A 57,671-nucleotide genomic window follows, 5' to 3' on the forward strand; every position below is an offset into this window, starting at 1 on the left:
ATGTTTTTATTAACCCGTATTTGGGATACAGCAAATGACCCGGTAATGGGCATAATTGCTGATAGAACCAATACTAAGTGGGGCAAATTCCGTCCGTATTTATTGTGGGGCGCTATTCCATTTGCCACTATAGGTGTGTTGACATTTACTACACCTGATTGGTCGCAAGACGCTAAATTAGTTTATGCCTATATTACTTACACGTTAATGATGATGGCCTATACAGCAGTGAATGTGCCGTACGCTTCTTTATTAGGCGTTATGTCATCTAACAGTGACGACCGCACTCAACTTGCATCTTTTAGAATGGTGTTTGCATTTGCTGGCAGCATATTTGCTTTTATTTTGGTTGACCCATTAACTAACTTTTTTACACATTTTGGTGAGGTGGCCGATCCACAAACAGGTTGGTCGTTAACTATGTTGGTGTATGGCTGTATTGCTGCGGTGCTATTTTATTTCACTTTCGCTTGGACCAAAGAGCGCATTGCGCCACCAGCTTCACAACAGTCTAATTTGAAAAAAGACTTTGCTAACTTAGCCAATAACAAACCTTGGTTTATTTTACTTGGCGCTGCGTTAGCAACCCTCATCTTTAATAGTATGCGTGATGGTGCGTCGGTTTATTATTTTAAATATTATATTCAATCGCCTGAGTGGAGTTTGTTTGGCTTAAGTTTTGGTTTAACCACTGTCTATTTAGTATTAGGTCAAGCATCTAATATTATCGGTGTGGTATTAGCACAGCCAATTGCGAAACGCATTGGCAAACGCAATACCTTTATGTATGCAATGTTTTTAGCGGCTATTTTAAGCAGTGTGTTTTATTTTTTAACCGCTGAGCAAATTGGTTTAATTTTACTTTTACAAGTATTGATCAGCGCATGTGCCGGCATAATCTTCCCGCTGTTGTGGTCTATGTACGCAGACATAGCCGATTATTCAGAATACAGTACCGGCCGCCGTGCAACTGGGCTGATATTTTCTTCATCTTCGTTCGCACAAAAAATGGGTTGGACTTTAGGTGGTGCACTGACAGGTTGGACTCTAGCGTATTTTGGTTATGTGGCAAATGCCGAACAAACCGAACTTGCCAAAGAAGGTTTGCGTTATATGGTGAGTTTTATCCCAGCTGTCGGCGCAATGATTTCAGCATTATTTATGATTTTCTATCGCTTAACTGACGACTATATGGCCAAAGTTAATACAGATCTTGGTTTAAGACGTTCAGAAAGTTAAATATTATTCACTAGCTTATTTATTTTGTTCGGTTACTATTAAAAAATGTAACCGGTATTCGGAGGTTTTAATGTCTACACATTTGCAAAAAGTTAAAGCGTTAATTACAGCGCAACAAAGTTTATTAACTAAACCAAACGCAAAAAAAGCGGGTGGTAACCGAGTTTATAGCAGATGGCAAAATCCTATTATTACCCGTGAGCATGTACCTGTTCACTGGCGTTTTGACTTTAATGAAGCAACAAATCCACAATTACTAGAGCGCCAAGGCATCAATGCAACTCTTAATTCAGGTGCGATTTATTTAGATGGTAAATATTTATTGGTTGTGCGGGTAGAAGGTGATGATCGTAAATCATTTTTTGCTGTGGCCGAAAGTGAAACCGGTGTAGATAACTTTAAGTTCTGGGATCGCCCAATTACTATGCCTGAAACTGACCGTCCCGACACAAATGTGTATGACATGCGTTTAACTCAGCATCAAGATGGTTATATCTATGGTTTGTTCTGTACTGAGCGCAAAGACGAAGACTTCCCTGATGATTTATCCGCAGCCGAAGCTCAATGTGGTATTGCTCGCACTAAAGATTTAGTTAATTGGCAAAGACTGCCAGACTTAATTACTTATTCGGGTCAACAACGTAACGTCGTTTTACACCCAGAGTTTGTTGATGGTAAATACGCTTTATATACACGCCCACAAGACGGTTTTATCAGCGTAGGTAAAGGCGGCGGCATAGGTTGGGGTTTAGCTGAATCAATGGAAAATGCCGAAGTTAAACAAGAAGTTATTGTTGATAATAAGATTTACCACACAATCAAAGAAATCAAAAATGGCCAAGGCCCTGCACCAATTAAAACCGCTGATGGGTGGTTACATCTGGCGCATGGTGTGCGTAATACTGCCGCTGGTTTGCGTTACGTTTTATATATGTTCATGACAGAGTTAGAGCGCCCTTGGGTGGTAACGCACGCACCAGCAGGCCATTTTATTGCACCTGAAGGGGAAGAGCGCGTAGGTGATGTCTCTAACGTGGTGTTTGCCAATGGCTGGACGCAAAAGGGTGAAGAGGTCAATATTTATTACGCTTCTTCAGATACGCGTATGCATGTTGCCACCACAACTGTCAGCAAGTTAGTTGATTATGTGAAAAATACCCCAGCAGACGGGCTGCGCTCAGCCGAATCGGTAAAAGTGCGCAACAAGTTAATTGATAGTAACTTAGCCGTATTAGAAACCTTAGGGCTTAAATAATATGTCAGTGTTTTTAAAACCTGAAGTAAATGGCCTAATTGATGAGTTCCGTAGTGAACTCATCAATATTGCCGACTGGTGGATAAAATACGCGATTGATGAAGAAAATGGCGGATTTTATGGACAAGTTAATGCAGATGGCAGTGCAGACGTTAGCGCAGAAAAAGGCATTGTAATGAATGCCCGTATATTGTGGTTTTTCAGCGAAGTGTGTCATTACCTTGATAAACCTCAATATCAAGCCGCAGCCAAACGTGCTTATCAATACATTAAAACTTATTTTAATGATGCAGAGTACGGTGGTGTTTATTGGTCGCTCCACGCAGATGGCAGTGTAGCAGACAGTAAAAAACAAACTTACGCCCAATCGTTTGCGATATATGGTTTAAGTGCTTATTACAAATTAACCAAAGAGCAAGAGGCGATAGATTTAGCATATGAATATTTTGCTCAGCTACAAAAACATTGCCATGACGATGTAAAAGGTGGTTATTTAGAGGCTTTTGATCGCCAATGGCATGAAATTACCGATATGCGTTTGAGTGACAAAGACGACAATTTGCCAAAAACTCAAAATACCCATTTACACGTAATGGAAGCTTTTGCGACCTTGCATATGGTAAAACCGACAGCTGAAAGTGCATTAGCATTACGCAGGTTAATCGACTTTTTTGATAGCACTATTATTAACAAAAACAACTATCACCTACGTTTGTTTATGGATGTTGATTGGAATGATCACTCTCGTGCATTTTCTTATGGCCATGATATCGAATGTAGCTGGTTGTTATACGAAGCATTAGTTGCGCTAGACGATTCACTGATCTCCAGTCAAGTAAAACCAACAGTGATCAAAATGGCAGAAACCACTTTAGCTGAAGGCATTGGCAATCAAGGGCAAGTATGCGACGAATTTGAATTTGCTGGTGAACATAAACATCAAGAAAGTTGTTGGTGGGTACAGGCAGAAGCATTAGTCGGTTTTTTATATGCCTATCAGTTAACCGGTAACACTGATTTTTGGACTGCATTTGACAATGTGTGGGCTTTTACCAAGCAGCAACACATAGATAAAAACTTAGGTGAATGGTTTTGGTTAGCTAAATGCGACCAAGATACAAACTACGACACATACAAAGCTGGATTTTGGAAAGCGCCGTATCACAATGGCCGAGCCATGATGGAAGTTATCAAAGTGCTTAGCGGCAAACTGGAGACTCATTAATGAAATTTAAATCCGTATTAATTATTGGTGCCTTGTTGTCTAACTCGGTAATGGCGTTCGACAACTTTATCAGCCGTAAAGGCCATACTTTGTACGACGGTGACAAAGTGTTTAGGTTTGCCGGTATTCATGCCCCTGAATTACACCGTATCGAAGATGATGCAAAAGGTGTATGTAAAGCCGACCCCAGAGGTTGGGGGCAGCACTTTAAATGGCCAACTGCCGATGAACAAGAAAACTGGATTAAAGCCATAGTTGGGACAAACCAAAAAGCTATGCGAGTGTATGTGTTGTCTATCGAACAGGCTGCCGACAAAGCTTGTGGCCGTGAAACGCACATTTTAGCACCAACAGAAAAAGGTGGTATGCCACAGCTAAATGAACAAGCTATGGTTGTTTACGACCGTATGATAGCTCTAGCGGATCAACATGGTTTGCGCTTGATTTTACCTTTTATCGACCACTGGAAATGGTGGGGCGGCCGCGAACAATTAGCTGACTTTTATGGCGAGCCAGAAGATGCTGTTTACGATGTTTACAGCAAAACATATCAAGCTTATCAGCATATTATTCGCCAAGTTGTCACCCGTCGCAATACGATTACCGGACGTTTATACAATCAAGAAAAAGCCATAATGATTTGGGAAACCGGTAATGAGCTAAAAGATACCAATGAGTTGTTCTTAGCCAAAACTTCAGCTTTTATTAAGGCATTGGCGCCAAATCAACTGGTGATGGATGGCACTTACATCAAGATTAATGACTTTGCGTTGAAAGACCCAAATGTTGATATGGTTTCAAACCACTATTACACCAATGTTGGCAACAACAGTCCTGAAACTGTGTTGGCGGATTTAAAAACCATTAACGGCCAAAAGCCTTATTTAATTGGTGAATTTGGCTTGCAACCGTCAGACAAATTACAAGCAATTATGGATGCTGCGGTTAACGCTGAATACAAAGGTGCAAAAGCCGTTGGCGCGTTTATCTGGGGTTTTCGAGGCCATAGGCACAATGGTGGATTCTATTGGCACAATGAAGGTGGCTCAAAATACTATAGTTATCATCTACCTGGGTTTAAAGAAGGCGATTTTAACGAAGAAATAGCCGTAGTAGAAATTGCCCGTAAAGCTGCTGCGCAAATGATGGGCGAAAAGCTTTTGCCATTGGCAAAACCAGAAGCACCTAAATTACGTGAAATTAACTCAGTTGCAGATGTTCGTTGGATGGGCGCACCTTTAGGGCGAAGTTATCGCATTGAACGCTCAACCAGTATGGATTCAGGTTGGAAAACCATAGCGAATGGTCTGTCCGATGGTAAACACAAGTTTGATCCACGCTTTGATACTTTATTTTGTGATGACAGCGTAAAAGCAAATGCCACCTATTACTATCGAGTATTTGCGCAAAATGAATCGGGTGAATCACCTGCTTCAAATGTACAAAAATTTACCACGAGTCAGCACATCGGGAAATGTAACTAAAATTCGACTGACTAGGTAGCCGTTTTACCCATGTTTTTAGCCCATCTTTAGTTGGTGGGCCTTTTTTGAAACTGCGGGTATAACGTTTACCTAAAATTGCACAAGTACTTAAACAAAAAATAGATAATTAGAGGTTTATATGAAAAACATGGTGACAAAAATAACGGTTTTGCTGTGTGCATTACTGTGTTTTACGGCAAATGCGAAAAAGTTTGAAAACTTAGCTCTGACCCCACAAATGGGTTGGAACAGTTGGAATAACTTTGACTGTGATGTGAATGAAGACATGATCAAAGAAATGGCCGATGCCATGGTAGCAACAGGCATGCGCGATGCCGGTTATCAATACATCAATATTGATGATTGTTGGCACGGTGAGCGTGATGAAAATGGTTTTATTCAAGAGAGCAAAGAGCACTTTCCATCAGGTATGAAAGCCTTGGCTGATTATGTACACAGCAAAGGTTTAAAATTAGGTATTTATTCTGATGCAGGCACAAAAACTTGCGCAGGTCGCGCCGGTAGTCGCGGTTACGAATATCAAGATGCGCTGACTTATGCTCGTTGGGGAATCGATTATTTAAAATATGATTGGTGTGCAACTGAGAACGTTAATCCAATTGGTGCATACACTTTAATGCGCGACGCTTTATATTCAGCTGGGCGTCCAATTTTATTTAGTATTTGTGAATGGGGCGACAACAAGCCTTGGGAATGGGCAAAAGACATAGGCCACTCATGGCGTACAACGGGTGATATCTATCCATGTTGGAGCTGTGAAAAGAAACAAGGCTCATGGTCTTCTTGGGGGGTATTGCCAATTTTAGATATGCAAAACAAACTGCGTAAATACGCAGGCCCAGGTCATTGGAATGATATGGACATGATGGAAGTGGGCAACGGCATGAGCTACCACGAAGACAGAGCACATTTTTCAATTTGGGCTATGTTAGCTTCACCTTTGATTGCGGGTAACGATTTGCGCAATATGTCGAAACAAACACGCGAGATTTTAACCAACAAAGACATAATTGCATTAAACCAAGACAAACTTGGTATTCAAGCAATGAAATTTATTGATGATGGTGACATAGAAATTTGGGTAAAAGCATTGGACGGTGGCGAGTGGGCCTTTATGTTTTTAAATCGTTCAGATAACAAAACAACCTACAACTACGACTGGCAGTTTAATATTTATAAAGACGACCTATTCGGCCACTATGTCGACTTTAATAAAAATAAATTTAACTGGCGTAACTTGTGGGAAAAAGGTACTGGCACAACAGCTAAAAAGCTAAAAATTGACTTGCCTGCGCATGGTGTACAAGTACTGCGTTTAACGCCGGTTAAATAAATCTAATCAGTTAAATATGGTAGTCCGTCTTGCTTGGCGAGCTACCATATACTTGAATAAGTCTTAACTTGATTAACTGGACTCAATCAAATCTGAAAGTCGCATATGTGCCATTTTGGGACGTTCGGCTCTAACTCATTTTTGCCCCATTATGAGTTAACGTAAATACTCTAAAGGTCTGCTTTGAGCGATAAACGGACAGTAACTGAAGGTGTGATTCAAGGAATTCGAACTCTACTGAACGTTAATTCACTAGGCATTAAAAAAGCCGTATGCGGAAGGAATACACACAGCTGTGCTTTGCACTAAAAAGTACACCAAAGCATTTGAGAGCTAAAATCGCCCAGCTTTCGATGGCATTTTCCAAATAGAATGCTGAAGCTCAAATCGTTCAAAAATTTCTTTAGCTTCATCTACACTCCACTTAACCCAATTAGGGCTTAAATGATTCCCATACCATACTTTTGAAAACTCCCAGATTTTAGTAATTGGTTGGATATCACCCTTATCCATATTGTATTTCTTACACCAACTATCAACTTCAGCTTCCGATTCGAAAATAAGCATCTTACTGCATGTATAGGTAACATTATCCCAAGCATTCATCATTGGTATGGGAAAGTGAATAAACAAATTCTTATTTATAATTTCACCATTTACTATTTCGACAACAACTTGTTTTGCTTCTCCGCCTAAAGTTGATGTGATTGTTAAATCACAATCTAACAAAGCTGCTGCACCTAAAGAGCACCAAGCACAGTTTCCCCACCAACTGCCGCCTTTAGAGTTAATCCAAAAGTTTGTTGGAGCAGTCGAAAATGGGTGCATTACCCAAACTTCGGATGATTTGGGGTGCAATACTACTCCGTGATATTCTTCAAGAGTTTTTAGTGCTTCAACAGTGTTTAATTTAGAGGTATTAAAGTGTTGAGCGATACTATCAATTTTTGGAGCATAGCCAAATTCAACGATATGGCTCATGACATAGTAATGTAGTGTCGAATTATTCAGTTCCATATATCACCTCTATTTAGTTCTCTTGTTACTCAAGTACAATTCCATTTGTACATTGCATCTGTCATATGGTGATGAAGCACCTTCAATATGTTTAAAGCCCAGCTTTTCGTAGAGGCTGACGGCTGGTACTAATACAGAATTGCTTTCTAAATAAAGTCGCTTCGCCCCTATTAATTTTGCTCTTTCAATTATTTTTTGACCTAAAAGTAAGCCAATTCCTTTGCCTTGCGCTGTAGGTGATACAGCCATTTTTGCAAGCTCATAGTCGTCCATATCCATTTTAATTAATGCACAACAACCAACAGGCTTTCCTTTGTCTAATGCGATAAAAATATAGCCTGACTGATTTAAAATATACCCCTCAGGATCGTCTAATGCCTTCAAATCTGGCGTTTCTAATTCCCAATGTTTACTAATCCATTCAACATTTAAAGCTTTGAAAGTCTCATGATGTTTAGGTGCGTAATCAACTATTCTGATATCTTCTATTTTCTCATCTACTCGCGAACTTATTGGGCGAAACCTTAAATGCCTATCAATGACAGTTAGTGCTTGCCAAAGGTCAACACCTGCATCTTGTTCTAGCTGTTTCATCGCTACATCAATTGCATCACATTGCTTTTGCATATTAGGAACCATAGCTTTTGCGCGATTATTTAACTGAACTAAAGTTATTCGAGAGTCCTCATTAGATCTATAGCTTTCAATCAAATCAGCCATTTTCATTTCTTTCACTATTTTGCTGACTGATACGTGAGAATGATTGATTTCTTTAGCAATATTCACGACAGACTCTGCTCCTTTGGAAGCAAGGACGTAAAAGACAGGGAACCATTTTGGCTCAATATCGAATCCAAATTTCTCATAGGTTTTCTCTGCGTCTTGAGATACTTGCGCTGCAAGTTGCCTTAAAGCTGTTCCTAGAGCGATATGTCCTAATTCGTTAAATGACTTCATAATAAATATATCCGTAACCAGTTACGTATATATTTATGAAAAAAGAGAGGCTTGTCAAATTATTTAGTTTAAGTCGCTTTAATCGAAGTTGCTGGAACGTCTGAATTTGGCACAGAGCACGCATTCGTCCAAACTCATTTTTGTCCAAAAATGAGTTAGAACGACCGTCTCTTGAACGCTCATATCTGCCTGTCAGCAGCAGCCCAAACTTATTCACCGAAACTATTGGAGCAGATATAAGCTACGAAAACTGCCAAGCTACTTAATACTCAAAATTAAAGCCAAAATCTTTTAGCTTTTCATATACGTTAATATCAAATCTGAATAATGCCGCTGCTCTATGTGCTACATCTGTTTGTTTTTCTTTGCAATTTATCAGTAGATTCATTTTTTGAATTTTACGGCGGAAATTAGGTTTATCTAATTTGGTATCTAAAATCGCTTCGTATATTTCTTGTAATTGCAGTAGTGTGAATTTTTCCGGCAGTAAGCTAAAGCCGATTGGCTCATGGCGAACTTTATATTTTAGGTGGTCGAGCGAGGCTAAAATAATCTCTTTGTGATCAAATATCAGCTCAGGCAGTTGTTTAACGTCAAACCAAGCAACTTCATGGGTATTGTCACCATGAATAATATTTACTTCATTCATGCGGACAAAAGCATAATAGGCAATGGTAATAATACGGCGTAGCGGGTAGCGCTTAACATTGCCGAAGGTCGCTAGCTGGTCGAGGTGAAAATTTTTAACACCTGTGGCTTGTGTGACGACCCTGTGGGCAGCACTTTCAATATCTTCGTCGAGTTTAACCCAATGACCAATTAACCCCCACTTATTTGCTGCTGCACCTTGTTTGTATTTAGCTAACAGCACCTTTAATTTTCCGTCTTCCATAGCGTAAATTAAGTTATCGACTGACAGATTCTTCATGCAATCGTCAGGCAATAATTCTTCTTTGTCCATTTCTGGTGCTAATAATAGCGAGTCATTTGTCATTATATTTGGGGAATTCTACTTAATATATAAATGACTATTTTAGAGTTAAATAGCGGGCTAGGCAATTAAACTTGTCCACTTTAGCTAATTAAAGCAATAGGCAGAGTTAATTTAGCTAAAAACATATGAAATTTTGCTAAATTCATCGGAAATTTTCTTCTACTTGTAACAAATTTAAATTTTTAATCTTATTGTGTAGTTGACTATTTATCTTTTGTTTTTATAATAGTCAGCAAGTAGAGATTAATCAGGCGTGAATTTAAGGCTGGTTAATAACATTAAATTAGGTTACAGATGTTAAAAGAGAACTTAGATATAATCAGCGATGCAGAGCGAGTTCAACAACAAGATTTGCAAAAAGCTGCTGGCTTAACCGCTATTGCGCAACCATTAGTTGAACATATTTATACGGCAGATCCATCCGCTCACGTATTTAATGGTAAAATTTACATTTATCCATCTCACGACATTGAAACGGATGAGCCTATTAACGATAGAGGTGATCAATATGCTATGCGCGATTACCATGTTTTATCGTTAACTGAGGTTGGCGGTGAGGTGACAGATCACGGCTGTGTGTTAGATGTAACTGACGTTGCTTGGGCTGAAAAACAAATGTGGGCACCTGATGCGGCAGAAAAGAACGGTCAGTATTATTTGTATTTTCCAGCACGAGATCACGAGGGTATTTTTAGGTTAGGTGTTGCTGTTAGTAATACACCAGAAGGACCTTTTGTCGCTGAACCTGAGCCGATTAAAAACAGTTTTAGTATAGACCCTGCGATTTATCAGGATGAAGACAATCAATATTATGCGTATTTTGGGGGAATTTGGGGTGGTCAGTTACAAAGATGGTCAACGGGTGATTATGTAGATGAAGACATATATCCAAAGGAAGACGAGCCTGCACTCTTACCTAAAGTTGCTAAATTATCTGATGACATGCTGCAATTTGCTGAAGATGTTAAAGATGTACAAATTTTCGATGAAAATGGCGAGTTACTTAGAGCCGGAGATGCTGACAGAAGGTTTTTTGAAGGCCCTTGGGTGCATAAGTACAATAACCAATACTACCTATCATACTCTACAGGTGATACTCACAAAATTGTTTATGCTACGTCAAACTCACCTTATGGGCCTTTTGTCTATCAAGGTGTGATATTAGAGCCTGTGCTGGGTTGGACAACACATCACTCTATTGCTGAATATGAAGGAAAGTGGTACTTGTTTTATCATGATTGCACTTTGTCCGGCGGGCAAACGCATTTACGTTCGGTCAAAATGACTGAGTTAACTTATGCGGAAAACGGCAAAATCAACACGATTCAGCCGTATAAATAAGTTACCTATTCAGAGTTCAGGTTACTTCATTCATTACCTGTCGTATTAGTTAACCGACTTAAACCAATGAGTTTAAGTCGGTTTTTTTATGCTCTTTAAAACCTAGAGTTTTAATCTCAATATTTGTACTTTTATAATTTAATGCTTTGCTGCGGGCCTAAATAACTCGGTTTTAGATCGCCAGTATTGATAATGATTTTTTCCACACCAACCGCCAAATCCAATGCATGTAGTCTAATGATATGTTGTCCTGGCCGAGTAATTTTAAGCTTAGTTTTAACTTTAAAAATGCCTTCGCTAACGGCCTGATTCCACTGCCACATTTTGGTATTTAAACTCAAATCGACTAGTTGAATTGCGCCACCATCAACTGAAATCCCCAAACGCATTGGCTTGTCAGGGAAATAATTAAGCGTTGGCAATACCTGTAGCTCGGTTGCAAATTCACCTGTTGAGAAAAAGGTCACAGGATATTCTACTTGAGGATGTGGCTGCTCTGGATTAAAACTTTCATAAGATTTTGGAAAAACCGCAATGGTATTTGCACAGCGGCCTAAACCATTTATTTCTTGCCAGTTGTAACCTTTAGCTGAGGTCGCTTTAGTAAAATTAGCTGCATTAATTGCGATATAACCATCGGCTTCAACAAAACCTTGCGCAGTGGTCACTGTTTTGTCTGCACGTTTCACTGCGGTTATGTTAACTTGAGCCGCTTGCCAACTGGTGCCTTTTACTTGAATGCTTGCTTTATGAGTGCCTTGGGATAATTTTGACCAGTCGATAGCCACTGTGACTTTATCAAGTTTGTTTACGCTGCCTTGGGTTTTATTCAGTTTGAGCCAGCCATGAGAACTGCTAATCGAATAGCTAAAGTCAGATATTCCACGGTTGAATATCTCAATTTTTCGCTGTTGCTTTGCCACAGAATCAAAGTTCAAATTGAAACTAGCTTTTTGTGGAAATGCGTCAGTTTCACCTTCTACAGCCAAACCCATTTCTGCTGCATTGTGTGGTTGGTAATCGTAGAGTAGGGGTAAGGTGTTGGCAGCTGGATTATTCCAGTTGTTATAACCAATATGTGGTTGATCCATAAAGTGCTGCCATTTACCGCCGTTTAAAGCATCAAATTGTTTTTGCAATGCTGCATCGGCTTTAAATAAATCTTGCGCCAGTTGTTTGTACTCATTGGCATAACTGCGCCCTTGGCTTGCATATAAACGGTTTTTCGCAGTTGCAAAATACAGTTTTGAGACAATCGAAGTTGCTTTGATTGGGTGTAACACCAATTGAAAAAATGCTGCTTTTTGCTTTTCTGCCAGTTTTTTATAGATAGATTCGGCTAAATTGACATAAGTATCTAGCTCTTCTTCAATTCGCTGAGCTTCATTGTAATTGAGCAGGCTGTACACATCAGCAGACATTAATTCCGGTTTTCTGCGCTGATTGTGTCGGGTGTAGGCTTTTATAATGTCATTGATTTGTTTCGCATAAGTATTGCCGAAATAGCGTGTCGCCCAATCAATGCCATATTCATCCAAATTGTGTTGGTTAAAGTCTTGTGGATCCCACGCCATTTTCAGGAAGAATTCAGTTGGATATTCCATAGGTTTTAAATCACCAACATTGGTTATCCAGATTTTATTAGCATTAAATACATATGCTTGATGCATTTGTTCCCAAATTTTTGCAATTGGTGTGACATTCATCCAACGATATGAACGTGGGCCACCTACATAATCAAAGTGATAATAAACACCAGCACCACCGCTTCTTGCCTGTTCAGCTTGTGTTGGCAGGCGGCGAATGTTTCCCCAGTTGTCGTCAGCCCATAATAGGGTGACATCGTCAGGTACGCGCATGCCTTTTTCATAAAAGCTTTGTACTTCTTTATACAAACACCAAACTTGTGGAATGTCGCTTAACGCTTTATCTGCAAAGGTTGTAGCCAATATTTGTCTTTGATCCGTGACGATTTGCTCAAGCAGTTTGATATTTTCGCCTTCTTGCATCGCACTGTCTTCACGGCCACGCATGCCCATAGTGTATAAACTTTCATACGGTGCGTTGCGTTTAACCCCGCGCTGCCAAAAGTCATATAAATTCTGGCGGTTGGTTGAATATTGCCATTCACCTTCACCGTCTCTATCCCATTCTTTATCCGCGCGCATCATAGGCTCGTGGTGCGATGTGCCCATTACTATGCCGTATTCATCTGCCAAGACCATATTTTGCACATCATCGTCGGCAAAAGCGTTATTCCACATTGCTGGCCACAGGTAGTTAGCTTTTAGGCGCAGCATAAGCTCAAATACTTTTACGTAAAATTTATGGTTGTAACCGCCGAAGTTTTTATTCACCCAATTGGTCAGCGCTGGCGCTTCATCGTTTAAAAATATACCGCGATATTTTACTTTTGGTATTTCAACTATTGGACTGGCCAAGGCTGCATGCAGTGATTTGCTTTGTGTTATCGGTACATCCGCCCAATAATACCAAGGGGAGACTCCTGCTTGCTCGCTAATGTCGTAGGTGCCATAAATTGCACCACGTTTATTGCTGCCGGCGATCACTAAAGCTTTTGCAACTTTTGTTGATACATCTTCAATTAATTGAATCTGATAGCCATCCCATTGGTTTTTAATTGAGCTTAAATCAATTTTAGAACTGGCTTGCAGCTGCTTTAATAAGTCAGAATGTTCGACAGTGGCAATAATTATGCTGTTACCAGATACCTTGCGCCAGTCATGCTCTATTTTCAGCGTTTGCCCAGTAATTGCTAGGATATCGCGCTGTAAATCTTGGGCGACTCTAAGCACGCCTTTATCTTCATTTGCGCCGACGAATATGCTGGCATTTGTTTTACCAACAATTTCCATCTGCGGTTTAATTTTTTGTTTATCTGTATAGATAAATTGTCCAACGCCAAATGCGTGTAAAGTTTGTACAAACGACAAAAACAAACCTGCAGATAAACAAGCTTGTTTGGCTAATTTTAATAGGTTCAAAAGTTTCACCGAAAATTAATGACAGGTTGAAGAAATCGTGAGTTGTGCCGGATAGGCAGGTAACCCCGTGTTATTGATTAAATTGGCGCGCGCTGGATTACTTTGCCATGCATAACGCACAAATTGTGTTGTTGCAGTGTTTGGCGCAGCTAAAATAATCTTGTCGCCTTTAATAACAGCTGTTGCCCATTGATAATTTTTACCGTCGTTCGATACAGCAAAACCGTCAAGTTTTTCACCGACAAAGGTTAAACCGTTTTGTGGGTTCGCCAGTGTTAGCTCAATTTGCTGCTGTTTATTTAAACTCGCACAACTCAATATAGGCCCTTGATATACGCTAGCTGTATGACCATACACTGTATTTAGAGCGGCTAACGCAAATCTGTCGCCTAGCGCTTTTTTATTCAGAGGGTGAATGTCGTTCCATTCGCCTACATCAATAGCCGTAATCATTGCTGTGTTATGAAGTTTTAAGGCTGTTGCTTGAGCACTGCGTGTTTGGGCCCAACCAGCATTAGATGGATCACTGTCTGCCTGCATATAATTGGCTAACTGAGTGAAAATAAATGGTAGCTCAGCTTGATTAAATAACTTACGCCAGTTTTCGATCATAGCGGGAAATACTTTGGCATATTGTTGCGGATCACTGGTATTAGATTCCCCTTGATACCAGATAACACCTTTTACTTTGGTGTGTTTAAGTGGCGCTAACATAGCGTTATATAGAGCATTTGGTTGCATATGCGCCCAAAATCGGGTTGTAGGGGCTGGATTCATCTTATGACCAAAACGGAATTTCCACACGCCAGCTAAATTAATTTGGCTGTCGCCGAAACTGATTCTATACGGTTTGTCTGGAATAAATCCGCCTTTGCCACTAGGAGCAACAATTCGAACGGCTAAGGTATTTGTACCTGCTTTTAAAATATGCTTAGCAACAGTGTAGCGGCGAGGTGGATATTGATAACCAACACTGCCAACTTCAACCCCATTTACATAAGCGATATCAGAATCAATTATACGGCCGAGCTCTAAAAAACCGTCTTGTGTAGCTTGTTCGGCGGTTAGCTCAAACTGAGTTCTGTACCAGGCTACCCCATTAAAATCTTCTGCGCCTTGGTCGGCCCAGTATCCGGGTACTGACATAGTTCGCCAATGGTTATCGTCATAATTCGGTTGTTGCCATTGGTACTTTTTACCTAGATCTTGCTGATTAACTTCATCAAACCAAAGCTGCTTTTTAGCATTGTCTTCATCAACAATTGCTTGAATATATTCGGGGTTTTTATTGTTTTGTACGATTTGAAAATCATCCGGGAAAGCTTTGAGCGCCGCTTCACTCATCCAGCCTTCAGCCCTAGAGCCACCATATGCATTGTTAATAATGCCTATGGGCACACCGGTTTTTAGGTGGAGCTCTTTTGCAAAAAAATAGCCGACGGCAGAAAACTGCGCTAGGTCGTTGTGCTGTGCTTTACTCCATTTAGCGCCAGTAACGTACTTTAACGGGGCTTGGTACGCAGAATGTTTGTTTATCTTTAATTGACGTATTTGTGGGTAATCCGCATTTTGGAGTTCGGTTTTGTACCTTAAGCCAACTCGGTACATGGGCAGCTCCATATTTGATTGGCCTGACGCCAGCCAAATATCACCAAATAAAACATCGTTTAATACAATGGTTTGCTGCTGTGTTTTTAAGGTAATTGTGTGAGGGCCACCCGCATCTTGACTCGGTAGATCTATCGACCAATCACCTATACCTAGTTCTTGGTCTGCAAATTCAACACCATCTAAATAGGCAATTAACCTCTGCTTTTTATCTGAATGACCATAAAGGGTATTGCTGCTGTCTCGTTGCAATATCATGGATGATGTGAATTGTGGTGCTAAATGAATTTGTGCCAATGCTGGAAAAATAACCAGAATGTGGGCAAAAACTAAAGTTTTAAATAAAGCTATTGGATTCATTTTTATTATATTGTTGTTTTTACAATAAGGTTAATTTAACGAAAGATAGGCTACAGTTCAATAACAAATTGCCTTTTATGTTAGTTGTTTGTGCAATTATGAAATTTAATCAGCGCGGACTTTCTATTTTACTTATTCTAATAATACCTGTATTGCTTATGTTGATATAGTTAAAAAAGATATAACAAATTATTGACATCCAGATTTGTTGATCTTTATACTAGTTAATAGTGTCAATGACTATAATATTAAGGATTACACATGCTCAGGCTCAATAAACTTTTACTAATAATGTTAGCTGCCGGCTCGTTGGCAGCCTGTAGTATTGAAGTAGACGAACAATCGTCTTGGACAAAAGAGGTTGTACAAGATGATGCGAATGACGACAACACAGGTGGCGATGACAACACAGGTGGCGATGACAACACAGGTGGTGACGACAACACAGGCGGTGATGACAACACAGGTGGTGATGACAACACAGGTGGTGATGACAACTCTGAAACTGTGGTATTTGAAACCAGTTTTGAAGATGGCACTGAAAGTGGCTGGTCAGCTCAAGGGCCTGTTTCACTGACAACAGTGCAAGACGCTAAAGATGGTGTTTATGCATTAAGTGCATCTGGGAGAACAGCGGCATGGAATGCGCCAGGCATAGTATTGACTGATAAATTAACCGCAGCGAAAACATACAAATTTAGTGCTTGGGTCAAATTATCAGGTACAGCATCTGCTGATATCAAAATGACAATGAAAACCAGCTTTGACGGCGCAGACGCAACTTATTCCGGCGTAACGGATGCGTTTGCAGCAACAGATACAGATTGGGTAGAAGTTTCAGGGGTATACACCTATAACCCAGACGGCACAGTAACAGAAGCATTCTTATATGTTGAAGGGCCAGATGCAGGTGTTGATTATTTAATTGATCAATTTGTCGTAACTGAAACAGATGATCTAGTTGAACAAGGGCCTCAAGCTATCTATTTGCAAAGTTTTGATGATGGCACTGTCGGTGATTGGACTGAGCAGGGCGGCATTACCATTGAAGCGGCAGCTGATGCCAAAGTAGGTAGCCATGCACTAAAAGCAACAGGCCGTTCGTCGGGCTGGAATGCACCAGGCATTGAATTGGTTAATACACTAACAGTTGGTGAAACCTATGAGTTTAGTTTCTGGGTAAAACTTGCCGACAAAGCCAGTGCCCCAATTAAAGCCTCAATTAAATATAGTTTTGACGGTGCTGATGCAAAATATGGTGAGGTATTGGCCGCCGTTGATGCAACAGCTACAGATTGGGTGCAACTTACAGGCAACTATACAGTAAGTGCGCAAGATGAAACTGCCGCTGTTACTGGTATTTTTGTTTACATTGAAAGTAGCGACGCTGACGTTGGTTACTTAATTGATGACTTTATGGTTATGCCGGCAACAGTGGAAGAACAACCTGTCGACAACACACCACAAGCGACTTATTCACAAAGTTTTGATGATGGCACAGTCGGTGATTGGACTGAGCAGGGCGGTATTACTATTGAAGCTGCAGCGGATGCCAAAGTAGGCAGCCATTCGCTAAAAGCAACAGGCCGCACATCAGGTTGGAACGCGCCGGGCATTGAATTGGTTAATACCCTAACAGTGGGTGAAACCTATGAGTTTAGTTTTTGGGTAAAACTTGCCGACAAAGCTAGTGCACCAATTAAGGCATCAATTAAATATAGCTTTGATGGTGCTGATGCAAAATATGGTGAGGTATTGGCCGCCGTTGATGCAACAGATACAGATTGGGTGCAACTAACAGGCAACTACACAGTTAGTGCTCAAGATGAAACTGCTGCTGTTACTGGAATTTTTGTTTATATCGAAAGCAGTGACGCCGATGTTGGTTATTACATTGACGATTTTATTGTAATGCCTGCAGCAACCAACGACTAAATACTCAATGGCTATAAACTTGCCTGTTGCTATAAGGGTGCAGGCAAGTTTTTCATCTAACTAAAACAGTTTTGTTATACATTTTATGCGGTTAACAATGTTTATGAAAAAAACTATCATTACATCTCTATTTACTCTACTGCTCGTGGCTTGTGGTGGGGGCTCAGATTCCACCGACAACAGTCAATCTGGTCAACAAAAAGACCAACAAAACCAAGATACAGAAGTAGTTTTTGACAATTTATCTAGTTTAGCTGAATTCCCAATAGGTGTTTCTGTACCGGCCGGCCAATATGCCAACAGCATATTGAATAGTGAAGCACGCAAACAAATAGTCCTGCAGCATTTTTCGCAAATTTCCGCGGAAAACATTATGAAGATGGATGCTCTGCAACCAAACCAAGGGCAATTTAGTTTTAACCATGCCGATAACTTAATTAATTTCGCCAATAATAATGGCATAGGTGTTCATGGGCATGTGTTGTTGTGGCATTCACAAGTACCAAACTGGATGAAATCCTTCAGCGGTGACAAACAACAATGGTTAACCATGATGAAAACGCATATAACCACGGTCGCAACTCATTTTGCTGGCCAAGTAGAAAGTTGGGATGTGGTGAACGAAGCTTTTCTCGACAATGGTTTATATCGAAGCATAGGTGATTCTGGCTCGGTTTGGTATCAAAATATTGGTGCTGAATTTATACAAGAAGCTTTTGTTGCAGCAAGCCAAGCAGACCCCAATGCAGATCTATATTACAACGATTACAACCTATCGAGTAGTAGCAGCAAAATTAATGCAGTTGTGGCTATGGTTGAAGACTTTCAAACACGCAATATTCCAATCGATGGTGTTGGTTTTCAAATGCATGTCACTAGCTCATATCCGAGTGATGACACTATCAAAGCCCACTTTAAGAAAATTGTCGATTTAGGTTTAAAGGTCAAAATAACTGAGTTGGACGTGCGCATGAATGCCAACTCTCAACATCAACAAGTGTCTGACGCCATATTAAAACTACAGCAACAAAGATACTTTGATATTGTTTCGGCCTACCTTGAAGCTGTACCTGCTGCGCAGCGTGGTGGCATTACCATTTGGGGCATAAGCGATGCCGATAGCTGGATTTTAAATTTATACGACCAAGAAGATTGGCCGCTACTGTTCGATGAAAACTTTAATGAAAAGCCAGCATTACAAGGTGTAGCTCAAGCACTTAATAACGATTAGTTAGAGGAAATAAATATGAAAAAATTCTGTATGTTATTGGCAATATTGTTTAGCACCTTTGCCAACGCAAACACCGAAGTAAACCGCAACTTTTTTTATTTTGTAAATGGCGAAACGCCAAAATACTGGGCGTGGGTGTTGCGCGGCGATGGCAACTGGTGGTTACCAATTGAAGACAGTGGCGGACAAACGCCAGGCGGCGCATTAAAAGTTGAACCAGCAGGTGATAAAGAAATTCCTAGCGCTATGCGTTTAAAATGGCGCAAAGGCCAAGGTGAAGTAAACGCAACTATTTATGGCAGCCCAGTTGATTTATCTAAATACGAAAATGCGGCAGAGTTTGCCATTGCACTTAAAGTAACGTCCAACAAAGTACCGAGCAAAGTATTTTTTAAAGTGAACTGTGGCAAAGACTGTGGCGGCCAAGTAGACATAGCTGAAAACCTTAAAAATGCACCACGCGATCAATGGTTTGTATTGCCTGTACCGCTAAACTGTTTAACCAAAAATGGCGTTAACTTGTCTAATATTGAATGGCCATTTACTTTGGCAACAGCAGGCTCACTTGAGCTACACTTAGGTGAAGTGCGCATTGCAGCTTCTCCAAAAGGCAGTGTGGGCTGTGCCGAGCAGGGGTAATAATATACTGAGATAAGGAGGTTAGTTCGATGAAAGGAGTTAAAATTAAACTTTTTAAGTTTACTTTGTTGTTTCAATCCAAGTTGGTTTTGTTAGCTGTGGTAGTAATGATGCTTGCCGCAGCAGTGTGGGGATACAACCATGGTTATCAATTGGGCGTAGATATTTTTAATAAATAGTTATTACTACCCTGATTCAAACGTATTGATTAACAAGCGCAATACTGTAGATTGGGACTAGCGAAGCGAATCCCAACGATCTAATGCTTAATGTAGAACATAATGTGTCCTTGGCGTATAATTAACTCAGTTTTATTGGAGGTATGTTATGGCTCAAACAGCAGCTAAAAAAACGCAATCAACCAAAACTTTTGTTCCGAAAATGAGTAACTTTGAGATTAGTTCTCGTTATGAAGGTTTAGCGTTCAAAAAAGAAAACTTGAGTAAATCTCTCGAAGAGCTAAAAGCTAAGCATGCAAGATAAATACGGTGTCAATCAGGATAGCTATTGCTACTCTAATTCAGACGTATTGATCAACAAGCTAAATATTAAAACGCAAAATGAGCTATCAGATGCAGAGTTAGAGTTTACTGCATTTAGATATAGCGAATATTCATCGACGATAAATTCCCTTTCAGAGTTCAATTTTAGCCATCTTAAGCACCTGCATTGGCACTTATTTCAAGATGTTTATCAATGGGCTGGTGAAATCAGGACAGTTGACATATCCAAAGGCAATACCCGATTTTGTAATTGCCTACGAATAGAAGCTGAAGCGAATAAGCAGTTGGTGCGAATCCAAACTTTAGAACCTACCAAAGCTTATTTTTTACAAGAAATAACCGATATATTTTGTGAATTAAATGTAGTTCACCCATTTCGAGAAGGGAATGGTCGAACACAGCGTTTTTTCTTTGAAGAGCTCTTTTTTTACTTCGGCTACAATGTCGCTTGGCCAGACATATCAAAAGAAGAGTGGACTGAAGCAAATATAAAAGGCTACCTAGGTGATTTACGCGGATTACGCGATATATTGAGTTTGGCTATAATAGACTTTTAGCCTTGTGTTGGTCAGCTTTCTGAGGTTGGACAACAAAATGTTCGTACATTCAAGTTTGGCCTAAAAGTAATGGGCAAGTTCAGGTTCTACTATAGTCAAGAAAATAACCCATTCGCTCATTTTTATCCCACACATAGAAAAGCGGATGCTTTGGAAAAATAGTACTGGCGTATATTCTATTTATTTGTTATCACTATTAAAATTTGAAAAACGACCCTGTGGGTCGATGTTAAATTGTTATGTATTATGGAAAGTTGATTGCTAAATTTATACTTAATTAGTAAATACTATTTATGCTTTGTAGCTTGCGTACATGTTATCTCAAGCCTTGGTGTTAATGCCTTTCATTTTTCTATTCTGTTTATTTGCCACTTATATTTATTTGTCATGCCGCCATTAATAGGTAAGTTTTCCAAGGGATGTAGGAAAACCTCAGTCCTATTTACTGATGTAAATGATAAAATCATTTTAATTGGTTTGATGCTTATATTTTATGTTGTTTTAAATTTTATTATCACTGGTGTAATTACTGAAGGCGGTAGAGTAACCGAAGATATGGGTAAATATATATTCAGTAGAGGTGATTTTGAGAGGATTTCAAGTGAGGCTGAATACAATAAATTCAAAGCGGCATCTACTCGCCTGTTTTCTAGTGCTTGGTTATTAGTAGGGTTTGGAAGTTACGTATATCTCAGTATTTACAAGAGAAAAGCACGTAAAGTACCACGTTTGGTAATAAAACATCACAAGTTACTCAAAAGGGCGCAAAAAGCTTGGCGTGCGCTCCTTAGTCGCTAATTTTAGCCAAGCATTTTGTGCCTGTTGAGCGGGCGTTAGTTTTTTGAGGTAAGTATTATTCATGTTAGAAGTGATGAATATCTTAATTTTAGTTTCATTATCGATTGTAATTTATTTGGGTAAATTCTATATCCCTAAATATTTGTCCAAAAAAGCAGAGAATTTAGCGACCAAAGAAGACATCGAAGGAATTACTTTTAAAGTAGAGTCAATTAAAAATGAATTCGCACATACGTTGGAAGAGACAAAGCATCATCTACAACTCGAAAATTTGTACCGAGAAGTATTCTTTAAAAAGTCCCTTGCTGCAATTGAAGATATTGATACTCTTCTGCGTGAATTAACTATTTATTGTTGGGGTAAGTTAACCTCATCGGACAAGTTCAGAAAACAATATGATTGGGCGCAAGTGTGTAACTTAGAGACCGCCAATGATTTAAAATATTATGTGGTAGCAATTGATAGAGCAGTTATGATCCACGGATTATATTTGCCTAAACAATCAAAACTTATATTATTTGAGCTTACAGACAAAATTCGAAAAGTTGCATTTGTCGAATCTCCAGACGCATCGTCAGTCCCTGAAGAAAAATTAATTTCTGTTACTGAGCATGGTTATAAAGTTATATTGTCTTCAACTGAAACAGCACAACAAAAGCTGCTTGTTAGCATTGGCGTTGATGTAAAAAATTAACAAAGCCATTATGAAGGGACGCAAAAAGCTTGGCTGGCGTCACTTCGCTCCCAATTTTAGCCAAGCTTTTATGCGCCCCATATTGCGGCGTTAGATTTTCAGAGAACAGAATGGATAAAAAGTACCAAGTATTCGTAAGTTCAACTTATATTGATCTGCTAGAAGAAAGAAAGGAAGTTATTCAAGCTTTATTGGAACTTGACTGCATTCCTATTGGTATGGAGTTATTTCCAGCTTCAGATGATGATCAGTGGACATTTATAAAGTCAGTAATTGATGATTGTGATTACTACGTTTTAGTTCTGGCGGGAAGGTACGGGTCCTGTTCTGAGTCAGGGATTGGATACACTGAAATGGAGTATCGCTATGCAATTGAATCAGGGAAGCCTGTCATTGCATTTTTGCATAAAGATCCTAGATCTATTCCCGCTAAGTTTACCGAATCGGATCCTGAGCTAAATAAAAAGTTGGATTCTTTTAGAGAGTTAGCTCAAAAAAAATTATGCAAGTTTTGGGAGAGTCCCGCGGAACTCGCGGGCATTGTTGGACGGAGTATTGTTCAACTTAAAAAGCGTTCGCCTGCAGTAGGCTGGGTAAAAGCTGATCTCGTACCAAGCGAAGATTCGGCTCAAGAGATTCTAAAACTCAAGAATGAAATTGAGCGGTTGAAAGAGGAGTTAAACTCAACCTCCTCAGCTGGCGTGAATACTGATGAACTTTCGCAAGGTGATGATTGTTTTGAGTTTGAATATACAGGAAGGGCAAAGATAGATTATTTTGAATACCATGAGGCTAAATTAACCGCAGCAGTACCGTGGAATACTATTTTTGGCGCGCTCGCCCCCCTCATGGCAGACGAGGCTGATGAGCAGTCACTGCAAGCTCGTCTTAGGCAGCTCCTAGTTAAAACTGAAGAAGATAATCTGCGTGCTCAACAAGGGTTCAGAAATCGCGAGCTTTCAACCACATTCGAGCATGACGTGTTTGACACAATCATTGTACAGTTTCGTGCGCTAGGGTTTATTCAAAAAAGCAAGAGAAATAGAAGTGTCAAGGATAAGAAAACATACTGGTGCTTGACTGAAAAAGGCGACAATCTTCTTGTTGCATTGAAAGCGATACGAAAAATCTAACAAGCGCATCTTGTCGGACTGGTTTTCCGCTGCGCTCCAAACCAGCCGCAAATGCGGGCGTTAGTTTAATTCAAAATAGCTAGGTGTTATATCTATGGAAGAAAGCTTAAAAACGGATATACAAAAAATAAACAAAGTTTATCGATTCTTTAGCGATGAGGAACATAATTTTAAAGGTTTGTCCGAAAACTATCTTTGGTTTAGTGAAGTCGATAAGTTTAATGACCCCTTTGAAGTAGTCATAAAGAGTGGAGATTTTGACTTCAAGCAACTTTCTTCTGCACAACTTAAAGCGTTTCTTTTATCTAATGAGGGGATCACATTTGGTGGTCCAGATACGGGCAATAGTTATGTGATTGGTGATTTTAGCGAAGAACAGCTGGAGACGCTTGTCGAAGAAAACTATCATGAAATGGCTGAAGCGTTAAATGTAATTGTTCTGGAAATTATCAAACAAAAGCAAAATAATAAATTTCATTGCTTGACTCATGACGCAAATATAAAACCATTAGAGAGTCGTCTGATGTGGTCACATTATTCTAATGGGCTAAGGGGTTTTGTTATAGAATTTGACTTCGATCCAATACTGGCGTCGATTGCTCAGAAAAGTAATGATGATTTTGGCGGTTACACCCTTATTAACTATACAGATCTGGGGTTTACAGACTATATAAAGTCTGTAATTGACGCTGGAAAACCATTATTCGCTGATAGAATGTTGTTTTCAAAGCACCTAGACTGGAAATACGAAAATGAGCTGCGATTAATTTGTTCAAATGAGAAGACTTTCTATGATCCTTCATGCATCTCTAGAATTATTATTGGGCAAAAAATGTCACCAGAAAAAAAGAATGATTTGGTCGGGTTACTAAAAAGTAAAGGCTTACAATCAAAAACGTATATTACTTGTTTTGACCGACAAGACTTTTCCATCAGTATTGAGCCATATGGCGATAGAGTGTAGCGTTACAGTCAGGTAAAGCCTAAATAAACTGTATGATCAGATATAAGCAGTTATAACTTCTCAGCCCCCAATATGCTGCAAATACTCCTGCTGGCTTGGCATATAATCAACACATTGTTTTACTACTTGCTCAATACTGTTTATGTTTTTCGCCAGTTCAGTTTCCGACATCATATCAACTAATGGGTGATAACTATCTGGTGTGATATTTTGGCCAAATAACACTTCTACCCAGCTGTTTTCACTAAACAATTCATTTTTATTGCGCGACACATGGCCGTTGGCATTAAAGAGTTCAAATTTTTCGGCTAATGAGTCAGGTACTGGCATGTTTTTGCAGTAGCGCCAAAATTCTGAGTCTGTTCTTTGAGTTGCTTTGTAATGCAAAATAATAAAGTCGCGTATGGTGTCGTATTCAAAATGGGTTTGTTTATTAAATTCGTTGATATTAGCTTGGTTAAAGCTTTTGTCAGGAAAGAATGCGAGTAAACGCGCAATAGCCGATTGAATTAAATGAATACTGGTAGACTCAAGCGGCTCCATAAATCCGCTCGATAAACCAATAGCAACACAGTTTTTATGCCAAAAAGATTTGCGTTTACCTGTGGTAAAGTTAATCAGTTTAGCTTGTGAAATTGCAGGGCTATCTAGGTTTTGCATGAGTATTTTTTCGGCTTGCTCTGCTTGCATAAACTCGCTACTAAATACATGGCCATTACCCGTTCTGTGTTGTAGTGGTATGCGCCATTGCCAACCGGCAGAATGTGCGGTTGCTCTGGTATAAGGTGGCAGTGGTGTGAGTTTTTCACTAGCTACTGCTAATGCGCTATCGCAGGGGAGCCAGGCTTGCCAGTTTTCAAAACCAACCTTGAGTGCTTTATCTATTAATAATGCGCGCATGCCACTGCAATCAATAAACAAGTCGGCGCTAATTTGTTCGCCATTTTTTAAAGTCAGTGTTTGAATATGGCCATTTTCAGGCTTGAGTAGGGTGCTTTCTACTTCGGCTATTTTATGTTTTATCCCATGTTTACAGGCAAACTCTTTTAAATAATTAGCGTATAAACCCGCGTCGAATTGATATGCGTAAACAATGTCGGATAACGGTGAGTTACCAGCATCTATCGAGCGCATAAATTTGTTCTGCCATGAGGCTTTGCAATTTAGTGCGTATTCACCTAATGGTTTAGCTAGGTTTAATTGGCGGGCTTTCCACCAAAAGTGGTGAAACGGCACTGCATTTAAATCTTGGCCTAAGTGGCCAAAACCATGAATATAACTATCGCCTTGTTGTCCCCAATTAACAAACTCAATACCGAGTTTGAAAGTGGCTTTGGTTTTAGCAACAAAGTCGGCTTCGTCTATGCCTAAGGTTTTATTAAATACTTGAATTTGTGGAATGGTCGCTTCACCAACACCGACACTACCGATATTGTCTGACTCCACTAGGGTTATTTGGTAGCTGTTATTTAAAAAACGCCCAAGCGCAGCGGCTGTCATCCAACCTGCGGTGCCACCGCCTAAAATAACAATATTTTTTATCGCTTGGTTATTCTTGTTCATTATTAAACTACCTTAAATTTCTAATGGTGCTAAAAGCAAAAAAGCAGGCTAAAAAATTTAGCCTGCTACAACACAAATCGCAATATGCTATTTCCCCACTAATTAGAAAGTAGCACGCATGATTAACTGATAGCGTCTATCTTTGGTAAACCAAGAGCGACCGAGTTGTAAATTACTATCAACCTGTTGGAAAGTTTTGGTTTGTTCGTTGGTTAAATTAACCCCTTGTACACCCACCTTAATATTATCGGTTAATTGATAGAATAAAGATGCATCTAACTGACCTTCCGCATCATTGTAGATAGGTAGGGTAGTGATAACATCTTTAGAGGTTAATAAGAAACGTGAACGCCATTTATAGGCAATACGTGCCGACCAACCGTCTTTTTCGTACATACCAATTAAGTTAGCTGTATGCTCCGACTGACCACGTAATGGCAGTGAACCTTTAAAGGCTGCATTTGCTTCGCCGCCACCTTCGTTGGCTACATCACTATTGTCTAAGTTAGAGTTTGGCACACCTTCAGCTTTAATAAACGAGTAGTTGGCTTGTAAACCTAAACCGTCAAATGGTGCTGGTAAAAACGAGTAGAATTGATTGTAGCTAAATTCCACACCTTTCATTACACCTTCGCCGCCATTAGTTGGGCCTGTTACTCGTGCTGTCTGGGTGACGCCAGTTACCGGATTCGTAAACTCGGCATCGTACGCACCTTTGATAAAGAAGTTACTTAAATCTTTGTAGAAGAATGAAGAAACTAATGAACCGTCGTTTGAGAAATACCATTCTAATGATAAATCAAACTGGGTTGATTCCATTGGTTTTAAGAATGGATTACCTGAGCTACCACTCCAGCCATCGAATGATACTGTTGCTGGATCAACGCGGCGTTGTTCATCGATATCATCACCATCTTCATCTACTGGTAAACCTGTAGTCGAATCTGCCGGTGCATCTGGATGTGGATTATCTACATCATAAGTATCGAAACGCTCTAAATAGTTAGTTCCTATGGTGTAAGAAATCGTACCCAATTGAGTATAATTACGTAAATCACCTATATCCGGTAACGCAATGGCTTTAGACACAGCAAAACGCGCTAACAAGTCGTCAGTAATTTCTGCTTTTACGTTAAAGCTAGGCAAAATACGTCGGGTTTTGCTGGTAGCAAAGTTTTGTGAATAAGCACCATTTGAGAAGTCTTTAAGCTCTTGTGGGAGATAGTGGTACGGGTCGCCTAAAAATTCTACGTCTCCAGAATACAAATCATAATCGGCTACATTGTAGTTGTACGGATCCCAACCTGCAGGCGCTGGATTACTTGCATTGACAGTTGGGAATACTGTGTAACCATCGGTTTCTGTGGTTAATTCAACTAAACGTGCACCAAAGTTACCTGAAATTCTATGATTTGCCACATCTGTGTCAAAGTTAATCCGTACATAAGCTGCTTTGTTGGTTTCAACTGTGTGACTCACTTCATTGTCTTTAAAGTAGCCATTTAAGTTGTCTAACGGCACACATTCGTCGCCAGCTTGATAGTCTATGGTTTCGTCATATCTATCATGTGCCATTCTAAAGTCAGTACAGGAAGTAAATAACGGAACTAAACGTGTATCCCAGTTGGCATAATCTTCCATAAATGCATCAGTAGGGTGAAGCATTTGGTTGCCACCTTCAATGCTAAGGACTCCACCGCGGTAAAAATCGCTCCAATCTTTAGCTTCGTATATACCAGATAATCCAGAATTTTTAATTAAGTCTGAATCTAACCAGCCACCACCGTCTTGCCAAATTGGTTGTAGTGCACCCCAGTCATACTGAGTCATTCGAATAGTTTGGTCGCGTTTACGATAACGCACACCAAATTTTACTGAAGCAAATATGCTGTCGTCGATAAAATACTCTGCATCTATTTTGATTGCGTCTGATTCACCTTCACTTTGGCCAAAGTGATCCATAGCAGCATGTGCAGTATATTGGCCAGGGTTAGTAAAGAAATTTGCATCTTTAGAATAGTGATCACCTTCTGGAATACGACTTTCATCAAAACGCGACCAAGGGTTTAATAGTTCGAGCGTTGGAACGTCGCTACCACCAGTAATATTGTAATTTTGTACTGCATGCGTAGCTAAAATTAACTGTACGTCAGCAATATCAGAGGTTGCTTCGATATGCTGCACATCAAACTCTAGTTTTAAGTTTTCTGTAGCTGTCCACTTTACGTTGAAGGATAAATCGTCAACGATATTTTCTTCTTTGTGGTAACGAGTATCGGATGAAACGCGATAACCGAAGTTACTGAATGAACCATAAGTGTTAGGTGCTTTGTCGCCATCGCCACGCCAGTTATCATGGCGATCTGACAATATACCACTTTGGAAAACACCGTCGCTATCAATCGTCCATTGTTCGTCAACACCTGGCCCCGCACGACGCTCGTTATATTGTGCATCGTGTTTAAGTGCGTTTTCTTTCCAAGATGAATTGGCTTTTGAGCGCAAAAATTCTAGTGTCGCTTGAATGTTTGAATCGTTGCTTTTCCACTGAATTGCGCCGCCAATACCGGTACGTATATTGGTATCTTTTTTCGATGTTAAGCTAGAACCTGCTGGTACTAAAATACCTTGATCGCCAACTTCTACGCCATCAGGAATATCAGCAAAACTGCCGTCATAGGTGTAATAGTTTGCATCAGCTGGGATAAAACCAGCATCAACTGAATTTTGTAAATCGTAAAATTCGAAACGTTTGGTTTGAATACCGTCAGATGCGGTAACAATTTCAGAGCGAGATGCGTTAATTAAAAAGCCCCATTCGCCAGAATTTGTTTTCCAGCGATCACTATATAAACCAGCAAAGGTAGGTGTTAACTCTTGCGCCATGTCACCATAGTTACCTTCAACCGTTACTGACACTAAACGGCCTGCGCTATCAAAAGGTTTGCGAGTACGCAAACTAATAGTACCTGCGATACCGCCTTCAATCATATCTGCCGTTTGGTTTTTATAAACATCTACACCTGCCATCAAAGTTGACGATACATCTTGGAAGCTTAAACCACGGCCACTGGTTGCTGAAAACGAGTCGCGACCATTAAATTCACTGCGCGTTTGGCTCATACCACGTACAACAGCGCCAGAACCTTGTGCGGAAAAGTGGTCTGGATCGTTTGGTGTGGCAAATTGGTCAATTGAAACGCCAGGTACACGTGCAAGCGATTCTAGTACGCTTGAATCTGGTAGTGCACCAATGTCAGTTGCAGTAATTGAATCTACGAATGTGTCTGCATCTCTTTTTATTGCTTGTGCTGAAATCAAGCTGCCACGAATACCTTTAACTTCTATGGTTTCTGGTGCTTGTTCGTCACCCGTTTCGGCGGCGTGAGCAGGTTGCATTAATCCGAGTACAGCTAACGTCAGTAAGCTTTTGTTAAAGCTTTTTGTCTTTGTTTTTGTCTGTGCCATGTTACACCTTTGTGGTATCAACCCTATGCTTGGGTATTTAGTTGGTTTACGTGCAGCTATTAGCATCTAGCTTAATAACTTTTGAAGTAGTTTATTTGACTATTACACGTTAGTCAATAAGACTATAAATAAAATATTTACTTTTTTTTAAAGTTTTCAATCGGTAATTAACCATAGTTTTGATAGTCACTTGAATTAAACAAGATTGTTTTACTAGCTGCTAACGCATGTTTATTGAGCTGATGTGAAGTAGGGGTAAAGAAAAGTGCAGTTTTTGTGACTATAAGGGGTAAAAGACGACTTGAGTTGGGAGCACCTCAAGCCGTTAAACCTTGGAGCAATTTGAATGTTAACTTTTAGCTAACTCGCTTTGAACTTGAAATAACTTGCCTTCAGTTAAGTTGTATTTAGTCATAACAACATACGCGATTGTTAATAAAACTGCTGGAATTGCGGCAAAACCTAACAATATACCTGTGAGCGCTTCAGTTGTTTGCTGCTGGTTAGGTACATAGTTGTAGGCACTTAACATCCAACCAGCCATAGCCCCACCAATCGCGAAACCGAGTTTTATTGCTAATAAGTGGCCGGAAAAGGTCATGGCCATGGTTTTTTTACCGGTTTTTAAATGGCCATAATCTACTGTATCCGCAATCATAGAAAACATCAGCGGCGTAACTATCATGTGTACAAAGTTAGCGATTATAAAACATGCGAAAATTAAACTAACTTGGCTGGCTGGTACAAAATACAAGGCAGCGTGGCTTAATACACCAATAATCAAACCAAATTGAAATAATGGCTTTTTACCAAATTTTTGTGAAAGAAAGTGAGTGGCTAAAGCACCAATAACTGACGCAAGCATACCAGCGGTTAAAAAGCTGCTGGTGAGCGACTCGTCACCTAAATAATATTTAACGTAATGCGGTGCAATGGCAGATCGCAAACCAATTAGGGTTAATACAAACACGGTAATAATCACCATCAGTAACCACTGATCGTTTTTAAACAAGTTGCCAAAATCTTGCAATATGTTGGTTTTGCTTGTGTCTTTAATTTCTTCGCGCTCTTTGGTCAGTATAAAGCAGACAAGAAAACAAACCACGGCTAAGGTGGCTAATACTGCCATCGCGTATTGATAGCCAGCTTGTTGGCCGAAATCTGCAAATGCATCAACTAATTGTGGTAAAGCCCAAACAACAATAACACCACCGCTCATAGCCATAGCAAATCTAAAAGACTGCAGTGATGCGCGCTCTTTAGGATCACTGGTCATTACTCCACCCAAAGCTGAATATGGGATATTGATAGCTGTGTAACAAGTCATTAGTAAAGCGTAGGTTATATAGGCATAAATTAATTTGCTGTCTTGTGCTATGTCTGGGGTGGTGAAAGCCACAACGGCGAGTACACCATAAGGGATGGACATTAATAATAAGTAAGGTCGATAGGTACCAAAACGTGTTTTGGTACGGTCGGCAATACCACCCATAATTGGATCTGTTACGCCATCAAATAATCTAACAACTAACATTAAAGTGCCAGCTGCTGCTGCACTGATACCAAAAACATCGGTATAAAATATCAGCATAAAATTGGCGAGAATTTGGAAAACAATATTACTAGCCGTATCACCTAAGCCATAACCCAGTTTTTCTTTTATTGAAAGGCGCTGTTGCGACATCCTACTTTACCTTTATTGAATATAAAACTATATGGTCATACAAACTATATTGGTATTAAATAAATGTAAACCATTTTGTGTAAATTTATCCGCATAAAATTATAGTGTAAATGTATTCATCGAATTTTATCTCTTAATTATTAGCAAATATCACTAGATTAGTCTGAAAATTTACATTATAGTTTATTTGACTATTAAATTGATTTTAACAAATTGACATTCTGTCGTTGGCAATAATGTTGAGGTAACAATGAAGAAATTCTATTTAGCACTTTGTGCTGTATTGGCTATTAGCGCATGTGCATCAAATACACCTAAAACTGAAGAACAAACAAGTTTACGCGATGCATATAAAGATGTGTTTCATATCGGAACTGCGTTGAGCAAGTCGCAAATTATGGGTTGGGACTTGGCCGCACAAAAAGTATCAAACAAAGAGTTTTCTGCTATTACTGCTGAAAATTCAATGAAGTGGGAAGAGATACATCCAACAGAAGGCCTGTTTAATTTTACTGTGGCCGACAAGTTAGTTGAACTTGCTGAGCAGAATGACCAGTTTGTTATTGGCCATACTTTATTGTGGCATCAACAAACGCCTAATTGGGTTTTTGAAGATAAAAATGGCAATCCAGCCAGCAAAGAATTGTTATTAAGCCGCTTAAAAAACCATATTGACACCATTGTTGGCCGTTATAAAGGCCGAATCCAAGCTTGGGATGTAGTGAATGAAGCGCTCAACGAAGACGGAACAATGCGCCAGTCAAAATGGTATCAAATTTTAGGCGAAGACTATGTAGCTAAAGCCTTTGAATTTGCTCACGCAGCCGACCCAAATGCTGAGCTATATTACAACGACTACAATTTATGGATGCCAAAAAAGCGCGCTGGTGCGGTTAAGTTAGTGCAACAACTACAGCAACAGGGCGCAAAAATTACTGCTATTGGTATGCAAGCGCATTACAGCATACCTTCACTAACAACCAACCCTGATTTATCTGAATTTGAAGCTTCGATTATCGCCTACAAAAACTTAGGGATAAAAGTGATGTTAACTGAAGTGGATATTACGGTTATTCGTTTCCCTGGCGCTGAAAATCAAGGCGCTGACATTTCGCTAAGTTACAAATTGCAAGCTGAGTTTAACCCTTATAGCAAAGGTTTGCCGGACGAGGTGTCACAAGAATTTACTCAATTGTTAGTGGATATGTTCAAGATCTTAGCGAAACACAAAGAATCAATTTCACGTGTCACTTTTTGGGGAGTTAACGATGGTCAAACATGGCGTAACGGCTGGCCAATTAAAGGTCGTACCGATTACCCATTATTGTTCGACCGCAAAAACCAAGCTAAACCAGCGGTAAAGGCGCTGATTGAATTAAGTCCAATTTTTAAAAATAGCTAAAACAAGGTAGTTAGAAATGTATCAGTATCTGTTAGTTGTTGTGGCCTTGTTTGCTGTGAGCGGATGTAGTAGGACAAAAGAACAAGAAAACAACCAGGTTAGTGAACAAGCCCGACAACGTATTTTACTTAATCAAGATTGGCAGTTTTATAAATATGAAAACACAGAACAAGCCGACCAGTTAATTTACGATGTTCGACCAGAGTTTGAATCATTTAACGACGCTAAAGATGCTGATACACGTCCAACCGATGCCGTTGCTGTAGTTAGTCAATCGTCCGTTTTAAAACCTTGGATTTTACCTACAGGCAATCAGTTTATTGCGGATAAAAATAAATGGCATAAACGACCTGAGGGTAATCCCGGCAGTGAGTTCGCCTTTGTGCAAGCAGACTTTAACGACAGCCAGTGGCAAAGCGTCAATTTACCGCACGATTGGGCAATTGCTGGGCCTTTTTATCAAGGCGAAAACCCGACTGTAGGTGGTGGTATGGGGCGATTACCTAGCCCAGGTGTTGCTTGGTATCGTAAAAAGCTGAACTTTAGCCAAAATGATATTGGTAAAAAAATATACCTAGATATTGAAGGCGCTATGTCGTATTCAATGGTGTGGTTAAACGGCCATTTAGTTGGTGGTTGGCCCTTTGGTTACGCTTCTTATCAACTTGATTTAACTGACTACATAAATTTTGCTGGCGATAACCAATTAGCTATTCGCTTAGATAACCCTAACCATTCTTCGCGTTGGTATCCGGGTGGTGGTTTGTATCGCAATGTTTGGTTAACTAAAACTCAGCCGCTGCATATTGAACAGTGGGGAACAAAAGTTGATACCTTAAGTGTGACGGACAATTCTGCTCAAATTCAACTACAGCTGTCAGTTAAAAATAATAGTGATAAAAACCAAACCCTTGGTATTTCAACTCAAATATTTGAGCTCAATCAACAAGCTAACATAACAGGTAAAGCTGTTGTTAGCCTTGAGCCGCAATTCGTCAATGCTGCAGCTGTTAGCTCAAGCAGTTTGGTTAAGTTAATTGATATTCCATCCCCTAAACTTTGGGGGCCAAAACCACAACAAACTCCGCATATGTATACCTTGGTTAATAAGGTTTGGCTTAATGGACAAGTAATAGATGAATATTCGACGCCTTTTGGCATTCGTACCTTAGAGTTTGATGCTAATGCTGGCGTATTAGTTAACGGTGAACTGATTAAACTCAAAGGGGTTAACCAACACCATGATTTAGGTGCATTAGGCGCTGCATTTAACCGTCGTGCTGCAGAGCGTCAGCTTGAGCTATTGCAGGAAATGGGCGTAAACGCTATTCGCATGGCGCACAATCCACCAGCGCCTGAATTACTTGATTTAACAGATCAAATGGGCTTTTTGGTTGTCGATGAGTCATTTGATGTGTGGCAAAAGAAAAAAACACCACATGATTTCCATCTAATTTTTGATGACTGGCATGAACAAGATATGCGCGCATTGGTGCGCCGCGATTATAACCATCCATCAGTTATCATGTGGAGTATTGGCAATGAAGTGGGTGAACAATACGAAGGACTGGCTGGTTATCAATTGGCGCAAAAATTAACTGATATTGTTAAAAGTGAAGACCCGCACAGACCAACCACAGCTTCTAAAAACTGGGCCAAACCTGACATGCCGTTCGCCAATGGTATGGATGTAATTAACCTCAATTATCAAGGGGAGGGTATACGCCAAGATCCGATCTTTGCTGAAGTTAAAAACAGGATCAAAACTAAACCTCAATATATTCCGTATCACCAAGCACACCCAGACAAAGTAATTATTGGCAGTGAAACCGCATCGGCGCTGAGTAGTCGTGGTTTTTACACCTTCCCAGTTACCGACAAAATAAGCTCGCCAGTGCGTGATGGCATGGGTGGTGATTCTAAAGTTCATCAAGTAAGTAGTTACGAGCTTTATGCGGTTGATTTTGGCTCATCGGCTGACAAAGTATTTAAATCAGTTGAAAGCCACCCCTTTGTTGCGGGCGAATTTGTTTGGACTGGTTGGGACTATTTAGGTGAACCAACTCCTTATTATTCTTCGCGCAGTTCGTACAACGGCATTATCGACTTAGCTGGATTCAAAAAAGATAGGTTCTATTTATATCAAGCACACTGGCGACCAGATTTTGCCATGGTGCATATTTTGCCACATTGGAATTGGCCAGAGCGCATTGGCAAGGTAACACCAGTACACATATTTACATCGGGTGATGAAGTTGAACTGTTTTTAAATGGTCAATCGTTAGGGCGTAAACAAAAACAAGCTTATCAATACAGATTGCGTTTTGACGATGTGGTTTATCAACCGGGTAGCTTAACGGCCGTTGCGTACAAAAATGGCAAAACTTGGGCGACTACCAGTGTTTCTACTACAGAATCCGCGAATAAAATTCAGCTGACGGCTGATCGCAGTAGCATTAAAAATGATGGTAAAGATTTAACTTTTATCACAGCTAGAGTTCAGGACAAAAACGGTTTAACTGTGCCAACTGCTAACAATTGGTTGGAATTTAGTGTTGAAGGCAATGGCGAAATTGTCGCAACTGATAATGGCGATTCGACTGATTTTACTCCGTTTCCTTCGCCAGAGCGCAACGCTTTTAATGGCTTAGCTCTGGTAATTGTAAAAGCTAAACAAGGCACAGATGGAGGTTTTAAACTAATCGCTAAATCAAAGGGGTTAGTTGGCGCTTCTATTCAGATCGAAACAAAATAAGAGATTTATCATGCAGTTTATTTTTGGTTTTTTAGGTAATAAATTATTTACCCCTTTATTAGTTTTATTGCTGGCAACCAGTGCCAATGCATCTAGTATAGTAACGGGAGAAGACGGCTATAGGTTATGGCTGAAATACGATTTAATTAACGATCACAACAAACGTCAGGGTTATCAAAATCAACTAGCGAATTGGCAAGTGTTAGGTCAGTCGTCGACAGCTCAGGTGATTCGCGATGAGCTTGAATATGCTTTCACTGGCTTATTCGGCAAAACTTCCAAGAGTATGAGCATTCGCACAACTAATTTATTGGTTGGCACTTTTGCTGAGCTGCAAAAACAACTGCCCAAAATTAAATTAGCGGGCGAGCAAGTAAATGCCGAAGGGTATTTAATTAAACAAGTTTCTTATCAAGGTAAAAAGTTGTTGTTGGTGGCAGCCGACACGGATGTTGGCGCTTTATACGGCACTTTTCACTTGATCCGTTTAGTACAAACGGGTGAGAAACTTGCTGATATTAATTTAGTTTCTAACCCTAAAACTAAATTGCGTGTGCTTAACCACTGGGATAATCCTGATCGCCATGTTGAACGCGGCTTTGCAGGGCAGTCTATTTGGGATTGGCACAAATTACCTGATTACCACTACCAAAAGTATACAGACTATGCGCGCGCTAATGCGTCAATTGGTATTAATGGCACAGTCTTAAACAATGTAAATGCCAACCCGATTATGTTAACGCCAGCCTATTTGCAAAAAGTAAAAGCACTTGCGGATATATTTAGGCCTTACGGCATTAAAGTGTATTTGTCGGTTAAATTTAGCTCGCCGCAATCTTTAGGTGGGTTAGCAACCTCAGATCCCCTTAACGCGGATGTTAAACACTGGTGGCACAACAAAGTTGATGAAATTTATCAGCTTATTCCTGATTTTGGTGGATTTTTAGTTAAAGCAAACTCTGAAGGCCAACCAGGGCCGGGAGATTATGGTCGCACGCATGCACAAGGTGCAAACATGCTGGCAGACGCTTTAGCTAAATATAATGGTGCTGTAATGTGGCGAGCATTTGTTTATGCCAATGAAAAAAACGAAGAGCGCTCAAAACAAGCCTATTCAGAGTTTAAACCGCTAGACGGAAAGTTTCGCGATAACGTTTTGGTACAAGTAAAAAATGGCCCAATTGATTTCCAACCGCGCGAGCCTGTTAGCCCATTATTTGGCGCAACACCTAAAACACCTATGATGATGGAATTTCAAATTACCATGGAGTATTTAGGTTTTAGCACACATTTCGTTTATTTAGGGCCTATGTATCAAGAAGTGTTAGATACAGATACTTATGCCAAAGGGCAAGGGTCTACGGTTGGCAAAGTGGTTGCTGGCGAAGTACACCCATATAAACTCACAGGCATGGCGGGTGTGGCCAATATTGGCAGTGATAGAAATTGGACTGGGCATATAATTTTACAGTCGAACTGGTACGTATTTGGCCGCATGGCGTGGGATTATTCTTTGTCAGCGGAAACAATTGCACAGGAGTGGGTGAAGATGACACTCACCCAAGAACAAGCTGTCGCTAAACAAATAACTGAGTTAATGATGCTGTCGCACGAAGCGACGGTGAATTATATGACGCCACTAGGTTTGCATCATATTATGGGCACAGGCCACCATTATGGCCCAGCACCTTGGGTGGATAATTTAGGTAGAGCTGATTGGACACCGGTTTATTATCACAATGCGAGTAAACAAGGTTTGGGTTTTAACCGTTCGCCGACTGGTGTTAACGCGGTAGAGCAGTATTTTTCGCCAATCAAACAGCAGTTGGCTAACCCTGCAACTACGCCTGAAAAATATCTCCTTTGGTTTCACCATTTACCTTGGGATCACACAATTGCATCGAGCGGCAGAAGCTTATGGGATGAGCTAGTGCATAGATATTATTTGGGCGTTGAACAAGTAAAACATATCCAACAAGAGTGGAATAGTTTGCAAGCTAAGTTAGATCCATTGCAATTTAAGCAAGTTCAAATGGCGAATAACATTCATGTGAAAGAAGCGATTTGGTGGCGCAATGCTTGTGTATTGTATTTCCAACAGTTTTCTAATAAGCCAATTCCGCATGGGTTAGAGCAACCACAGGGCAATTTAACCGAATATAAACAAATGCAATTTCCGTATGCACCGGGTCAAGGGCATTAATTTGTGAATAGGTTTGTTAGCTCAGTCATTTGCGGCTTGTGTTTATTCAGCTGTGTATTTGTAAGCACAGCCGCGCAAATTGAAAAACAGTTAAATCTTGTTACCTCGTTAAGCTCGCATGATCCTATGTATCTTGGGCTTGAACGGTTTAAACAATTGGTTGAGCAACAAACTAATCAACAAATACAGATCCGTATTTTTGTTGGATCGCAGCTTGGTAACGATGACGATATTTTAGAACAAGCCATGCTTGGAGCGAATGTCGCTGTGTTGTCTGACGGTGGGCGTTTGTCTAACTATCAGCATCAATTAGGTGTACTAGGTGCACCTTATTTATTGCAGGATATTTCGCAGCTAAACAAACTGGTTGATTCAGATTTATTTAATAGTTGGACACAGCAGTTATCACAGCGGCATAAACTCAAAATATTGGCGTTTAATTGGTGGCAAGGTAGCCGCCATTTACTTACACAAGAGCCGATTAATACTCCGAGTGACTTAACCGGCATTCGCATGCGCACAGTTGGAGCGCCAATTTGGATTGAATCAATTAAAGCTATGGGCGCAACTGCGACGCCGTTAAGTTGGGCTGAAGTATACAGTGGGCTGCAGCAAAAGGTGATAGATGCCGCTGAAGCTCAATATAATGCAATTTATGGCAGTCGCTTATATGAGGTAACTAGCCATGTGACTAAAACCCAGCATATTCAACTGATTTCTGGATTAGTTACCAGCGCCGATTGGTTTGAATCGCTTGACTCTAAACAACAACAGATAGTGCTAACCAGTGCTAAAGCCGCTGGCGATTTTGCCACTCATCTAGTTAAAAGCAATGAAGAGCAAATTGAAAATAAATTGCGCGCGCAAGGTTTGGTGATTAAACAAATAGACATTCAACCTTTTGTCGACGCGACTGAGCAAGTTTATACAAACTTGGGTTATAGCCAATTGCGCAAACAAGTATATGAGTTGTTAGCTGATGAATAAGTTTTTCAATGCGTTAGACAAAATTGAACAACAGCTATGTGTAGCCTTATTAATGGCAATTGTTTTGTTGGTGTTTGTTGCAGCCATTATGCGCTCATTTTTTCAACCTATTATTTGGTCGGTTGAAATAGCGCAAATGTTGTTTATTTGGTTGTGTATGTTAAGTGCTGATCTGGCATTAAAACAGCACAACCATGCTGTGGTTGATGTGTTATTTAAGCGTTTTTCGCTAAAAAATCAGCGTTTGTTGCAGATGTTTTTTAGTGTGTTTGCCTTAGGGTTATTGGCCATTTTACTTGTGTACGGTATGCAGTTATTTAGCAGTAATTCGCTTAGAAAGTTAGGTAGTACCGATATTGCTTACGCTTGGGTGAGTTTGGCCATACCTGTAGGTGCTGGGCTTATGATAATTACTTTGGTGCGGCAAATGTTTCAGTTAATCGCTAACAAACAGGAACGCAAATAATGTTGTATTTATCTGCGTTTTTGTTTTTTCTGTTAATTGGTATGCCACTGGCTTTTACTTTATTAGCTGTTGGTTTAGGTTATTTTTTGTTAGCAGAGCAGCTGCCTATGGTGGTGGCAGTGCAACGCATGGTTGCTGCTAGTCAAAGTTTTCCGTTATTAGCTGTGCCATTTTTTATTGTGGCTGGCCATGTTATGAATATGTCTGGTATTACCCAAAGGTTGGTCCACTTTGCTAATTTATTAGTGTGTTGGATTGCCGGTGGTTTAGCACATGTAACCATAGTTTTAAGTGCCTTGATGGGCGGTGTTTCTGGCTCAGCCATTGCTGACGCTGCAATGCAAGCAAGAGTATTAGGCGAGCCTATGGTTAAGTCTGGTTTGCCACAAGGTTTTAGTGCAGCGGCTATTTGTATCAGCGCTTTGATCACAGCTTGCATACCGCCAAGCATAGGTTTGATTTTATATGGTTATGTGGGCAACGTTTCAATTGGTCAGCTATTTTTAGCCGGTATTGTCCCCGGTATTTTATTAACCTTCACTTTAATGTTAGTGGTGTATTTAACCGCTAAGTTTAAGTTTACTGAGCTAGATAAAAAGCATAATCACAAACCTAAATTGGCTGAGATATTGGCTGCAGGCAAAGCCTGTATTTGGGCGTTACTCTTTCCTGTTATTTTAATTGTAACTATTCGCTTTGGCATATTTACCCCGTCGGAAGCTGGCGCGTTTGCTGTGGTGTACGCTGCTTTGGTCGGTCGTTTTGTTTACCACGAGTTGAGTTTTAGCAAACTACTACAAGCTTTTGTTGATAGCATCAACGACATTGGTATGGTGATGTTGATTATTTTGGCGTCTGGCATTATTGGTTATTTAATTGCCTATGAGCAGTTACCTGTCAGTATGGCGCAAGGCATTCAAGGTATCAGTCAAAACCCTTTATTAGTTTTGCTAATCTGTCTGCTGTTTTTATTGTGTGTTGGCATGCTAATGGAAGGCACAGTGACTGTATTATTATTAACACCCATTTTAGTGCCAGTAGTGCAAAGTGTTGGCATAGACCCAGTTCATTTTGGTGTGCTTATGATGATAGTTGTCACTTTTGGTGGCACAACACCGCCGGTGGGGGTGGCTATGTATACTGTGTGCAACATAATGCAGTGTCCGCTAGACAAGTTTTTGCGTGATGCTATGCCTTTTTATCTAGCGGTTGTGGTACTAGTTGTATTGTTGGCGCTGTTCCCAACTATAGTGATGTTTTTACCTAATTTAGTTTTTTAGTAATGGATAATAAATAATGAAAATAACTGATGTTCGCGTGATTGTGTGTTCGCCTGGGCGTAATTTTGTCACCTTAAAAATTGTCACTGATCAAGGTTTGTATGGCATAGGTGACGCCACCTTAAACGGTCGTGAAAAATCAGTAGTGAGTTATTTACAAGATTACATTGCACCTATGTTAATTGGTAAAGACGCCCACCGAATTGAAGATATTTGGCAATATATTTATCGAGGTGCGTATTGGCGCAGAGGGCCAATTGGCATGACCGCACTTGCAGCAGTAGATACAGCTTTGTGGGATATAAAAGCTAAAGCTGCCAATATGCCCTTGTATCAATTATTAGGTGGACGTAGCCGCGACCAAATTATGGTTTACACCCATGCAAATGGTCGAGATATTGCTGAAACATTAGATGCAGTAGGGCAGGCAATTGATTTAGGTTATAAAGCAATTCGAGTACAGTCGGGTATTCCTGGGGTTAAAAGCACATATGGTGTTGCTAAACAAGGGCAAAAGTACGAGCCAGCAGATGCCGATTTACCGACCGAAACCGTTTGGTCAACTGAAAAATATTTAAACTTTACCCCTAAATTATTTAATGCGGTACGCGAACAATATGGTGATGACATTCATTTATTGCATGATGTTCACCACAGGTTAACGCCAATTGAAGCGGCTCGTTTAGGCAAAGAATTAGAGCCTTATCATTTATTCTGGATGGAAGATCCTGTCGCCGCTGAGAATCAAGAAGGTTTTAAACTGATCCGCCAACACACAACTACACCAATCGCGGTTGGTGAAGTGTTTAACTCAATTCACGATTGCAAAGACCTGATACAAAATCAGTTAATTGACTATATACGCTCAACCGTTGTGCATGCTGGTGGTATCAGTCAATTAAGGCGAATTGCTGATTTAGCCAGTTTGTACCATATAAAAACAGGTTGTCACGGCGCAACAGATTTATCACCTGTGTGTATGGGCGCAGCGCTACATTTTGATTATTCGATCCCCAACTTTGGCATTCAAGAACATATGCCGCATTCAGAGCTGATGGAATCTGTATTTACTCGCGCTTACCAATTTAATGACGGCTTTTTCACCCCAGGTGAAACTATTGGGCATGGTGTTGATATTGACGAAGAAGAAGCGAGAAAATACCCATATAAACGTGCTTGTTTACCGGTAAATAGATTAGAAGATGGTACTTTGTGGCATTGGTAATAAGCAGGCTCAATTGAGCCTGCCTCAAGTAAAGTAAAATAAAGGTAATCTTTGTGTACCGCTTAACTGTCAGCAGATGAACCGCGAACGACGCAAGATGAGCTGTTTTCCCACCCCCAGCCATCACCGTCTGGATCAACTGAGCTAGAGCTACAATATGGGTAGCCATTGTTGGCGTGGGTCGCTTGATTATTCGAAGACGATGTATCAACTATGCAGCTTTGGTTATTTTCCCAGCCCCAGCCGTCACCGTCAGGATCTGCCGCCGATGATGAACAAGTTGGGTAACTGTTAGAGCCACCTGAATTCGAGTTATCTACAACACAAGTTTGATTGTTTTCCCAACCCCAGCCATCGCCGTCAGGATCTACGGCTGATGATGAACAAGTAGGGTAGCCGTTGTTACCACCGTTGCCGCCACCTGTAGAGCCTGTATAAATTGACGCTAACGTACTTGTGCTACTAATACCGTTACTACCATGAATTAACGTATTGCCCCAACTAGATAAACTAGAGTTATTCCAGTTGTTGACTATATCTAAGTCAGCCGTTGAAGCATCGTTACCTGACCACGACCAACCTAAATAGCCCATTTGATATGCTTGTGCGCGTTCCATAATGGCTGCTTCGTCTACATTCGAGCCTTTATGAGTTGAGGCAAATTCACCAATAACTAAAGGTAAATTAGCGCTGTCAAAAGCTGCCATATAATTGTTTACAGCAGTGTACGAGCCATATACTTCGTACATATGTACACTAAAAACGATATTTTGTTGTGGATCGGCATTAAACACGCTTGATGCATTGTCACGCATAATATTTTGCCAATCTTGCCCCCAGTTTGGCGCGTCAACCATAAACGTGTGAGTAAAACCTGCATTGCGTAAGCGACTAATGGCAGTGTTGTGCTCGTTAACCCATTGTGATGCGCTAACATTGTTGCCAAATGGTTCGTTACCTATATTGATGATTACATAGTCTTCTTGGCCGATTAGCTGATCTTTGATGGCAATCCAATAATCTACAGCGCTTGCAAGTGTACTTGCGGCACCGTCTTCACCATAACCTGTGGTGTCGTGTACTTCTAATACCGCGATAAGATTATTATCTTTAGCTTGTTGAATAATATTGGCTACTTCGCTTGCAGAGTTATATGTCCATCTGTGGCCATTACTTAAAACCACTCTAACTGTGTTGGCGTTATACGAAGCTATTCCTTGCAACGAATTGGTTAATTGGCTTGTGTACCAAGTGTGCGCGTGGTTAACGCCGCGCATCACAAATTGACTGCCATTGCCTTCGTACAAGTTACCGTTTTGTACATAAAAACCAGCAAGTGCTTGTGACGCTGAAGTTAATCCTAGTGCTATCGCCAAACCTAAAGCTTTAACTTTCATTTTAATCCCCTAATTGTTAAATGTGAGTGTGTAGGTGTTAATGCTTATTTAATGTAACCGGTATATTTTTAAAGATCAAAATGTAAATTCATTGTAACTTAATTTACATTTTTGTTGTGTTTTATGACTGGTGTTTTTTATTTTATTGTAATTAAAACAGTATCTTGTGGGGTTGCGTATACTGAATCAAAGGACAAGTTATTAGTGTAACTTGTTTGCATTTTATCCTTGGCTATATAAATCGGCCTGCAAAATGTAACAGGCCATAAAGAGATAAATTAAAGAATTTGAGTTATCTCGACAGCTTTAATTGCAAGTGGCGTTTTTGGTGATTTTTTAAACTGAATTAATAATTTGTCTGTTGTTGGTGGCAATTCAAATTCACAAGGTTCAGAGTAGCCCCAGCTTTGTTCTACCGCTTCGTCGGTATAATACAAACGCTGGCCTAGCTGAACGTTGGGCTTGGTTGCAGCAAGTGTTTTAACTAAACAGTTTTGGTGGTGAATTCTCAGTTGAATACTATTCTCTTCAACTTGCTGTTCGCTGTTGTAGCGCAAACGCATTTGATAGCGTCCTGCAGCAACAACCTTGAGCGGAAAATCGATAATGGCGTGTTGTGGCTCTGTTACATTAATCGAATCATGTGCCCAGCCAGCTTTGTTTGCGTAGTCTATTCCCAAACCTGATATATGGCCTTCATGTGCTGCAAGTTCGACTTTGTTATGCTTTGCATGGCCAATATGTGTCGGTATTTCTGCTAGATCACGACTGGCTTCCAGGTACCAATCCATATAGGCACTGCGCATTTTATCCAGTTGGTTTTTATGAGTTGCTGCTACATCTAAGCTTTGGATTTTGTCATCTGCAATATTAAATAAACGCCATGTTTGATCTGTTTCAAATACAGCAAACCATGGGTAGTACAGGACAGATGCAGGGTTAGGAAGAATGGCTTGCTGGTTACGCCTTTGAGTGTTTCTAAAATGGTGGGTGTATAACAATCTAGGGACTATTTCAGCTGTAGGTTTTAGCATGTCACCGGCCATTGAAATGCCATCAAAATCAATCTTTTCAGTTGGCTGCAGTGACATTAAATCTAATAAAGTTGGCACTAAATCTATGTGTTGAATAGGTTGAACAACTTTAGTTTTGCCGGCCAGTTTAGCCGGATATTGAAGGTGCAAAGGCGACAGAATACCACCTAAATCAACTTTGCCTTTGTGGCCTTTTAAATTGCCATTAAAACGCTTGTTGCCATGTGGAAAAGCCGGGCCATTATCCGACATAAATACCACTATAGTATTGTCTATCAGTTTGAGCTTTTTGAGTGTTGTTAGCACTTTACCGACATTGTCATCAATGTTTTCGACCATGCCATAAATCGATGCATCTAAGTCAGACAAACCTTGTTGTTTATATTTAGCAAATAGTTGTTGCGGTAATTCAAACGGACTATGCGGGGTGTTAATGGGTAAAAAGGCAAAAAATGGCTGGTGTTGATTTTGTTTAATAAAATCTATCGCATAGTCGCTGGTCACATCTGCAATATAGCCGTTAGTTTTGATCTTATTTTGATTGTGTTCTAACACAGGATCAAAATACAAAGTTTGATGGCCATCGGAAAAACCAACAAAGTCATCAAAACCTTGGCCATTGGCGTTGTGAGGATAGTGAGCGCCATTGTGCCATTTGCCAAAAGCGCCTGTTGCATAACCCTGTTGTTTTAGCATTTCAGCTAGGGTTACTTCACTCGTACGCATTTTGTCGCCGCCACGGGTTACGCTGTACACACCGGTTTTTAATGCGTGACGACCGGTTAACAAAGCGGCTCGCGAAGGTGAACAAACAGGGCTGACTAAAAAGGTGTCAAACTGAGCGCCATTGTTAGCAATGCTATCAATATTTGGTGTTTGCACTTGTTTGTTGCCGTTTAAACTTATGTCTCCCCAACCTAGATCATCGGCCATGATAACTACTAGATTCGGTTTGTTTTGTGCAAAACAATCGACTGTATGTGCTGACAAACACACAGATAAAATAATTAAAACTTTATAAAACATAAATAGTTACACCTTTAGTATAGCTTATTTTAAATAAAACCGGTTACATGTATTACTGTGTTAAGCTAGTAAAATAACCAATAAGATAAGCTTGTTAGTGATAAATGTAAATGTTTTGTGTTTTTTAATTTTATTTTTAACATCTTTTTTGCTCGGTTATTAACTGATTTATTTTCTAGGATCTCTATTTAAATTGTTGTATTTAAAATTTTTATCTTTATTTTTGTCTAGTTTTACAGTATGTGCTTTATTTTGTCTTTTGCTGCGGGCGGCCGATTCATCGCAAAAAAACAATTTGCCAAATTTAATGTATTCGGTTACATTTTGTTGGTCTTTTGAATTTATTCTGGAGTTTTGGGTGACACAGCTAACTTGTTTTAAGGCATACGATGTTAGAGGAAAAGTACCGTCTGAGCTAAACGCAGATATTGCTTTTAATATTGGTCGTGCATTGGTGGATGAACTGAATGCTAAGCATATAGTGGTTGGCCATGATATACGTTTAACTGGGCCAGAGTTATCAGATGCGTTAATGCAAGGCATAAAACAGCAAGGTTGTGATGTTACTTTTATTGGTACTTGTGGCACAGAAGAAATTTATTTTGCCGCGCAGTCTGGCAGTTTTGATGCGGGTGTTTGTGTAACAGCTAGCCATAATCCACAAGATTATAACGGCATGAAATTTGTTTCAGCTGGTGCTAAGCCATTAGATTCTATTCAATTAAATGCGATTCGAAGTAAAGTTGAAACGACAGACTTTAATACAGTAAACAAAACGGGTAATACTTATTCGGCTGATTTTAAACCCGCTTATAAAGCTCACTTATTATCTTACATCCAACTAAACAAATTGAAGCCGCTCAAGTTGGTGGTTAACGCAGGTAACGGTGGGGCAGGTGCAATTGTTGACTTATTAGAAGATGCTTTACCGTTCGATATTATCAAAATAAACCATCAAGCAGATGGCACTTTCCCGAATGGAGTCCCTAATCCGTTATTACCGGAAAATCGCTTAAGCACAGCACAAGCTGTGGTTGAACACCAAGCCGATTTAGGCATTGCTTGGGATGGTGATTTTGACCGTTGTTTTGTCTTTGATGAAACCGGTAACTTTATTGAAGGCTACTATATTGTTGGTTTGTTAGCTGCAGCAATGTTGGAAAAATCACCAGGTGAAACGGTCGTTTTTGATCCGCGTTTATGTTGGAACACGCAGAAAATTATTGCAGATCATCAGGGTAAAGGCCAAGTGAGTAAAACTGGCCACGCTTTTATTAAAGCGACCATGCGTGAAGTGAATGCAGTATATGGCGGTGAAATGAGCGCACACCACTATTTTCGTGATTTTGCTTATTGTGACAACGGCAATATTCCTTGGTTACTCATTTGCCAATTGCTCAGTGAAAAAGACGTTGCTTTATCTGAACTGGTTCGCCGCCAACAACAAGCATATCCATGTAGCGGCGAAATTAACTTCACGGTTGCAGATTCAGCCAGCGTCATCACCAAGCTAAAAAATACCTTTGCTGAGCAAGCTGTGTCGGTTGAAGAAATCGACGGTTTAAGTCTGTCATTTGCTAACTGGCGTTTTAATGTTCGAGCATCCAACACTGAACCTTTATTACGACTCAATGTTGAAAGCAAAGGTGATCTTGAGTTGATGCAACAAAAAACTCAGTTATTAAGTGATTTGATCAAAGCTTAGTGGTTGCTAAGCAAAAATTTGTTCGTGTGTGTCGACAAGGATGTCGTAATGTAAATACGAGGTTTATATGAAATATTTATTCACCACCTTAATGTTAGTTTGTGTTTGTGTATGTGTATGTGCTCAGGAAATTAAATACACGCAAATCAAGGATGATAAAAGCCGCTACTTTGTAGAACTAATTGAGCTGGCACTTGATAAGGCACAAGCTTCTAGCCAGTTTAAATTAAATGAATCAAGCAAGAGTTTTAATCAGCAACAACAGGTTGAGCGTTTAAATACCGGCGAGTTGTCAATTATGTGGGCCGGTACACAACCTGAATATGAAAGCAACTTGTTGCCTATTCGTATTCCTTTGATGAAAGGTTTGCAAGGGCATAGATTATTTTTAATTCACGCAGAGCAACAAAATCAATTTAGCCAAGTTCATTCTATAAATGATTTACGCAAATTGCGCGCAGGCCAAGGGCGTTTTTGGGGTGATACAAATATATTAAAACACTCGGGTATGCCAGTGGTAACACCGGTTAAAAAAGAAAGTTTGTTTTATATGTTAGACGGTGGCCGTTTTGATTATTTACCTTTAGGTGTACACGAGCCTTGGGATGAAGTGCATCGTCGTGACGGTTTATCTTTGGCGGTGGAGCAAAATATTCTATTAATTTATCCAATGCCTATGTACTTTTTTGTCGCGAAAGACAATGCAGCTTTGCGTGATTTAATCGAACGAGGGTTAGAAACAGCGATAGCCGATGGCAGTTTTGATCAACTTTTTTATAACGCGCCACATGTCAAAAATGCTTTAGATAAAGCTAATTTAGCGGCCAGAACTGTTATTCGTATTCCTAACCCTAATTTACATCAGGCCACCCCGCTGGATAGGCCTGAATTATGGCTACAATTGTAAAACTATTAACTAGTCAGCGGATATATTGGCAAATTTTCCATTGGTTAATTTTTGTAAGTCGGTTGCTGCGAGTTCTATTTCTAAGCCGCGGCGACCGGCGCTCACAAAAATGCTGGTGTAGTTTTGTGCGGAAGCATCAATAATAGTGATTAAACGTTTCTTTTGGCCTAACGGGCTAACACCACCAAGTACATATCCAGTTGAGCGTGCAACATCATTTTTATCAGCCATGACCGCTTTTTTCGCACCCGCTGCTTGGGCAATTTGTTTCATGCTGAGCATAGCTGAAACAGGTACAACACCAACCGCAAGTTGTTTGTTGTCTAAACACACCACTAAAGTTTTAAACACTTGCGCTGCATCTATCCCCAACTTTTCAGCTGCTTCTAAGCCATATGACTCGCTGCAAGAATCATGTTGGTATTCGTGGATCGTATGCGAAATTTTAGCTTTTTTAGCCAAATTAATTGCTGGGGTCATTTGTTCACTTGGGTTAGTTGCATCTTTTCAGTGAGCCTACAAGCTCTTGCGAATGTACACAAGTTTCTGACAAAGGTATGCTTGTAAAATTTACCAGAAGCTACATAAACACTAAATAGTTTGAAGCGGAATAAAATGGATTGTTATCAACAAAATATATCAAGGGTTGCCTTAGTTACAGGTTCAACCTCTGGCATTGGTAAAGTTAATTAAACTCATAAAGAATTGCACCACCGTAAGTTGTTATCCCGATTAGCTTACCGACTGAGTTTACGATAATTTGTCTCAGACTATGATTAGTTGGGTGCTGCCAAACGACTTGATGGCTCAATTTGTCGACGGCGGTTATGTATTGTGTGTCTTCAACGTCGGTTAAAGTAACAGACAATCGACAAGCTGAATCAAAACATTCACTCTGCTCAGATAGATTAATAGCTACTGTTGTCTGGTTTTGTGCAAGTACACTAGGGTACATAGTGATCGCGGCCGAGTTTATATCTGCTGTATAAGCTCTAAGATTGTTGGTTAGCGAGAAAGCTACAACTTCGTGCTGACCATCGAGGTTAACATCTACCCAAGAGTAATATGATAGCCCCTCACCAAATCGACTAAAACCATTGTCCCTCCATGAGGGTAATATATTCAATTCGCCATTTTCTAATGAATAAACGCCCGTAGGAAATTTAACTGAGTCGAAATCAGAAGCTTGATAGGTTTTGTGGTTCGGGCTAATAAATAATAGTCCGTTATTAGAGAAATCAGGGGACAAAATAATTTTGCCACTTTCAAATTTACTATATAGATCGTTTACTGAAACGAGTAATTTGCCTTTCATTTTATCTATTACAAGAAAATCAGATTTAAACTGAATAACATCGATATTTTCATAACTGCCAAGTAACCTGGCATTGACTCCGCTGTACCCACTTTCGGGAGTTTCTAAATTATGTGTCCAACCTAACTGATCGTCTTTGGAAAAGTAGCTGATATTTTCTTGCGTAAGTTGATAATAATCGCCTTCAGATAAGGACAGTCTATTTGATAACGAATCTGATGTTGGTACAACACGAGAATTTATGATGGTTCGGCTATTTCTACTTTGGGTAATTTCGATTGACTGGGACGCCAAGGTGAATTGATTGTCGTTAAACTCGTAAGCTTCAGGGTCTTTGATGATTAAATCACTCGTATAAATAGGCGTGAAAATGTTGTCTTCAAATTTTGCCACAACTGTTACAGTAAGGCCTTGTAACAGATTATTTGAGCCTAGTTCATCATTGTTTGATATTTCGTGCGTGAAGATAATTTCGTTGATACCGTCTTGATCAAAATCAGAACTCGTGATGGGAGTTGAGTATTCCGCAGAGAGTTTAATTCCTAAATCTGTTACAACGTCTATCTTTTGATAATTGGTCGTGCTTTGATTTAATCCAATTGAATACCAAAGCGAACTATTTGTTCCATCATCTTGGGTTGCCTTGGCAAATAGAAGTTTTTGTAGGCTAGATTGATCTTCTAACTGCACATTTTGAAATACCTTAAAGTCCACTAGCGGTTGGCTAGGATGGGATTGTTTCGATGTTTCAGACATTTCACCATTAATATATTGGTTTTGGCTGATTAAAACTGTGTTGTCTATGTACTCCGCTGACAAGATGCTGGAACAATTGTCCGTTAATGCGTCACCAACAAAACCTCGATAGGGGATGGTTTTATCACTCATTTTTATAATGACGGGGGTACCACTATTCCAATCGTACAAGGTTTGTTTTTTTATCGCTTCGAACGCTCCATCATTGTCCAGATCACAGTATGATAAATCACCACCCCATGAATGAGTCCAAGAGGGGCTGGTTTCTATTGTCAAATCAAAAATTTTTGAATCTGTTAGTCTGTCTCTATAGCCATCACCGGTTAGGTCGACACTATTGTTGTACAGCTGATGAGTAGGGAGGGCTAGTTCTAATTCGTTGACTATTTTTGTGGTTAGTTTTCCCTTTTCAACGGACGTTAGAAACAATTCTTTGCGTAAAACATCAGGGTCATATGAGGTTGAAAATAATTGTACACTGTCATTTTCTGAGTACATGTAATGATCATAATTTGGACCTGAAAATGGTCTATACGGAAAACCAAAGTTAATATGTTGTGTGTTTAAAATTGATATTTTTGTTGTTAATGTTCCTATATAAATAACCTCGGCGCCCTGAGCTACACTACGGATGGCAAAATCAGCTTTGCCAGTTGGTGATGTAAAGGCTCTGTTTAGTTGTAACTGACCGTTATCTGTCAACATCAGTTCGCCATATGTGCTAACAAGCTCAAACATTTGATGATCTGGTAAAATTTCATTTAGGGAAGCTAAAGTAACTGGAAAGTCGGATATTTGTGTTGTATCAAAGCGAAGTGAATCTAATGAGTCTGCCTCTGTACCTTCTAATCTTGTTCCAATAAATATATATTCGAAGTATGAATACTGGTTACCGTTTAAGTCTTCTGAATCAATTTTAAGTTTATATTGGCCATCAGTTTCAAAGTTATATTCCTGATTTAATTTATTCGTTTGGAAAACGACTTCTTCGTTACTATCTATTACAGACCAAGTTATTCTTACTGGGTCGTAGTCTGAATATTTAGTGTGATTTACTTCGGTTGTTAAAGTATACCCTGTCGGAAAAATTCCACCGCAACCCACGCAAGTAGCTTTGGTTGGGCCATTATTTGATAGTTTGTCAAATGTGAAGTTTTCATAGCGTATGCTCGCTTGGTTTGAGCTGCCTAGCCCTGAAGGGTGTCCTTCAAGTCTTTCGATTAATCCGTAGTAGTTGTCGAAATTTGGACTCAGTGGCTCGAATTCTACATTTATGGCTTCTGGAATACGGCCATGAGCAATATTAAGTTTATTATTGCCAGAGTATGTATTAACTCCGTCAATTGCCATACTACCTAAGTCGCTAAAATAAATTGTCCCCGTTGTAGGGGTGACTGCGTTTGATGGGTAGGAAAAATTTTCAATTAACACTTGTTCTTGTGTGTCGCTATCTGTGAACAGAAAAGTCATAGTAGAGCTTTCTGAATAGACACTTTCTTCGAGAAAACCAGATACTTGATATTTTTTACCCGTGGTTAAATCGGTAACTGTATAGCCATCATTTGATGATAATTGAATTTGATTTACATAGCCGTTTTCAACATCGGTACCGACGAGTCGCAAATTCATTGACCCTGTTGTTGATGTAAAGTGAGAATCGCAGCCTGAATAGCCGGCAGTATAATAATGGGCAATTTTGTCGCCTTCTTTCAACTGCGCTAAAGGGTTGTGACTTTCGCCTTTACTACATGTTTGGGAGCTTTGTTGGTAATTGGCAAGTATATGCTCGGGCAGTTGGTATTGTGGCAAAATAGACTGGCCATAGAGTAAATTTAAAGCCATATCCTGCCAATATAAAATCTTGTGCGTAGTAGTTAAAAAATTACTATGGTCAATTGTCGCTGCTTTGGTTACGCCTGAGTATTGGGCAATTATGCTCGTATGACTTTGCATCGGCAAAACAGTTTCATCGATGTCGCAGTTCGCTGTACATGAATTTTCTTTTTCCGTGCTGGCTCCGCTAGTGCATGCTGAAACTAAGATAGCTATAAGTGACAGGGATAGTAATTTTTGCAGCAAGATCAATTTTGCACTACCTTGTGTTTTGAAAAACAGCGAATTTTATAGTGAAATTTGTCGATAGTAATTGAGTTTAATTTGATAGTTAGAACTTTAGTTCGATTTTTTTGTGGTATGGTAGCGACATTTGAGTGCCTATGGTTTGCCTAAACGCGTAAAAACTGGCTGAGAACTGTTAAATACTTTGTAACTAACTTCAAGATAATCTGAGTTATCAGCGTACCAGGCATTCATAGTGACAAAGTCATCCCACTGGGTTTCGCACGAAGCAAGCTATAACGGCTGTTTTAGCCGCAACCATGGCACTAACCAAAAACAGCGACAGCATAGCAGAAAAACAGCGTAAATTTTTACCTCAAATAGTTAGCAGGCAATCTGTCGCTAAGCGTTAATTAAAACAACAAGTGCTAACTTCTGGTACAGCAGGTCATTTGTTGAGTTGAGCAAATAGTTATTATTTGATCAACTCTAACAAAGGAAGCTAACTATGACAGTTAAAATCAAAAAGCCCCTATGCTTGTTAACCGGCTTGTTGATATTGCCAGCTTATGCTGGCGATAAATCCGAATGGCACTATTTAATAGATAAAAATCTCTCCCAGTTCGAATTTTGGGGCGGTATACCACACTCTAGTGTAAAGGGATTACCTGCAGGCACTTTTCAAAGTGACGATGTAACCAAAGGCACGCCGCTGGGGCTGAATAACGATCCGCTTAAAATATTTAGTGTCATTGAAGAAGATGGCCAGCCAGTTATTAAAGTGTCAGGTCAAATATACGCAGGTATTAATACCCTCAAAAGCTACGGTAATTATCATCTAAAATTTCAATTTAAATGGGGCATGCAGCGTTGGGAACCAAGATTAACCGCTAAGCGCGACAGCGGCTTGTTGTACCATTGCACCGGCGAACATGGCGTATTTTGGCATACGTGGAAAGCCTGCCTTGAATATCAAATTCAAGAAAGTGATATAGGTGATTATTTAGGGTTAAAAGGCCCTCGTGGGCAATATCGTGGTTATCAAGTTGAAAGCAGCAATAAACCAGATAAACGCGACAGTGGTTTATATTATTACGACCCAAATAGCGACAATGTGATCACAGGTGCACGTTACACCAATGCTTACATTGAAAACGATGCACCATTTGGCAATTGGAACACGGTTGAGCTATATGCAATTGGTGATGAAGCTGTGCATATGGTAAATGGTGAAGTGGTGATGTTTGTTGAAAATCTACACACAAAAACCGGCGAACCATTAACCTCAGGACAAATTCAATTTCAATCAGAAGCCGCTGAAATTTATTACCGAGATATGAAAATTCGCCATGTAAAGAAATTGCCAGCAGAAGTCGAAGCACAAATACGTCGGATTGATGGCTAGTTTATAAACTTCAACTACATTATTATTAGCTGATGCTGTATTATTCAAATCTCGATTAAAATCAAATCTATAGTGGATTCGATTGGCTAATATCGGTCAAGAATTTAACATGCACTATATTATATGTTGGTGTGAGTTTTTTATATTAGGGAAAATTATGTTAAAGAATATTTTAGTTTTAGCTTTTATCGGTTTTTTAGCTTCTTGTAGTTCAACAAGTACACAACCTGTTGCAACTGGTTTGTCGGAAATGACTTCTTCAGACCCTGAATATGGGTATAGCGAAAATAAACCAATTGAATTGGGTGGTTTCCTACGTGGTACCAAATATGAGGGAGCGCATATCGAATATTTTCAGAGTCTTCTTGGTCCTAATGGTGAAGCTGTGCAAGTTAAACGATTAGGTAGTTGTTGTCCGTTTGAAGATCCTTCGATGCCATTTGGTGGTGGGTTGCTTGATCAATACGAGCTTTCATATAAAGGTTTGCCGAAGCCTGTTGTTATTTATGTCAACTTATACAAGTTTAATAAGCCGATAGCACCGAAGGGATTTACTCTGCTATAGAATCTTAATCGCAACAATTTGAACCATATCGCCAAAAAGTTTCAAAAGCCACATAACAGTCTGTTGTGGCTTTAATCTTTACTGTAAGTCAATTTTCAATGTTCCACTCGCTTCACCAATTGGCTGAGTGGTTAATCCAGATTTTTCTAGAGTGAAATAAACGTCAAGGTTAGTAGCGTTGACTTCATCTATATCTAATGAAAACTTATCAACATTGCTGCTATCGTCAAAATCCCAAAGACTATTGTCGCCACTTTGCACATAAATATGCATCCGATTTTGTGCGCCTGTTCTTTGAGTAAATCGACTCGAACTCTGACCATCGCTTGTGTACACGTATTGTTCACTAAGGCTATGACCATTAGTCGTGTCTAACGAACTCGTGCCAAATTCAACACAATAAATTCCGCTATTTGTTTGATGATGTTCAGGGTTTATCCAATCAATATTCATTTCACCAAATGCTTCGATGCTATCACTGTATTTAGTTAGTTCGACAGTGGCTGAGGTGTAATAGCGATCGCCATTGTTTTCGATTTCATCTTTCAAGTAACGCCCCGAGATTGAAATGTCACTCTTCAATGTGTATTGAATTTCTCCAAGCTCAAAGGTGTTTGCTGTTAATTCTATTTGTTCAAAAGATGACAAGCAGTTGGCTATTTCTAGTTGATTGTCGGAATTTTTACGAATTACTAAAACTATATTGGCTGACGATGAGCCAGTAGCAATGAAGTTGTCAAAAGAATTGTTTAGCTCTGTCACCTTGGTACCAACCCAAGTTCCTTCGAACTCGTCGTTGTTATTTTCTGTTGAGTCATTACAACCTACCAAGAGTAAACCAACTAAAGTTGAAAAAATTATAGTGTTCTTCAAGTGTATGTCCTTATTTAAAGCGAATTGGCAAATGACGAGGCATCTGCTGCATGGCAAAAATTGCGCCGCATAATATAACATAAGCTAAAAATATCAGTTACTTAATAATAAACTGACATATTCCTGAATAGTCGTTCACTAAGCTAAAAGATAGTTTTTATTACATAAATTAAACAAATTGTTTTCAATTTGAGACGAATTGATTGACCCGTTATCTCCGGTTTTTTCTAGCATGTACCCGCAACACCAAATCAGGCTAACAATAAATTTAGCTAATACTTACACACATAAAAATGAGGTGACATGTTATGCGCTTAAAGCACTTAATGCTTGTTTGCTTGGTATTTCTAATGTCATTTGTTGCTAAGGCACAAATGAACATTCCTGATTTACCGGCACCGGGCAGTTCAAATTTCGCTAATTCAGACGTTTATACAGCTCAAGTTAAACAAGGCGCGGGGAGTTGGCAAACGCTACATATAAAACGCAACGATTCCCAAGACGAATTAATTACCAGTAATACCGGCGGTGTTTATAAAAATCGTTCTTTTCATTTTACGCCATTTTCGTTCGATACAAATGCAGGGGCATTAACCATTCGGGTTACGAAAAACCAAAATACCATTAGTGAAAATGTGTCGTCTGGCGCAGCTAATGTCGAGGTTGTAAACGCTGACTCAACGCCAATTAAAATTGATAACAACACAATAGAGTTCACTCTTAATCAACCTAAATATGTATTGGTTAATTTTGCTGTGGCAAGTAATAAAAACACTTATAACGGCACTGAGGTGATTAAACGTCCGCTGGCCATTTTTGCGGATGAATTAAATTCAGATAATGATGAGCCTTTTGCTAACGCGGGCGAAACTAAAGTGGTTTACGACAGCTCAACAACTTACCAAGATATGTACAACGCAGACATTATTGTTTTCCGCGGTGGCTTTCACGATGTAAAAAATCATCAAGCGCAAGGCGCAATTCCAGCAAACAATGGCAAAACCATTTGGTTGCATCCACGTGCTTTAGTCACAGGTTATATTGAACGTGCAACTGGCGGTGGTCTTGGTGATGATACTTTAGTTTATGGTCGCGGTGTTTTATATGGTGGTGATTTCCGCAATCCAGTAAACACACCAAATACAGGGCCTTATTGGAAACCAGATCAAAATAACAACAGCGGCACCGGCATGTTTGAAGCGGCAATTTTGGGTGATCGCGCAACACTACGTGGTTTAATTATTGCCGACATCATGTGGCATGGTGTGGTGATGCGTAGCGACTCTGTTATTGAAAACGTAAAAATTTGGGGTTGGCATGGCAATAACGATGCATTTCGTCCGGGCAATGGCACGCTAGTTAAAAACAACTTTATTCGCGCAGTAGACGATGCTTTATATACTCGCGCAATTGTGGCTGAAGGTAATTTATTTTATCAAAGTTACAATGGGGCTATTGTAACTTGTGGATGGGAAAATGTGGCTGATTCGGGTGATATCGTACTAAACAACAATGTTATTTATCGACCTGAATGGTCGGGTTTAGGCAATAACAATGGGGTACTGGCATCGCAAATGGGGCCTTACTCAGAGTGTAAAAATATCGAGTTTAACAACACTGAAATCTATGGCCCCATAATTGGCATAACCAATTTAAAAGAATCGAGTCGTTTAAGTAATTCAGTGTACGATCCAACCAAGCACCAAGGTACACCGGGAATACGCAATGTCACTTTTAACAATACCACTGTTTATGGTGATTTTACCGGCAAAAGTGTAATTGACCCAACCACCAATATAGTGATTGAAGATGTGGTATTTAATAACTTTAAAGTACTTGAACATAGCGCTAGTTATTTAGCTAACGCTGACCGCAGTACTTTTTTCCAAGGAGCGGGCGCTACAGATAACAGCGTTCTTAAAATTACAACTGGCAGTAATGCTGCAGTAGCGCAAGGTACTTATTTCCTTGACCATGCTGCTTCGTTAAATCGATTACGTTATCAATCATCTTCTGACACTTGCATATTAGGCACTGGCACAGGTACTTGGTTTCAATGGCAAGTGGTACATACAGATGGCGAATGGTTTCAAATTGTTCACGTAGCAACCGGTAAAGTTTTAGGCTCAGAAAACGACCTTGATATTAATTTGTACACTGCAACTTCAAGCGGCAGTGAATATCAATGGAAGTTTATTGATGAAGGTGAATACGGCCGAATTATTCATAGAGACAGTGGCCTGCGCATTCACTTTAACGAAAATGGCACCATGTTTCAGTTAGGGCCAAACACTTGGACGGGCGATAGAACTAAGTGGAAATTTACTTCAGTTAATTAATTGATTTAGGTTAATTACTAACTAGCTGAATAATTATTAACTTGGGCTGTCCGATTCGACAAACGGGTGGTAATCAAATCTGGCAGTCAATATGTGCAAAAAGCGCAAGCTTGGCAGTGAATTATTTCACGCAGCCAAGCTTTTTGCGTCCCATTCGTTATGGCTTGTTATATGTTTGCTTTGCGCGAGCCAACTATTGAAAACCAAAAGAATGCTATACCAGCCAGCACAACACCCAAAGCAGTGTGATTTGGCTCGATACTACGAATATAGATTAGCGGTGTACCTGCCATTACAAGTGATACAAGAGAATAAGCTATTTTTGGCCACACCTTTATACCGCTGATACTTTTTCGCCAGATATTGAGAAAGTAAGTACCTAATGGTATGAAAATAATTAGAAATATTTCAAAGATATACATGTCCACTAAAAACGCCTTGCTCTTCGCTGTATGTGTCACTTGTTAGCATTTACGCTGCCAAACGTTCCATTATGTAATTCTTTAGCTTTACGCCACGCATAGATACCGTATTTTCTCTAATTACTACAAAACCATTTTTTTCAAAGAAGGGTTTCGCGGTAATACTCACATGAGAGTAAACACGATCTAGGTTTGAATGCTTTAAAAGAGTGGCCATTAGCGCACTCCCAACCCCTTTTGACTGATACATTGAACCTACAAAAAAGTGGTCGATATATCCGTCGCTTTGGATATCTGCATAGCCTGCAATATTACCGTTGAATTTTGCAATATATGGTTTTATACCTTCTACCCGATCTCTCCATTTTTCAGCATTATACTCTGATGGAATCCAAGCACGTATCTGGTCAGGGGTGTAATCTCTACTGCAGACATCTCCAATTGCCGAAGTAAATACGTTAAAGAGCTCTAGCTCTACGCCCTTGTAATATGGTTGTATCGTGATCATAGAAGCTAAAGCCTTCATAATTGCATTGTATGGTT

Annotated in this window: 42 protein-coding genes (1 of these 42 only partly in view); 28 read left to right on the forward strand and 14 right to left on the reverse strand. The window is 39.8% G+C overall.

Going from position 1 to position 57,671, the window contains the following annotated elements:
* The 5 genes from ACMZOO_RS17730 to ACMZOO_RS17750 all read left to right on the forward strand — a co-directional run.
* Nucleotides 1-1,239, forward strand: the 3' portion of a protein-coding gene (locus ACMZOO_RS17730; protein ID WP_440906560.1) for an MFS transporter. It extends 150 nt beyond the left edge of the window; 1,239 of the gene's 1,389 nt are visible here — the last part of the coding sequence; its start codon lies off the left edge, out of view; the stop codon is at nucleotides 1,237-1,239.
* A 70-nt stretch (nucleotides 1,240-1,309) separates the two neighbouring features.
* Nucleotides 1,310-2,494: a glycoside hydrolase family 130 protein gene (locus ACMZOO_RS17735; protein WP_440906561.1), complete on the forward strand. Its 1,185-nt coding sequence runs from the start codon at nucleotides 1,310-1,312 to the stop codon at nucleotides 2,492-2,494.
* A 1-nt stretch (nucleotide 2,495) separates the two neighbouring features.
* Nucleotides 2,496-3,719, forward strand: a complete 1,224-nt coding sequence (locus ACMZOO_RS17740; protein WP_440906563.1) for an AGE family epimerase/isomerase — start codon at nucleotides 2,496-2,498, stop codon at nucleotides 3,717-3,719.
* Complete coding sequence (locus tag ACMZOO_RS17745) at nucleotides 3,719-5,203, forward strand: beta-mannanase man5E (protein ID WP_440906565.1); 1,485 nt, start codon at nucleotides 3,719-3,721, stop codon at nucleotides 5,201-5,203. The genes ACMZOO_RS17740 and ACMZOO_RS17745 overlap by 1 nt, the downstream gene beginning before the upstream one ends.
* Nucleotides 5,204-5,342: 139 nt before the next feature.
* On the forward strand, nucleotides 5,343-6,557 hold the full coding sequence (locus ACMZOO_RS17750) for a glycoside hydrolase family 27 protein (RefSeq protein WP_440906566.1): 1,215 nt from the start codon (nucleotides 5,343-5,345) through the stop codon (nucleotides 6,555-6,557).
* A gap of 333 nt (nucleotides 6,558-6,890) precedes the next feature.
* Here ACMZOO_RS17750 and ACMZOO_RS17755 read toward each other — a convergent pair whose 3' ends face one another.
* The 3 genes from ACMZOO_RS17755 to ACMZOO_RS17765 all read right to left on the reverse strand — a co-directional run bounded on the left by ACMZOO_RS17755 (nucleotide 6,891) and on the right by ACMZOO_RS17765 (nucleotide 9,525).
* Entirely contained in the window at nucleotides 6,891-7,574 is a 684-nt protein-coding gene (locus tag ACMZOO_RS17755) for an alkylmercury lyase family protein (protein ID WP_440906567.1), read from the reverse strand.
* Between the two features lie 9 nt (nucleotides 7,575-7,583).
* Nucleotides 7,584-8,531, reverse strand: a complete 948-nt coding sequence (locus ACMZOO_RS17760) for a bifunctional helix-turn-helix transcriptional regulator/GNAT family N-acetyltransferase (protein WP_440906568.1) — start codon at nucleotides 8,529-8,531, stop codon at nucleotides 7,584-7,586.
* Between the two features lie 262 nt (nucleotides 8,532-8,793).
* Nucleotides 8,794-9,525: an NUDIX hydrolase gene (locus ACMZOO_RS17765; RefSeq protein WP_440906569.1), complete on the reverse strand. Its 732-nt coding sequence runs from the start codon at nucleotides 9,523-9,525 to the stop codon at nucleotides 8,794-8,796.
* Nucleotides 9,526-9,819: 294 nt separating this feature from the next.
* Here ACMZOO_RS17765 and ACMZOO_RS17770 point away from each other — a divergent pair, with 294 nt between their 5' ends.
* Entirely contained in the window at nucleotides 9,820-10,866 is a 1,047-nt protein-coding gene (locus ACMZOO_RS17770) for a glycoside hydrolase family 43 protein (RefSeq protein ID WP_440906570.1), read from the forward strand.
* A 131-nt stretch (nucleotides 10,867-10,997) separates the two neighbouring features.
* On the opposite strand, the gene ACMZOO_RS17775 is transcribed toward ACMZOO_RS17770, so the two are convergent.
* Both ACMZOO_RS17775 and ACMZOO_RS17780 read right to left on the reverse strand, forming a co-directional pair.
* Nucleotides 10,998-13,871, reverse strand: a complete 2,874-nt coding sequence (locus tag ACMZOO_RS17775) for a glycosyl hydrolase 115 family protein (RefSeq protein ID WP_440906571.1) — start codon at nucleotides 13,869-13,871, stop codon at nucleotides 10,998-11,000.
* 15 nt (nucleotides 13,872-13,886) lie between these two features.
* The gene (locus ACMZOO_RS17780) at nucleotides 13,887-15,839 is read right to left on the reverse strand and encodes a sialate O-acetylesterase (RefSeq protein WP_440906572.1); all 1,953 of its coding nucleotides are present in this window, start codon (nucleotides 15,837-15,839) and stop codon (nucleotides 13,887-13,889) included.
* Between the two features lie 261 nt (nucleotides 15,840-16,100).
* Here ACMZOO_RS17780 and ACMZOO_RS17785 point away from each other — a divergent pair, with 261 nt between their 5' ends.
* The 10 genes from ACMZOO_RS17785 to ACMZOO_RS17830 all read left to right on the forward strand — a co-directional run bounded on the left by ACMZOO_RS17785 (nucleotide 16,101) and on the right by ACMZOO_RS17830 (nucleotide 24,293).
* Complete coding sequence (locus ACMZOO_RS17785) at nucleotides 16,101-17,774, forward strand: carbohydrate binding domain-containing protein (protein WP_440906573.1); 1,674 nt, start codon at nucleotides 16,101-16,103, stop codon at nucleotides 17,772-17,774.
* Between the two features lie 103 nt (nucleotides 17,775-17,877).
* A complete protein-coding gene (locus ACMZOO_RS17790) occupies nucleotides 17,878-19,005 on the forward strand; it encodes an endo-1,4-beta-xylanase (protein WP_440906575.1) in 1,128 nt (375 codons plus the stop codon).
* Nucleotides 19,006-19,020: 15 nt separating this feature from the next.
* Nucleotides 19,021-19,644, forward strand: coding sequence for a putative glycoside hydrolase (locus ACMZOO_RS17795; RefSeq protein ID WP_440906576.1), 624 nt, complete (start codon nucleotides 19,021-19,023; stop codon nucleotides 19,642-19,644).
* A 29-nt stretch (nucleotides 19,645-19,673) separates the two neighbouring features.
* Entirely contained in the window at nucleotides 19,674-19,823 is a 150-nt protein-coding gene (locus tag ACMZOO_RS17800; protein WP_440906577.1) for a hypothetical protein, read from the forward strand.
* A gap of 148 nt (nucleotides 19,824-19,971) precedes the next feature.
* A complete protein-coding gene (locus ACMZOO_RS17805; protein ID WP_440906579.1) occupies nucleotides 19,972-20,127 on the forward strand; it encodes a hypothetical protein in 156 nt (51 codons plus the stop codon).
* Nucleotides 20,117-20,704 carry a Fic/DOC family protein gene (locus ACMZOO_RS17810; RefSeq protein WP_440906580.1) on the forward strand — a complete coding sequence of 196 codons (588 nt, stop codon included), beginning with the start codon at nucleotides 20,117-20,119 and terminating at the stop codon, nucleotides 20,702-20,704. The genes ACMZOO_RS17805 and ACMZOO_RS17810 overlap by 11 nt, the downstream gene beginning before the upstream one ends.
* A gap of 258 nt (nucleotides 20,705-20,962) precedes the next feature.
* On the forward strand, nucleotides 20,963-21,502 hold the full coding sequence (locus ACMZOO_RS17815; RefSeq protein WP_440906581.1) for a hypothetical protein: 540 nt from the start codon (nucleotides 20,963-20,965) through the stop codon (nucleotides 21,500-21,502).
* A gap of 61 nt (nucleotides 21,503-21,563) precedes the next feature.
* Complete coding sequence (locus ACMZOO_RS17820) at nucleotides 21,564-22,196, forward strand: hypothetical protein (protein ID WP_440906582.1); 633 nt, start codon at nucleotides 21,564-21,566, stop codon at nucleotides 22,194-22,196.
* 110 nt (nucleotides 22,197-22,306) lie between these two features.
* Nucleotides 22,307-23,329, forward strand: a complete 1,023-nt coding sequence (locus ACMZOO_RS17825; protein WP_440906583.1) for a DUF4062 domain-containing protein — start codon at nucleotides 22,307-22,309, stop codon at nucleotides 23,327-23,329.
* A 94-nt stretch (nucleotides 23,330-23,423) separates the two neighbouring features.
* Nucleotides 23,424-24,293 carry a DUF2971 domain-containing protein gene (locus ACMZOO_RS17830; protein WP_440906584.1) on the forward strand — a complete coding sequence of 290 codons (870 nt, stop codon included), beginning with the start codon at nucleotides 23,424-23,426 and terminating at the stop codon, nucleotides 24,291-24,293.
* A gap of 60 nt (nucleotides 24,294-24,353) precedes the next feature.
* On the opposite strand, the gene ACMZOO_RS17835 is transcribed toward ACMZOO_RS17830, so the two are convergent.
* From ACMZOO_RS17835 to ACMZOO_RS17845, 3 genes are all read right to left on the reverse strand, one after another.
* Complete coding sequence (locus ACMZOO_RS17835) at nucleotides 24,354-25,856, reverse strand: tryptophan halogenase family protein (RefSeq protein ID WP_440906585.1); 1,503 nt, start codon at nucleotides 25,854-25,856, stop codon at nucleotides 24,354-24,356.
* A gap of 102 nt (nucleotides 25,857-25,958) precedes the next feature.
* Nucleotides 25,959-29,324: a TonB-dependent receptor gene (locus tag ACMZOO_RS17840; RefSeq protein WP_440906586.1), complete on the reverse strand. Its 3,366-nt coding sequence runs from the start codon at nucleotides 29,322-29,324 to the stop codon at nucleotides 25,959-25,961.
* Between the two features lie 349 nt (nucleotides 29,325-29,673).
* Nucleotides 29,674-31,008 (reverse strand): glycoside-pentoside-hexuronide (GPH):cation symporter, encoded by a 1,335-nt coding sequence (locus ACMZOO_RS17845; RefSeq protein WP_440906587.1) that lies wholly within the window; start codon nucleotides 31,006-31,008, stop codon nucleotides 29,674-29,676.
* Nucleotides 31,009-31,258: 250 nt separating this feature from the next.
* On the opposite strand from ACMZOO_RS17845, the gene ACMZOO_RS17850 reads away from it, so the two are divergent.
* From ACMZOO_RS17850 to manD, 7 genes are read left to right on the forward strand one after another with little or no spacing between them, the layout of a single operon-like run.
* On the forward strand, nucleotides 31,259-32,410 hold the full coding sequence (locus ACMZOO_RS17850) for an endo-1,4-beta-xylanase (protein ID WP_440906588.1): 1,152 nt from the start codon (nucleotides 31,259-31,261) through the stop codon (nucleotides 32,408-32,410).
* Between the two features lie 16 nt (nucleotides 32,411-32,426).
* A complete protein-coding gene (gene galB, locus ACMZOO_RS17855; RefSeq protein ID WP_440906589.1) occupies nucleotides 32,427-35,165 on the forward strand; it encodes a beta-galactosidase GalB in 2,739 nt (912 codons plus the stop codon).
* 10 nt (nucleotides 35,166-35,175) lie between these two features.
* Nucleotides 35,176-37,368: an alpha-glucuronidase family glycosyl hydrolase gene (locus ACMZOO_RS17860; protein WP_440906590.1), complete on the forward strand. Its 2,193-nt coding sequence runs from the start codon at nucleotides 35,176-35,178 to the stop codon at nucleotides 37,366-37,368.
* A 3-nt stretch (nucleotides 37,369-37,371) separates the two neighbouring features.
* The gene (locus tag ACMZOO_RS17865) at nucleotides 37,372-38,355 is read left to right on the forward strand and encodes a C4-dicarboxylate TRAP transporter substrate-binding protein (protein WP_440906591.1); all 984 of its coding nucleotides are present in this window, start codon (nucleotides 37,372-37,374) and stop codon (nucleotides 38,353-38,355) included.
* Nucleotides 38,348-38,821 carry a TRAP transporter small permease gene (locus ACMZOO_RS17870; RefSeq protein WP_440906592.1) on the forward strand — a complete coding sequence of 158 codons (474 nt, stop codon included), beginning with the start codon at nucleotides 38,348-38,350 and terminating at the stop codon, nucleotides 38,819-38,821. Before ACMZOO_RS17865 ends, ACMZOO_RS17870 begins: the two co-directional genes overlap by 8 nt.
* A complete protein-coding gene (locus ACMZOO_RS17875; RefSeq protein WP_440906593.1) occupies nucleotides 38,821-40,101 on the forward strand; it encodes a TRAP transporter large permease in 1,281 nt (426 codons plus the stop codon). Before ACMZOO_RS17870 ends, ACMZOO_RS17875 begins: the two co-directional genes overlap by 1 nt.
* Nucleotides 40,102-40,117: 16 nt before the next feature.
* A complete protein-coding gene (gene manD, locus ACMZOO_RS17880; RefSeq protein ID WP_440906594.1) occupies nucleotides 40,118-41,326 on the forward strand; it encodes a D-mannonate dehydratase ManD in 1,209 nt (402 codons plus the stop codon).
* A gap of 62 nt (nucleotides 41,327-41,388) precedes the next feature.
* Here manD and ACMZOO_RS17885 read toward each other — a convergent pair whose 3' ends face one another.
* Together ACMZOO_RS17885 and ACMZOO_RS17890 are read right to left on the reverse strand one after the other, a co-directional pair.
* Entirely contained in the window at nucleotides 41,389-42,723 is a 1,335-nt protein-coding gene (locus ACMZOO_RS17885; RefSeq protein ID WP_440906595.1) for a cellulase family glycosylhydrolase, read from the reverse strand.
* 278 nt (nucleotides 42,724-43,001) lie between these two features.
* Nucleotides 43,002-44,783 carry an arylsulfatase gene (locus tag ACMZOO_RS17890; protein ID WP_440906596.1) on the reverse strand — a complete coding sequence of 594 codons (1,782 nt, stop codon included), beginning with the start codon at nucleotides 44,781-44,783 and terminating at the stop codon, nucleotides 43,002-43,004.
* A gap of 358 nt (nucleotides 44,784-45,141) precedes the next feature.
* On the opposite strand from ACMZOO_RS17890, the gene ACMZOO_RS17895 reads away from it, so the two are divergent.
* Nucleotides 45,142-46,488, forward strand: a complete 1,347-nt coding sequence (locus ACMZOO_RS17895) for a phosphomannomutase (RefSeq protein WP_440906597.1) — start codon at nucleotides 45,142-45,144, stop codon at nucleotides 46,486-46,488.
* A gap of 67 nt (nucleotides 46,489-46,555) precedes the next feature.
* Nucleotides 46,556-47,395: a diguanylate cyclase gene (locus ACMZOO_RS17900; RefSeq protein WP_440906598.1), complete on the forward strand. Its 840-nt coding sequence runs from the start codon at nucleotides 46,556-46,558 to the stop codon at nucleotides 47,393-47,395.
* A 9-nt stretch (nucleotides 47,396-47,404) separates the two neighbouring features.
* On the opposite strand, the gene ybaK is transcribed toward ACMZOO_RS17900, so the two are convergent.
* Nucleotides 47,405-47,875: a Cys-tRNA(Pro) deacylase gene (gene ybaK, locus ACMZOO_RS17905; protein WP_440906599.1), complete on the reverse strand. Its 471-nt coding sequence runs from the start codon at nucleotides 47,873-47,875 to the stop codon at nucleotides 47,405-47,407.
* A 205-nt stretch (nucleotides 47,876-48,080) separates the two neighbouring features.
* A complete protein-coding gene (locus tag ACMZOO_RS17910; RefSeq protein WP_440906600.1) occupies nucleotides 48,081-51,551 on the reverse strand; it encodes a hypothetical protein in 3,471 nt (1,156 codons plus the stop codon).
* A gap of 481 nt (nucleotides 51,552-52,032) precedes the next feature.
* On the opposite strand from ACMZOO_RS17910, the gene ACMZOO_RS17915 reads away from it, so the two are divergent.
* On the forward strand, nucleotides 52,033-52,929 hold the full coding sequence (locus tag ACMZOO_RS17915) for a 3-keto-disaccharide hydrolase (protein WP_440906601.1): 897 nt from the start codon (nucleotides 52,033-52,035) through the stop codon (nucleotides 52,927-52,929).
* Nucleotides 52,930-53,086: 157 nt separating this feature from the next.
* Complete coding sequence (locus ACMZOO_RS17920; protein WP_440906602.1) at nucleotides 53,087-53,494, forward strand: hypothetical protein; 408 nt, start codon at nucleotides 53,087-53,089, stop codon at nucleotides 53,492-53,494.
* 78 nt (nucleotides 53,495-53,572) lie between these two features.
* Here the strand turns inward: ACMZOO_RS17920 and ACMZOO_RS17925 are convergent, their stop codons facing one another.
* The gene (locus ACMZOO_RS17925) at nucleotides 53,573-54,367 is read right to left on the reverse strand and encodes a hypothetical protein (RefSeq protein WP_440906603.1); all 795 of its coding nucleotides are present in this window, start codon (nucleotides 54,365-54,367) and stop codon (nucleotides 53,573-53,575) included.
* A 350-nt stretch (nucleotides 54,368-54,717) separates the two neighbouring features.
* Between ACMZOO_RS17925 and ACMZOO_RS17930 the strand changes: the two genes are divergently transcribed.
* A complete protein-coding gene (locus ACMZOO_RS17930) occupies nucleotides 54,718-56,706 on the forward strand; it encodes a hypothetical protein (RefSeq protein WP_440906604.1) in 1,989 nt (662 codons plus the stop codon).
* Nucleotides 56,707-57,177: 471 nt separating this feature from the next.
* Here ACMZOO_RS17930 and ACMZOO_RS17935 read toward each other — a convergent pair whose 3' ends face one another.
* Nucleotides 57,178-57,636, reverse strand: a complete 459-nt coding sequence (locus tag ACMZOO_RS17935) for a GNAT family N-acetyltransferase (RefSeq protein WP_440906606.1) — start codon at nucleotides 57,634-57,636, stop codon at nucleotides 57,178-57,180.
* Nucleotides 57,637-57,671: the final 35 nt, after the last annotated feature.

Source organism: Catenovulum sp. SX2 (assembly GCF_052056295.1).
Lineage (GTDB): Bacteria > Pseudomonadota > Gammaproteobacteria > Enterobacterales > Alteromonadaceae > Catenovulum.

Bases quoted from the DNA above. Each gene is read 5' to 3' on its own strand.
- ACMZOO_RS17735 (WP_440906561.1), top strand. From the start codon at position 1,310: ATGTCTACACATTTGCAAAAAGTTAAAGCGTTAATTACAGCGCAACAA.
- ACMZOO_RS17740 (WP_440906563.1), top strand. From the start codon at position 2,496: ATGTCAGTGTTTTTAAAACCTGAAGTAAATGGCCTAATTGATGAGTTC.
- ACMZOO_RS17745 (WP_440906565.1), top strand. From the start codon at position 3,719: ATGAAATTTAAATCCGTATTAATTATTGGTGCCTTGTTGTCTAACTCG.
- ACMZOO_RS17750 (WP_440906566.1), top strand. From the start codon at position 5,343: ATGAAAAACATGGTGACAAAAATAACGGTTTTGCTGTGTGCATTACTG.
- ACMZOO_RS17755 (WP_440906567.1), bottom strand. From the start codon at position 7,574: ATGGAACTGAATAATTCGACACTACATTACTATGTCATGAGCCATATC.
- ACMZOO_RS17760 (WP_440906568.1), bottom strand. From the start codon at position 8,531: ATGAAGTCATTTAACGAATTAGGACATATCGCTCTAGGAACAGCTTTA.
- ACMZOO_RS17765 (WP_440906569.1), bottom strand. From the start codon at position 9,525: ATGACAAATGACTCGCTATTATTAGCACCAGAAATGGACAAAGAAGAA.
- ACMZOO_RS17770 (WP_440906570.1), top strand. From the start codon at position 9,820: ATGTTAAAAGAGAACTTAGATATAATCAGCGATGCAGAGCGAGTTCAA.
- ACMZOO_RS17780 (WP_440906572.1), bottom strand. From the start codon at position 15,839: ATGAATCCAATAGCTTTATTTAAAACTTTAGTTTTTGCCCACATTCTG.
- ACMZOO_RS17785 (WP_440906573.1), top strand. From the start codon at position 16,101: ATGCTCAGGCTCAATAAACTTTTACTAATAATGTTAGCTGCCGGCTCG.
- ACMZOO_RS17790 (WP_440906575.1), top strand. From the start codon at position 17,878: ATGAAAAAAACTATCATTACATCTCTATTTACTCTACTGCTCGTGGCT.
- ACMZOO_RS17795 (WP_440906576.1), top strand. From the start codon at position 19,021: ATGAAAAAATTCTGTATGTTATTGGCAATATTGTTTAGCACCTTTGCC.
- ACMZOO_RS17800 (WP_440906577.1), top strand. From the start codon at position 19,674: ATGAAAGGAGTTAAAATTAAACTTTTTAAGTTTACTTTGTTGTTTCAA.
- ACMZOO_RS17805 (WP_440906579.1), top strand. From the start codon at position 19,972: ATGGCTCAAACAGCAGCTAAAAAAACGCAATCAACCAAAACTTTTGTT.
- ACMZOO_RS17810 (WP_440906580.1), top strand. From the start codon at position 20,117: ATGCAAGATAAATACGGTGTCAATCAGGATAGCTATTGCTACTCTAAT.
- ACMZOO_RS17820 (WP_440906582.1), top strand. From the start codon at position 21,564: ATGTTAGAAGTGATGAATATCTTAATTTTAGTTTCATTATCGATTGTA.
- ACMZOO_RS17825 (WP_440906583.1), top strand. From the start codon at position 22,307: ATGGATAAAAAGTACCAAGTATTCGTAAGTTCAACTTATATTGATCTG.
- ACMZOO_RS17830 (WP_440906584.1), top strand. From the start codon at position 23,424: ATGGAAGAAAGCTTAAAAACGGATATACAAAAAATAAACAAAGTTTAT.
- ACMZOO_RS17835 (WP_440906585.1), bottom strand. From the start codon at position 25,856: ATGAACAAGAATAACCAAGCGATAAAAAATATTGTTATTTTAGGCGGT.
- ACMZOO_RS17840 (WP_440906586.1), bottom strand. From the start codon at position 29,324: ATGGCACAGACAAAAACAAAGACAAAAAGCTTTAACAAAAGCTTACTG.
- ACMZOO_RS17845 (WP_440906587.1), bottom strand. From the start codon at position 31,008: ATGTCGCAACAGCGCCTTTCAATAAAAGAAAAACTGGGTTATGGCTTA.
- ACMZOO_RS17850 (WP_440906588.1), top strand. From the start codon at position 31,259: ATGAAGAAATTCTATTTAGCACTTTGTGCTGTATTGGCTATTAGCGCA.
- galB (WP_440906589.1), top strand. From the start codon at position 32,427: ATGTATCAGTATCTGTTAGTTGTTGTGGCCTTGTTTGCTGTGAGCGGA.
- ACMZOO_RS17860 (WP_440906590.1), top strand. From the start codon at position 35,176: ATGCAGTTTATTTTTGGTTTTTTAGGTAATAAATTATTTACCCCTTTA.
- ACMZOO_RS17870 (WP_440906592.1), top strand. From the start codon at position 38,348: ATGAATAAGTTTTTCAATGCGTTAGACAAAATTGAACAACAGCTATGT.
- ACMZOO_RS17875 (WP_440906593.1), top strand. From the start codon at position 38,821: ATGTTGTATTTATCTGCGTTTTTGTTTTTTCTGTTAATTGGTATGCCA.
- manD (WP_440906594.1), top strand. From the start codon at position 40,118: ATGAAAATAACTGATGTTCGCGTGATTGTGTGTTCGCCTGGGCGTAAT.
- ACMZOO_RS17885 (WP_440906595.1), bottom strand. From the start codon at position 42,723: ATGAAAGTTAAAGCTTTAGGTTTGGCGATAGCACTAGGATTAACTTCA.
- ACMZOO_RS17890 (WP_440906596.1), bottom strand. From the start codon at position 44,783: ATGTTTTATAAAGTTTTAATTATTTTATCTGTGTGTTTGTCAGCACAT.
- ACMZOO_RS17900 (WP_440906598.1), top strand. From the start codon at position 46,556: ATGAAATATTTATTCACCACCTTAATGTTAGTTTGTGTTTGTGTATGT.
- ybaK (WP_440906599.1), bottom strand. From the start codon at position 47,875: ATGACCCCAGCAATTAATTTGGCTAAAAAAGCTAAAATTTCGCATACG.
- ACMZOO_RS17915 (WP_440906601.1), top strand. From the start codon at position 52,033: ATGACAGTTAAAATCAAAAAGCCCCTATGCTTGTTAACCGGCTTGTTG.
- ACMZOO_RS17920 (WP_440906602.1), top strand. From the start codon at position 53,087: ATGTTAAAGAATATTTTAGTTTTAGCTTTTATCGGTTTTTTAGCTTCT.
- ACMZOO_RS17930 (WP_440906604.1), top strand. From the start codon at position 54,718: ATGTCATTTGTTGCTAAGGCACAAATGAACATTCCTGATTTACCGGCA.
- ACMZOO_RS17935 (WP_440906606.1), bottom strand. From the start codon at position 57,636: ATGATCACGATACAACCATATTACAAGGGCGTAGAGCTAGAGCTCTTT.